We start from the raw sequence: 40,890 nt of genomic DNA on the forward strand, positions 1-40,890 counted from the left end.
TTTTTAAATGAAAAATCTTGTATATTTAAAGCGTTTTTAAACATGGTTTTTGGGTGTATGCTGATGTTAGAAATCATAAAATCCCCTTATTAGAAATGATTTAAAATCCTATTTAGAGTTATTATATTCAAATGATGGTTTTATTGAGTGCAGTATTACTAAAAAATTAACTAATATTTGTTAAAACGAGCCAAAAGCGTTACTGACAGACACGCTCTAAGCGAGTGAGATTTTAAAAAGCATTCCAAACTCTCAAAAATAGACAAAGCCAAGGCTTTGAATAAAAAGATCAATAACCTTAAAAAACCAAAGCAACGGAGCTTTTGATTTTCCATTCTCAAAACCCTAAATACCCTTTCGTTTTTTGTCCGTTATTGGTTTTATGGGTGCTTTAACATATAAAATTCCAACGCTTTTTCAAAGAGGAGCGAGCGGTTAGAAAAACCTTTCTCTTTCATGTATTCATCCACTTTAGCCATAAAACTAGGCGAGAGTAAAACGCTATAATTGATTCTTCGCTCTTTACTTGTTTTTTCTTCGTATTCTATCTCTTCTATTTCAGCTAACAAACTGGGCGAGAGTGAAATGTTAAAACTGCTTTTTCGTTCGTTGCTCACTTTGATTTCTGCTTCTAACTCGGCTAATTCGGTTAGCAACCTTTTGCGTTTGGCTTGTAAAGCCTGAATGGTTGTGTGCACTTTATGGTGTTCCATTATTGCTCCTTAAAGTATCTTTATTTTTCGCATTCTACTATAAAATAGGATCTTGTGAGTAAATTCATTAAGAATGAAAATTGGAATTTTTCTTTAGAATTCAATCAAATTCTTTAAGGCGCTTTAACAATTCTTCTTCATTCAAAACGCTCACGCCATGTTTTTTTGCCAGAGCGAGTTTTGAGCCGGCGTTTTCTCCAACGATTAAAAAATCGGTTTTAGCGCTCACGCTTGAAGAAATTTTTGCCCCTAAATTTTCCAACATTTGAGCGTATTCTTGCCGTGGTTTAGAAAGCGTGCCGGTTAAAACAATCGTTTTATGATTGAAAACAGAAGAGCTTTCTTGCTTTTCTTCAGCCATATCGCTGTTTTTAGGGTTTAACAAATCAAATAACGATCGGATAAATTCCTGATTGCTCGCATAAAAATTGACTAAAGAGCGCGCCATTTCCACCCCAAAGCCTTCCATTTCTAAAAATTCGGCTTCGCTTTTTTCTAACGCATTTAAGCCGTATTTGGCCAGCGTTTTACTCGCTCCCTTGCCGATATGCTCAATCCCTAAAGCGTTAATCAAACGCCATAAGGGAGGGTTTTTGCTTTTTTGAATAGCGTCTAATAGATTTTGAGCTTTTTTAATTTTGAATTTGTCTAGCCGCATTAAATCTTCTAATTTTAAAGCATACAAATCCAGGGCGTTAACAATGAGTTTTTCTTCAAAAAGTTGCTCTATGACTTTATCGCCCAAGCCTTGAATGTTTAAAGCATCCTTAGAAGCGAAATGAATCAAGCTTTCTTTCAACCTTGCTGGGCAATTAAGGTTTTGACAATAAGTAAAAACCTCTTCGCATAAAAGCTCATGCGAACATATAGGGCAAACTTTGGGGCGTTCAATTTTATGTTGCGAGCCGTCTCTATAAGATTCTAAAGGTTTGATGATTTTAGGGATCACATCGCCGCTTCTAATGACAACGACCCTATCATTGAGCATGATATTCTTTTTTTCAATTTCAGAATAATTGTGCAAGGTCGCTCTATTAATCATAGCCCCAGCGATTTCCACAGGCTCTAAAAGAGCGACCGGGGTTATCGCTCCGCTGCGCCCCACTTGGTTAATGACTCCTACAATTTTGGTGTGTTTTTCTAGAGCCGGGAATTTATAAGCGCAGGCGAATTTAGGGGATTTTTGCGTGTAACCTAGCTCCTTTTGAATATCCAATTCATCCACAACGATCACCATGCCGTCTAAAAGGGCAAAAAAGCCCTCCCTTTCTCTAATTAGGGTGTGGTAATTTTCTTCTATTTCTTGGTGGTTTTTGTTTAGGCTTAAGTATTGAATGGTGCTAAAACCTAACGAGACGATAAAATCCAAACACTCCTTAAAGCTTAAAAAATTTAAAGAATGCTTGCCCACGCCCCAAGGAATGAATTGCAATTTACGCTTTTTAGTGATTTCACTATCAAGCTGCCTCAAACTCCCTGATGCGGCATTTCTAGGGTTAGCGAATAGGGGTTCATTAGCGTCTAGGCGTTCTTTATTTAAAGCGTCAAAATCCTTTTTAGAAATGATCACTTCACCCCTGATTTCTATTTCTCCATCATAAGCGATAAAATGGGGGATATTAGCGGTGTGTTTAGCGTTGTTAGTAACAAGCTCTCCTTCTAAGCCATTACCCCTAGTGGTTGCACTCACTAGCTTGCCATGTTGATACAAAAGATTGAGCGAAACCCCATCAAGTTTGGGCGAGCACACGAACGAAGCGCTAGGATAAACTTTTAAAATGCGTTGCAACCACGCTTGCAATTCACTTTGATTGAACACATCATCTAAGCTCCACATCCGCATCAAATGGGGGTTTTTACTGAACTCATTGGTGGCAGTAGCCCCCACTTTTTGGGTAGGGGAGTTAGCTTGAATGCTATTAGGGTTTTTTTCTTCATAAGCTTTTAATTCTTGATAAAGTTCGTCATAGACGGCGTCGCTCACGATAGGATCATCAAGGTTGTAATAATGGTGCGATAGGGTGTTTAAATATTCAATTCTTTCTAAATATTCTTTTTGGCTTTTTATCATTAAAAACCTTTTAAACTAAATTAGGGTAGTATTATAACATTTAATCTTTGATAGGGCTTTAGGGGAAATTAGGTGGTAAGAGACATTGACAAAATGACTTCGTTGCACTTGAACAACGAAGCGCAATTTCTGTGCTTTAGATTAGATGCAGAAAAAGACGCCCAACTTTATGGCATGAATATTTTTAAGATCCGAGAAATTATCCATTATGACGGGGAGATTACAGAGATTCTTGGAGGGAGCGATGGCGTGATGCTTGGGTTTCTTAGCGTTAGGGGCGAATCCATTCCTTTAGTGGATGTGAAAAGGTGGTTGCATTATAACGCTAATGATCCGAGCCGTGATCTAAAAGAATGCAGCGTTAAAGATGACCATAATTTAGTGATCGTGTGCCATTTTTCTAACCATTCCATCGCTCTAAAGGTTTTAAAAATTGAAAGGATCATTCATAAAAATTGGACTGAGATTAGCGCCGGGGACAAACAAGGCATTAATGAAGAGGGTAAGCTTAGTGCTATCACTCGTTTTGATGAAGAACGAGTGGTGCAAATCTTAGATGTGGAAAAGATGATTAGCGATGTTTTCCCTAGCTTGAAAGATTTAGACGATTTGACTTTGCGTTGCATAGAAGCCATTCAAAGCCAAAAACTCATTTTAATCGCTGAAGACTCTCTAAGCGCTCTTAAAACCCTAGAAAAAATCGTTCAAACCTTAGAATTGCGTTATTTAGCCTTTCCAAACGGGAGAGAATTGTTGGATTATTTGTATGAAAAAGAACATTACCAACAAGTCGGCGTGGTCATTACGGATTTAGAAATGCCTGTTATTTCAGGGTTTGAAGTGCTAAAAACCATTAAAGCTGATAGCAGGACTGAGCATCTTCCTGTGATTATCAATTCGTCCATGAGCAGCGATTCTAACCGCCAATTAGCCCAATCTTTAGAAGCGGATGGTTTTGTGGTAAAATCTAACATTCTTGAAATCCATGAAATGCTTAAAAAAACGCTTTCATAAATTTAATTTTTGTTTTAATTTAAAGGGATAAAACATGCGAAGTCATTTCTGTGCAGAAATTAGTGAAAAAGATGTGGGTAAAACCATCAAAGTGGCCGGGTGGTGTAACACTTATAGAGACCATGGAGGCGTGGTTTTTATTGATTTAAGGGATAAAAGCGGTTTAGTGCAACTAGTTTGTGATCCTAGCTCTAAGGCTTATGAAAAGGCTTTAGAAGTTAGGAGTGAATTTGTGCTAGTGGCTAAAGGAAAAGTGCGTTTAAGAGGGCCCGGTTTAGAAAACCCTAAACTAAAGACCGGTAAAATTGAAATTGTTTTAGAAGAGTTAGTCATTGAAAATAAAAGCGCTACCCCACCGATTGAAATTGGCAACAAACATGTGAATGAAGATTTGCGCTTGAAATACCGCTATTTGGATTTACGCTCTTTGAATGCTTATGAAATCTTTAAATTGCGCAGCGAAGTGGCTCTAATCGCTCGTAACGCTTTAGCCCAAAAGGGCTTTTTAGAGATTGAAACCCCCATTTTGTCTAAAACCACGCCTGAGGGGGCTAGGGATTATTTAGTGCCAAGCAGGGTGCATGAGGGCGAGTTTTTCGCGCTCCCTCAAAGCCCGCAATTGTTCAAACAGCTTTTAATGGTGGGGGGAATGGATAGGTATTTTCAAATCGCTCGTTGCTTTAGAGATGAAGATTTGAGGGCGGACAGGCAGCCAGAATTCACGCAGATTGATGCGGAAATGAGTTTTTGTAGTGAAAATGATGTGATGGGCGTGGTGGAAGATTTGTTGCAAGAGATTTTTAAAGCGATTGGGCATACTATTTCTACACCTTTTAAACGCATGCCTTATAAGGAAGCGATGGAAAATTACGGGAGCGATAAGCCGGATTTACGCTTTGAATTGCCATTAATAGAAGTGGGGGATTGTTTTAGGGACAGCTCAAACGCTATTTTTTCTAATATCGCGCAAGATCCTAAAAACAAACGCATTAAAGCTTTGAACGTTAAGGGGGCTGATGTCATTTTTAGCCGTAGCGTTTTAAAAGAATTAGAAGAATTTGTGCGCCAATTTGGGGCTCAAGGCTTGGCGTATTTGCAAATTAAAGAAGATGGGATTAAAGGGCCTTTAGTTAAATTTTTAAGCGAAAAGGGGCTTAAGAATATTTTAGAAAAAACTGGTGCAAAAACTGGGGATATTGTCTTTTTTGGAGCTGGGGATAAAAAAATCGTGCTAGATTACATGGGGCGCTTGCGCTTGAAGGTGGCTGAAACGCTTGATTTGATTGATAAAGACGCTTTGAATTTCTTATGGGTGGTCAATTTCCCCATGTTTGAAAAAACCGAAAACGGCTATCATGCTGCACACCACCCCTTTACGATGCCTAAAAATATAGAATGCGAAGATATAGAAGAGATTGAAGCGCATGCGTATGATGTGGTGCTTAATGGCGTGGAGCTTGGTGGGGGGAGCATTAGGATTCATAAAGAAGAAATGCAAAAAAAAGTCTTTGAAAAAATCAATATCCACGAAGAGGAAGTGCAAAAGAAATTTGGCTTTTTACTAGAGGCGCTAAAGTTTGGCGCTCCTCCTCATGGGGGCTTTGCGATAGGCTTTGATCGCTTGATCATGCTAATGACAAAATCTCATAGCATTAGAGATGTGATCGCTTTCCCTAAAACGCAAAAAGCTTCATGCTTATTGACTGACGCTCCTAGCCCCATTAATGAAGAGCAACTAAGAGAATTACACATTCGCTTGAGAAAATAATTTAAAAGGATATGACATGAAACAACTATTTTTGATTATTGGAGCCCCAGGGAGTGGTAAAACCACTGATGCAGAGCTTATCGCTAAGAATAACAGCGAAACAATCGCTCATTTTTCTACCGGGGATTTACTCAGGGCTGAGAGCGCTAAAAAGACCGAGCGAGGCTTATTGATTGAGAAATTCACTTCTCAAGGCGAATTAGTGCCTTTAGAGATTGTGGTAGAAACGATCCTTGCAGCGATTAAAAGTTCTAGTAAAAGGATCATTTTGATTGATGGCTATCCTAGGAGCGTGGAACAAATGCAGGCTTTGGATAAGGAATTGAACGCTCAAAACGAAGTGGTTTTAAAAAGCGTGATTGAAGTAGAAGTGAGTGAAAACACCGCTAAAGAAAGGGTTTTAGGGCGCTCCAGGGGGGCTGATGATAATGAGGTGGTGTTTCATAACCGCATGCGGGTGTTTTTGGATCCGTTGGGTGAGATCCAAAATTTTTACAAGAATAAGAAGGTGTATAAAGCGATCAATGGTGAAAGAAGCATTGAAGAAATCGTGCATGAAATGCAAGAGTATATTTTATCTTTTGGGAATTAAAATGCACCCTAAAGAGAACGAGCTGTGATTTCTGTCTATATCATTTCTTTAAAAGAAAGTCAAAGGCGTTTGGATACTGAAAAACTCGTTTTAGAATCCAATGAAAAATTTAAAGGCCGTTGCGTTTTCCAGATCTTTGACGCTATTAGCCCTAAACACGAAGATTTTGAAAAACTACTTCAAGAGCTTTATAATGCTCAAAGTTTATTGCAATCTGATTGGTATCATTCTTATGTTGGCGCTGGTTTGACTTTACCTGAATTAGGGTGCTATTTGAGCCATTATCTTTTGTGGAAAGAATGCGTCAAATTAAACCAACCGGTCGTTATTTTAGAAGATGATGCAATGCTAGAGTCTCATTTCATGCAAGCTTTAGAAGATTGCTTGAAAAGCCCTTTTGATTTTGTGAGACTCTATGGGTGCTATTGGTATTACCACGATACCAAATTCCATGTTTTGCCCAAAGAATTTGTATTTCCTCCCTTTGATTATCCTTTTAAAAATAACCCTATTTTAGAAAAATTTAAAAAATTTTTTGATGTTTCTAGATTTTTAAATCTTTCTACCCATAAAGTCATTCATTACATTCTCAAAAAAATACAAAAAAGCTATTACGCAACGCATGAAAAAGAAACCTTTTTTTTAGAGCATTTTTACCTCACCAGCGTGTATGTGGCTTCTACGGCCGCCTACTACCTCACGCCTAAGGGCGCTAAAACCTTTATAGAAGCCACGGAGCGTTTTAAAATCATAGAGCCGGTGGATATGTTTATGGATAATTCTGCTTACCATGATGTGGCGAATCTGACTTATGTGCCTTGCCCTGTTTCTTTAAGTGAGCATTCTTTAGACAGCACCATTCAAAAGCCCCAAAAAAAGAGCTTGAAATCTTACCCACTCCCGCCTAAAAAATCAACTTTTAAGAATCTTTTCCATTACAGCATTAACGCTAAAAAGCGTTTAAAAGCCTTTCAACAATACAGCAAACAATACGCTCCTTTAAAAACCCCTAAAGAGATTTAAAAAGAATGAAAAAACTTTATGCTAAAATCGATGCTATATTATTTAGGAGTTCATTTGACACAAGTTTATATCATTTCTTTAAAAGAAAGTCAAAGGCGTTTGGATACTGAAAAACTCGTTTCAGAATCCAATGAAAAATTTAAAGGCCGTTGCGTTTTTCAAATCTTTGACGCTATTAGCCCTAAACACGAAGATTTTGAAAAATTCGTTCAAGAGCTTTATGATTCTTCAAGTTTGTTAAAATCCGATTGGTTCCATTCTGATTATTGTTATCAAGAATTATTGCCCCAAGAATTTGGGTGCTATTTAAGCCATTATCTTTTATGGAAAGAATGCGTCAAATTAGATCAACCAATCGTTATTTTAGAAGATGATGCAACGCTAGAGTCTCATTTCATACAAGCCTTAGAAGATTGCTTGAAAAGCCCTTTTGATTTTGTGAGGCTCTATGGGCATTATTGGGGAGGCCATAAAACCAATTTGTGCTCTCTCCCTATCTATACAGAGGCTGAAAATGAAGAGGTTGAAGTGCCTATGGAAAATCATGCAGAGGCTGAAGCGTCTATTGAAGAAACGCCTATTGAAAATCATGAAGTTACCCCCCCCCCCCCAATCCCACACAAGATGCGCAACAAGATTGTATTATTGAAACGCAACAAGAAGAATTATCTGATTCTTGCAAAATAGCGCCCCAAAAAATCTCTTTTAATCCAGTGGTTTTTAGAAAAATTAAAAGAAAACTCAACCGCTTTATTGGAAATATTTTAGCTCGGACAGAAGTGTATAAAAATCTCGTATCAAAATACGATGAACTCACAGGAAAATACGATGAACTCACAGGAAAATACGATGAACTCACAGGAAAATACGATGAACTCACAGGAAAATACGATGAACTCACAGGAAAATACGAATCCTTATTGGCAAAAGAGGTAAACATCAAAGAGACTTTTTGGGAATCTCGTGCTGATAGCGAAGAAGAAGCCTTTTTTTTAGAACATTTTTACCTCACTAGCGTGTATGTGGCCACTACGGCAGGCTACTACCTCACGCCTAAGGGCGCTAAAACCTTTATAGAAGCCACGGAGCGTTTTAAAATCATAGAGCCGGTGGATATGTTTATGAACAACCCCACTTACCATGATGTGGCTAATTTTACCTATTTGCCTTGCCCTGTTTCTTTAAACAAACATGCTTTCAATAGCACCATTCAAAATGCAAAAAAGCCTGACATTTCATTAAAGCCTCCTAAAAAATCTTATTTTGATAATCTTTTTTATCATAAATTTAACGCCAGAAAGTGCTTAAAAGCCTTTCACAAATACAGCAAGCAATACGCTCCTTTAAAAACCCCTAAAGAGGTTTAAAAAGAGCGGGCTTTATGTTAGAATAATTCTTTTTATTCAAAGGAGATTGCAATGAATTTAGACCAATTAGAAGTGAGCCATGACGCTAACGCTTTGTGCGTGGTGATTGAAATATCCAAGCATTCTAATATCAAGTATGAATTGGATAAAGAAAGCGGGGCTTTAATGGTGGATAGGGTGCTTTATGGGGCGCAAAATTACCCCGCAAATTATGGCTTTGTGCCTAACACTTTAGGATCTGATGGCGACCCTGTAGATGTGCTGGTTTTAAGCGATGTGGCTTTTCAAGCCGGAAGCGTAGTGAAAGCGCGCTTAGTTGGGGTTTTGAACATGGAAGATGAAAGCGGAGTGGATGAAAAATTACTCGCTCTACCCATAGATAAGATCGATCCCACGCATTCCTATGTCAAAGATATTAATGATTTATCCAAACACACTTTAGATAAAATCAAGCATTTTTTTGAAACTTACAAGGATTTAGAGCCTAATAAATGGGTGAAAGTCAAGGGGTTTGAAAACAGAGAGAGCGCGATTAAAGTTTTAGAAAAAGCCATAAAAGCCTATCAAGGCTAAAGATTTAAGGGTTTTGGCTCAATTAAGCGATAAAAGCCCTTTTTCAACGCTCTTTTAAAAGGCTTTGTCCTCATTGGGCGTTGGTGTAAAATAGGGTAGTTTAAAGCGGATTTTTGTATTCCCCATAAAAAAGTGCCAAAAACTACAATTTAACGATTTTAACCCCACTGCCGCCTAAATTAATGGGAGCGTCGCTAAAACTCACCACTTTGGGGTGGTTTTTTAAAAATTCTTTCACGAACTTTTCTAAAATCCCGCTCCCCTTGCCATGGCAAATCAGTACTTCTTCAAAGCCCCCTAAAAGCGCGTCGTTTAAAAAAGCGTCTAGTAAATCCAGGGCCTCTTCGCTGCGTTGCCCCCTTAAATCAAGGTGCAAGCTCGCTTCTTTAGGTTTAGGAATGATGGTTTTAGGGGGTTTGAATTTGTTTTTAGGGGGTTTTTGGATTTGTTTCAACCAACTCCCATGCGCTTTCAAACGCATGCCAAGCTCGGTTTCTACCAAATAATAGCCCTTGTCTAAAATTTGTATAACCAGCACGCTTTCATTTTTATAGCGCGCTTTTTCGTTAATTTGAAAGCTTGTTATTGTTTGTGGGATCTCTTGGTCTGTTTTATGTTTGTTTAAAATCTCGCTCGCTTTATGGATTTCTTTATGCATGGAGCTGGTATCTTTTGAAGCGACTTCGCTTTTTAAGATATTTAGGGCTTGTTGGTAGGATTTTTCCAATTCCAATTTTTTATGGTGAAAGATTTCTTTTTGTTTTTCCATTTCTAAAAGCCATGCGTTTTTTAAATATTCTTGCTCTTTTAAAGCGTTCTCTAAGCTTTCATTTTTTTGCTTTAATTCCCTTTCTAGCGCGCTGGAATTTTCAATCAAAACGTTCAATTTTTCCTTATCTTCGCCATAGAAGGCTTTCGCTTTTTCAATCAAAAAATGCGGCACGCCATAGCGCAAAGCGGTTTCAAACGCATAGCTTTTGCCAATAACCCCTTTTAAAAAAGTGTAAGTGGGCCGTTCTTTTTCCTCGTCATAAAGAGCGGCTAGTAATTCCACTTCCTTGTTTTCTGCCATTAACACGCTCAAGCGTTTGTGGTGCGTGGTGATAACGATTTGGTTGTTTTGCTTGAGCAATTTTTCTAACAGGGTTTTATACAAGCTACTCGCTTCATCAGCGTCAGTCCCTAGCTCAATTTCATCAACGCCTAAAAGCATGTTTTCTTTGGATAAAAGAGCGCTAAATTGCTTCATTCTGCCTGCAAAAGTAGAGATATTGTTCGCGCTGTTTTGGGGGTCGTTGATAATGGCGTGGATTTCTTTAAAATAGGGAATAATGGAATGATGGGCGTTGATTTTCATAGGAATGAGATGCTTACTCAAAAAAGCTGCACTTAAAAGCGATTTTAAGAGCATGGTTTTCCCGCCCGCATTCACGCCGGTAACAGCGAGCATGGATTTTTCAAACTTCAAATTTAAGGGCTTTGGCTCTTTTAGAATGGGGTGTGAAAAGTTTTCTAAAATCATTTTTTTTTGAGAAAAGCTTGGCATGACAAATTCTAAATTATAAGCTTTAGCGAAATTAAGTCTGGCTTGCAAGCTGTCTAAGAAATCAAATTCTTTAAAAAGGAATTTTAAAAATAAAAGGTGTTTTTGCAAGCTACGGCTTAGAGTTTGACACATTTCAACAATACAGCAATCTATTTCATTACCAATTTGCGCGATTTTTTGGGCGATTTTTTGCGCGCTTTCAGGCAAAAGATAGAAATAGCCATTAGCGCTCCTTTCTAGCACAACGCCTTTAATCGCGCCAGAAAACCCGCTTTTCAATAAAAGGCATTCATAACCATGCTTAAGGTGGCTTTGCGTATCCACTAAATAAGGGGCAAGCTCTTTAGAGTGGGCGTAATGGTGAATGATTTTAGCACTCTCTTTTTTAAGGCGGTTTAAACTTTCATTCAAAGCGTCTAGGGTAGCGTTCGCCCCTTGTTTGATTTGCCCTTCATCATCCAATAAAAGGATCAAATCATTAAAAAAGGGGGGTAAAATAATGGCGTTAAGGCGTTCATGAAATTTTAAATGCGTGAAAGTTTTAAAAGCGTTTTGTAAAACGACAATGTAGCGCAATCGTTTGACAATCTCATAGATTTCATCTAAATGGAGCGTCCCTAATTTGGTGAGTTTGATAAGAATAAGATCGCTTTCTTTCACGCTTTTGGGGGCGATCAAACCGATCGAATCCACTTCAGTTAAATAAGTGAAAACCTGTTTGAGATCGTTTTCTAAAGCGATAGTGTCTCTTTCTTTTGCGAAAAAGGTTTTAAAAAGAGCGATAAACTCTTTTAAATCCAGGCTTTCTTCTAGGGGTTTGGGTGGGGTATTATTATTATTCATCATTAGGGTTGGATTAAGGGATCTTTTTGAAGCGTCTGACAAGAATCCAAATCCACAAGAACGTCTTTCATAGGGGTTTGTTTTTTGCCTAAAAAGCTCAAAGTCCCGCTCACTAAATTAAAGGTTTGGTTATTCACTTTAATGCCTTTACACAACAAGGTTTCCCCCCTTAAAAACGCTCTTTGCAAAGCGATTTCTTGTTGGTTTTGTTGGTTTTGCTTGTAAGTATAAACGCTGATGCTCGCTCCTATAACCCCTACGATTAAAAAAGCTACAAGTTTTTGTTTAGGGCTTGCTAAACCAAAATCCCTTAAAACTAAAAACAATAAAACCAGCGTTAAAAATAAAACAACCGCTGCGCCCATTACATTTCGCCTCTCAATTGATAGGTAATATCCCCCGCTCCAAAGCCTATCACAAAGCCTTTTTCAATCGTTTCTACCACATTATCATTGACTAACAGCTCTAAAAAATCCCCTTTTTTACGCACTCTGTCTATAAAGGTGGGGTTATAATGCTTAAAATGGGCTTTCAAATCAATGTCTCTTTTGACTTCACTCGCGCTATAAACGGGTAAGATGATCAATCTGTCGCAATGCTCTAAAAAACATTTTTTAAACTCTTCTAAATTATCCATTAAGCGAGAGTATTTGTGTGCTTGCCAGATCACAATAATTTTTTCTTGCGTGTTCAATAAGTTAGCATAAATCCTAGCGCTTTTTAAAGTGGCATTGATTTCAGTGGGGTGGTGGGCGTAATCATCAATGAGAATGAGATCGTTTTTTTGCAAAATATCAAAGCGTTTTTTAATGCCTTTGAAATTCAATAAATTATTTCTAATTTCTTCTAAATCCAATTCATCTAAAGCGCTTAAAATCGCTAAACTCGCATTCGTGGCGTTATGTTCGCCTAACCCCCACACCAAAAAAGCCCCCAAATTTTTCAATTCAAACGAAGTGTAAGGCTCGCCGTCTTTTAAAATGTATTGGATATTATAAATGTCTTTTTTTTCTAAAACAATGGCGTCTTTAGAATAGTTTTTTAAAAAAGGATCTTCTTTATAGATCACTCTTTTTTGAGCATGGTCTAAAAAATATTTATAAGCGAAGAAAAAGCGTTCTAAATCGTGATCATAATGCTCCAAATGTTCTGGCTCGGTGTTAGGCACAACCGCAGCATAAGGGTTAGAAAATAAAAAACTTGAATCGCTCTCATCGGCTTCAAAAACCAAGCTATCATTCGCGCTCTCTCGCACATTGGAATCAAACTCTTTAGAATGCGCCCCAATAATCGCTCCAAACGATGGGCAAATCGCGCTCAACATGGCCGTGATACTGCTTTTTCCATGAGCCCCGCACACGCTAAAAACGCGCTTGTCTTTAAGGATAGAATACAAAGCGTCTTTACGAGACAAAATAGGGATTTCTAATTCCTTAGCCCTTTGTATTTCGGTATTGTCTTCTTTGATAATGGCTGAATGAATAATGACATCTTGATTATTGATCGCTTTTGGATCATGCGGGATATTAATTTCTACGCCTAAAGCTTTCAAATACTTAACGCTAGGGCTTATGGCAATATCAGAGCCGCTGATCTTAGCCCCTTGCGCTTTAAGGTATTTGGCTAGGCCTGAAATGCCAATCCCCCCTATACCGATAAAATGGATCTTGCAATCTTGCAGGTTTTTGAGTAAAACTTTTGGGGTTTCAAGCATGATTTTCTCGATAAGTCTCTATGATTTCTAAAGGCTTTTCTAAAAGGGGGGTGTCATAGACAAGGGCTAAACGCACATAGTCAACACCGATATGATTACGCCCTAAATACAAGGCCGGTAAGGTAGTAATGCCTTCGTTTTGATAAAGCATTTTGGCAAAATTTTCGCCATTTTTAACGGGCAGATACACATAAAAACTAAAAGGATAAATGAGCGTGTTTTTAAAGATTTTTCGCGCCAGTTTCAAATTATTCGCATAAATATTGCGGAAAAATTCTGCATGTTCATCATCTAGCCAAGCCGTTTCACTAGCCTTTTGGATCGCATTAGCGCTCGTATAGCCTAAATAGGTGCGAAACGCTTTGTATTTTTCTAAAATGCTGCTATCCCCAGCGATAAAACCACTCCTTAGCCCTGGAGCGCTAGATCGTTTGGAGAGCGAATGGATAACCAAAACATTTTTAAAATCTTTATTATTAGCGAGCATGCAAGCTTCTAAAAGCGAAGGAGGAGGCGTGTTTTCATAAATTTCACTATAACATTCATCATTAATTAAAATAAAATCATGTTTTAAAGCGAGTTTAATCCAAGCGATCAGTTCTTCTAAAGAAAGGGTTCTTCCGGTGGGGTTGTTAGGGGAATTTAAAATCACTAAATCCACTTCTTGCAACTCTTTTTCATTCAAGCTTGGAGTGAAATCGTTTTCTTTAACTAAAGGCATTAAAAGGCTTTTGGCTTTGATAAATTTGGCCGCCCCTTCATAGATTTGATAAAAAGGGTTAGGGTAGGCGATAGTGGGGTTTTGGTAATCAAATAAAACAAAACTAGGGAAATTGAATAACACTTCCCTAGATCCTAGCGTGGAGACTAATTCGTTTTCTTTCAATTCTATCTTAAAACGGCGTTTAAAAAAACCCTTTTGAGCCGCTCTCAAACTCTCTTCAAACGCGCTTTTAGGGTAGAGATTGAGCGAATGGGTGTGGCTTTTAAGAGCGTCTTGAATGAATTTAGGCGTTTCAAATCGCGGCTCGCCGATACCTAAATCTAGCCCCTTTTTTTTAGGGGTGATCTCTTTAAACAAGGCTCTTAATCGTTCAAAAGGATAAGGCTCAAAAGTCATAGGGCTACTTTAATCTTAAAATGGAATGGTTAATCTTATCTAAAATTTAAGCGTTTATCATTGAAAGCGCTAAAAAAGAGCGAAAGAGAACATAAAAGAGAGAGCATAAAAGAGTATAATAGTGCATAAGAATTTAACTGATGAAGAGGTTTGATGCTGGAAAATAGAGTTAAGACCAAGCAAATTTTTATCGGTGGCGTGGCCATAGGGGGTGATGCTCCCATAAGCACGCAAAGCATGACCTTTAGTAAAACCGCTGATATTGAAAGCACTAAAAATCAAATTGACAGACTCAAACTCGCCGGGGCTGATTTAGTGAGGGTGGCGGTGAGTAATGAAAAGGATGCCCTAGCCTTAAAAGAATTGAAAAAAGTGTCCCCTTTGCCTTTAATCGCTGATATTCATTTCCATTATAAATTCGCTCTCATTGCCGCTCAAAGCGTGGATGCGATAAGGATCAATCCCGGAAACATCGGCTCTAAAGACAAAATCAAAGCGGTGGTTGATGCTTGTAAAGAAAAAAACATTCCTATAAGAATTGGCGTGAATGCCGGGAGTTTAGAAAAGCAGTTTGATCAAAAATACGGGCCGACCCCAAAAGGCATGGTAGAAAGCGCTTTGTATAACGCCAAACTTTTAGAAGATTTGGATTTTACTGATTTTAAGATTTCTTTAAAAGCGAGCGATGTGATGCGCACCATAGAAGCTTACAGGACGCTACGGCCTCTTGTGATCTACCCTTTCCATTTGGGGGTTACTGAAGCGGGGAATCTTTTTAGCTCCAGTATCAAATCCGCCATGGCTTTAGGGGGGCTTTTAATGGAAGGCATTGGGGATACGATGCGCGTATCCATTACAGGGGAGTTAGAAAATGAAATCAAAGTGGCTCGAGCGATTTTACGCCATAGCGGGCGGTTGAAAGAGGGGATCAATTGGATTTCTTGCCCCACTTGCGGGCGCATTGAAGCCAATTTAGTGGATATGGCGAGCAAGGTGGAAAAACGCTTAAGCCACATCAAAACCCCTTTAGACATTAGCGTGATGGGTTGCGTGGTGAACGCTTTAGGTGAAGCCAAGCATGCAGACATGGCGATCGCTTTTGGGAATCGCAGCGGTTTGATCATTAAAGAGGGTAAGGTCATTCACAAATTGGCTGAAAAGGATTTGTTTGAAACTTTTGTGATAGAAGTGGAAAATTTAGCTAAAGAAAGAGAAAAAAGTTTAAAGGATTAGGCATGATCAATAAGTTTAAAAATTTTGTGAGCAACTACCAGCAATCTGATCATTATAGAGAGCCTTTAGGCTTTGGCATTGCCAGAGTGGATATTGCCCCCATTTCCAAAAAGATTTTATGCGCCACTTACCCTGTTTTGAATTGGAAAGAGGAAAATCTAGGCTCTTATGCGGTGTTTTGCAACTCGCTTTCTAAAGAAAAAATCCTAAAAGAGAGTGCGAGCGAGCGCGTCGTTGAGATTGATGAAAGTTTTGTGTTAAAAGCACTAGAGTTTTATACGCCCTTTTTGAATGAAGCCTATTCCAATAAAATGGCTCATAAAAACATCCAAGTGGTTTTAGAGCTTTTAAGAGCTTTGGAAGAAAATCGTTTGAAAAATAGCGATGGGGAGTCTCTTTATCGCTTGGTGATCTTGTATGAAGACAAACCTTGCGAGAGCGTGGAGAGCGCGTATATGAAACTTTTAGCGCTTTCTTTAGGGAAAGCCCCTTTGAGGAGTTTGAATTTAGAGGGTATTTTTAACCAGCTTTCTAATGCGGCTTGGAGCGGCAACAAGCCCTATGAATTAGAATGGCTTAGAACGAACGAAGTGGCTTTAAAAATGCGAGGCCATTTTCCTAACATTGATTTTATAGATAAATTCCCGCGCTATTTGATGCAATTAATCCCTGAGTTTGATAATATCCGCTTATTGGATAGCTCAAAAACGCGCTTTGGGGCGTATTTAGGGACCGGAGGTTATACTCAAATGCCCGGGGCTAGTTACGTGAATTTTAACGCAGGGGCTATGGGAGTGTGCATGAATGAGGGGCGTATTTCTTCATCGGTGGTGGTTGGAGCAGGCACTGATATTGGTGGGGGAGCGAGCGTTTTAGGCGTTTTAAGCGGAGGGAATAACAACCCCATTAGCATCGGGAAAAATTGTTTGCTAGGGGCTAATAGCGTTACCGGCATTAGTTTAGGCGATGGCTGTATTGTGGATGCAGGCGTTGCCATACTAGCCGGGAGCGTGATAGAAATTGAAGAAAATGAGTTTAAAAAGCTTTTAGAAGTGAATAATAATTTAGAAAAACATGCCAACAATCTTTACAAAGGCAAGGAGCTTTCCGGAAAAAATGGCGTGCATTTTCGTTCCAATAGCCAAAATGGTAAGCTGATCGCTTTTAGGAGCGTGAAAAAAATTGAGTTGAATCAAAACCTGCATTAAGGATTAAAAGAATGCTCAAAAAAAGTTTGTTATTGCTTGTTTTTTTAGTCTTACAGCTTAGTGGCGCTGAAGAAAACAATCAAGCCCCAAAAAACACGCCCCCTGAATTAAACCCCGCTAACGCTAAGGGCGCGCCAAACCCTAACACCCAAATCACCCCTAAAAACGATAATTCTAATCTGTTAGACAAATTAGGATCGCCTGAAAACGCTCAAACCGAGCTTTCTGCCGGTATTGAATTGGCTAAAAAGGGCGATTATCAAGGGGCTTTTAAGCTTTTTTCCCAATCGTGCGATAATGGCAATGCGGCCGGGTGTTTTGCAGTGGGGGCGATGTATGCTAATGGGGTAGGGATCCAAACAAACAGACTAAAAGCCGCTCGCTATTATGAAATGGGTTGCAGTGGGGGCGATGCGACCGCTTGCGCGAACTTGGCTCAAATGTATGAAAACAAGAAAAATGCGGATACGAACGATAAAGAAAACGCTTTGCAATTGTATGCGGTGGCTTGTCAAGGGGGGGATATGATCGCATGCAATAATTTGGGCTGGATGTTTGCTAACGGGAGTGGGGTCCCAAAAGATTATTACAAAGCGATGGGTTATTATAAATTTTCATGCGAAAACGGGAATGATATGGGGTGCTACAATTTGGGTTTGATGTCTAACGTGAATAATATTTATGGCATTGATAAAGCCAAGCTCAGTCAAGTGGATTTGAATTATTTGGCGTGTAACGCTGGGGATATGATGGGGTGCGCGAATTTAGGCTGGATTTATGCGAATGGGGATTTAGGGGCTCCTTTGAATAACCACTACGCGGCGAAGTATTTTCAAATGGCATGCGATGGGGGGATTTTGGGGAGCTGTAACAATTTAGGCGTGCTGTATCAAAAGGGCTTAGGCGTGCCTCAAGATGACCAAAGGGCTTTGGATTTATTCTCGTATGCGTGCGATAATGGTTTTGAGTCAAGCTGTCGTAATTACGGGAATTTCAAAGAGCATTTATTGCGCGTGAATCCTAATTACGGGCGCTTGTTCATGCCGTATCATTCTTATGAGATACCCTAGTAGGGGTATTTTGAAATCATTCTCGCTCCCATTAACTTAACCCCCCTAAAGATCGCATTTTTAAGAGATTAGCGCTTGCTTTGCACAAAGCTCTTTTATCTTTTTGAATAAATTCAGCCACAAATTGCGGTTTTTTCAAAAATTTAAGCTCCTTTTTTTTTTTTTTGATTTAATACTCGGTGTGATTTTAATTTTATTTAAAAGGAAAAGCGATGAGAGTGAAAGAAAGCACCATTAACGACTTTTTTGCCTTAACAGGCACGATATTTTCTATCCCTGTATACCAGAGGAACTACACTTGGGAAGAAGAAAATTGTGAAAAATTACTGCAAGATATTATCAGTATTTCTCAAAACAAGAAAACGCATTTCATGGGTTCTATCACTTATATTTTGCATTTGATTGATGATGAAAAGAGCTTGAGACAACTCCAAGAATTTGTCATCATTGACGGGCAGCAAAGGGTTACTACCATCATGCTTTTGCTTAAAGCCATAGAGACCAAGATACCAAATGAAGGGATAAAAAAAGAGATTGATAATCTACTCAATCTTTCGGGACAAAGGCTGCGTCTCAAGCCCATTAAAAGCGACAAAGAAGCCTTTGATCTAGTCATGCAAAATCGATCGCATGAACTACAAGGCGTATCACACATTAGGAATAATTATAAATTTTTCACCAAAGAGCTTGACAATTATATCAGCAAAGGGTATCGCATAGAAGAGATTTATGGGGCGTTTTTGCGGCTTAAAATCGTAGCCATAGGCTTAGAGCTAGGCGAAGACGATCCGCAAGTGGTGTTTGAAAGCATCAACGCTACAGGCGTGCAATTAAAAGGGCTGGATCTCATCCGCAACTACCTGATGATGGGGGAAAATTCTGACAACCAGAATCGTCTTTATAATACTTATTGGGTTCCTTTAGAAGATTGGCTTGGTGAAAGGGATTTGAATGATTTCATCAAAACCTATTTAAGAATCTATTTTGAGGATAGACTTAAAGAGGGAGAGCGCGAAGTGTATTACGCGCTAAAAGACCACCACAGAGAAAATTTCCCTAATAATATACAAGGTCTTATGAGCGATATGCGTGAATATGGCAGAATCTATCAAATCTTTTTAGACAGAGATCATTATTTTTTACATCGTGGAGACCCGTAACAGTTAGCGAATTTACGCTTGCATATTAAGGATCTTGTGAAAATCAAATTTGGCGTGGCAAAGCCTTTTATTTTGCGTTGCGCCAGAGACTTTGAAGAAGGCAAATTGGATTATGAAAACTTCTACGAAATTTTGCAAATCCTTATCAGCTACTTCGTGCGCAGGAGCGTGTGCGGAGATTCTACCCCTACGCTTACCAGAGTTCTTTATTCTTTATACAGACAGCTAGGGGAAAATGTTTCAGCCGATGCATTCAAGCGGTATCTGGGTAAGAGCGTTGGTCAAATGGTATTCCCTAATGATGATAGAATTAAAGCGGCGTTTGCTGTTCGTAACGCTTATTCAGCAAATCAAGCGTGCAAATTCATCCTGCTTGAGATAGAAAAATTAAGTAACGCCGAACCGCCCAAAGAAGAGAATTTAGAAGTGGAGCATTTCTACCCCAAAACCCCCACACAAGAATGGCGCGACATGGTAGGGGACTATTTCACTTTTGAGCAAGACTACCTCAATAATTTTGGGAATCTGACCCTATCAGGGCAAAATCAAAAGCTTGGCAACAAACCCTACGAGGCAAAAATTGCACTTATGGAAGAATACAGCTCCTTGCATTTAAACGACTATTTCATCAATAACACCGATTCTTGGGGGATAGAGGAAGTGAGGGCTAGGAGCGAATATTTAGCGGATCAATTCTGTCAAGTGGGATTGTTTAAAGATTTGCCTAAAGAATACCGCACAAGAGAGATTAATAAAACCCTTGATGATAACTTAACTAACCATAATCTTCAAAGCGTCAGACTCCCCAATCAGCGAAGGCAAATAGTAAGAAACGCTAAGGAATTGGCTAACGCTGTCATAGACTACTTGTTAGAAAACGCCAGAGAGGCCTTTGAAAGCTACACGGATGAAGCTCAAAGATACATTTGTTGGGATAAAGCAAAAGCGCAATTAAGGGATAGAGATGGCACTCTTGTTGTGCCTTTTGAAAAATACGGATTCTACTTTGTCAGCAATGCGAGTTATCAAACGGTGGGCAATAACCTTAGGGATCTTATCTTAGGCTGTGATCTCAATCCTAGAGATTTTATTGTGTAATAAACAAGCCCCCCCAAAGAAATGAAAGAAATGGGGGGTTAAAAAACCCTTATTATCACTTGCCAAAAGCCTGGTGCAAATGCGTGGTGAGAGAATTAAGATACTGCTCTACTTGGGGGTTTTTATGTACATCGTAGCACATAAAAGTGGGCAACGCTGAAAGCCCTAAAAATTGGAACGCTTTATGCAAATGCAAATACACACCATCCACGCCCACCCCTTCAAAAAATTCATTAGGATCACTAAAGGCTTCAATGGGAGCGTTCCAAGTCAAGCTCAACATGTATTTTTTGCCTTGCATCAAGCCCCCTTTCCCGTAGTTTTTAGTGGGGTTTTTCGAGCTTCTGCCATCGTTAACCCAAAACTTCCCATACCCTGCACTAAAGACTTCATCAATGTATTTTTTCACAATCCAAGGCTCTCCCATCCACCAGCCAGGCATTTGCCAAATCGTCGCATCAGCGCTAAAGATTTTCTCCACTTCTTGACTATGATTATAGCCCTTATCCACGATTGTAGTATCCACTTCTAGCCCCAAAGATTCTAGAGTCTTTTTTGCATGATCGCTCAAGGTTTCATTGAGTTTCCCCCCAGAGTGCAAAAACGCTTTAGCCCCATTAATGATGAGTACTTTTTTCATTTTGTTCCTTTTTTTGATAATTATGAATGCGGTTGCGATTATATCTCAAAATTTTTAAAAAGCGATCAAATTGCGATTGTATTATTTTTATTATGTTAAGATAATGAAAATTTCTATTTAAGGAATGGCGATGTTCTACGATGAAAAAAAGACTTATCAAAAGATTGAAGAACGCCTTGATACAATTCGTTCGTTTAACGCTCATAACGAGCATAAAAACTTGCAAGACGAGTTTAAGGGGGCGGGCATTTCTAGGCGTGATTTATTGAAGTGGGCGGGCATGATGAGCACAGCGTTAGCCTTGCCGGCTAGTTTTACTCCCTTGACTTTGAAAGCGGTAGAAGTGGCTAACAGATTGCCCGTGATTTGGTTGCACATGGCAGAATGCACCGGTTGTAGCGAAAGTTTGTTAAGGAGTGCAGACCCCACCATTGATAGCATTATCTTTGATTACATCAACCTAGAATACCATGAAACCATCATGGTAGCGAGCGGTTTTCAAGCTGAAAAAAGCTTGCATGACGCCATAGAAAAGCATAAAAACAATTACATTTTAATGGTAGAAGGCGGTATCCCCCAAGGCACAGAATACTTTCTCACTCAAGGCCCAAACGCTGAAACGGGGGCCAAAGAGTGCAAGAAAGCCGCTCAATACGCAGCGGCTATTTTTGCCATAGGCACATGCTCAAGTTTTGGGGGCGTGCAAGCGGCTTACCCTAACCCCTCTAACGCACAACCCTTGCATAAAATCATTGATAAACCTGTGATCAATGTTCCCGGTTGCCCGCCTAGTGAAAAAAATATCGTGGGCAATGTGCTTTATTACTTGATGTTTGGGGCTCTCCCTAAATTGGATGCGTATAACCGCCCCTCTTGGGCTTATGGGAACAGGATTCATGATTTGTGCGAAAGGAGAGGGCATTTTGATGCGGGCGAATTTGTGGAGCATTTTGGCGATGAAAACGCTAAAAGGGGTTTTTGTTTGTATAAAATGGGCTGTAAAGGGCCTTACACTTTTAACAATTGCTCCAAACTCCGCTTCAATTCACACACTTCTTGGCCCATAGGTGCAGGGCATGGGTGCATAGGGTGTTCTGAACCTAATTTTTGGGATACGATGAGTCCTTTTGAAGAGCCTTTGGCGAATCGCTCCATTAAAACCGCCTTTGACGGCTTAGGGGCTGATAAAGTAGCCGATAAAGTCGGCACGACTTTACTCAGCGCAACCGCTATTGGCATTGCCGCGCATGTGCTCCTTTCTAAAGCGATCAAAAACAAAGAGTAAGGGATTAACATGTCAAAAAAAATCGTAGTCGATCCTATCACGAGGATTGAGGGGCATTTAAGGATTGAGGTGATCGTAGATGATGATAATGTGATCACCGATGCGTTTTCTTCTTCTACGCTTTTTAGGGGGCTAGAAACGATCATTAAGGGCAGAGACCCACGAGATGCAGGCTTTATCGCTCAAAGGATTTGTGGGGTATGCACTTATTCGCATTATAAAGCCGGTGTTACTGCGGTAGAAAACGCTCTAGGCATCACTCCCCCATTAAACGCGCAATTGGTGCGATCTTTGATGAACATGGCACTGCTTTTTCATGACCATGTGGTGCATTTTTATACTTTGCATGGGCTTGATTGGTGCGATATTATGAGCGCTTTAAAAGCCGATCCCATTCAAGCTTCAAAACTTTCTTTCAAATACAGCCCTTATCCCATTAATACCGGTGCCGGCGAATTAAAAGCGGTTCAAAAACGCTTGAATGATTTCGCTAAAAGCGGATCTTTGGGGCCTTTTAGTAATGGCTACTATGGGCATAAAACCTATCGTTTAAGCCCAGAGCAAAATTTAATCGTCTTAAGCCACTATCTCAAGCTTTTAGAAATCCAAAGGGAAGCGGCGAAAATGACCGCTATTTTTGGGGCCAAACAGCCTCACCCACAAAGCCTAACGGTGGGGGGTGTTACGAGCGTTATGGATATATTGGATCCGACGAGATTGGCTGAATGGAAGAGCAAATTTGAAGTGGTGGCTCATTTCATCAACCATGCCTACTACCCTGATTTGGTGATGGCGGGCGAAATGTTCGCTAACGAGCAATCCGTTATTAAAGGTTGCGGCTTAAGGAATTTTATCGCTTATGAAGAAGTGTTGCTCGGGAAGGATAAATACCTTTTGAGTAGCGGAGTGGTGCTTGATGGGGATATTTCTAAATTACACCCCATTGATGAGAGTTTGATTAAAGAAGAAGTTACGCATTCTTGGTATCAATACGAAGACACTAAAGAAGTGCAACTCCACCCTTATGACGGGCAAACGAATCCGCATTATACCGGTTTAAAAGACGGCGAGAGCGTGGGGATTGAAAATAAAATAATCCCTGCTAAAGTGCTTGACACTAAAAATAAATATTCTTGGATAAAATCGCCCAGATACGATAGTAAGCCCATGGAAGTAGGGCCTTTAAGTTCCGTAGTGGTAGGTTTAGCGGCGAAAAACCCTTATGTTACTGAAGTGGCTACGAAGTTTTTAAAAGACACGAAACTGCCTTTAGAGGCGTTGTTTTCAACGCTTGGGCGCACAGCTGCAAGGTGTATTGAAGCTAAAACGATCGCTGATAATGGTCTTTTGGCGTTTGATGCGTTAGTGGAAAATCTAAAAAGCGATCAAAGCACTTGCGCTCCTTATCACATTGATAAAAATCAAGAATATAAAGGGCGCTACATTGGTCAAGTGCCAAGGGGCATGCTAAGCCATTGGGTGCGTATTAAAAACGGCGTGGTGGAAAATTATCAAGCGGTGGTGCCATCTACTTGGAATGCAGGGCCTAGAGATTCTAAAAATCAAAGGGGGGCTTATGAAATGAGCTTGATTGGCACTAAAATCGCTGATTTAACCCAGCCTTTAGAAATCATTAGGACTATCCATTCTTTTGACCCATGCATCGCATGCTCAGTGCATGTGATGGATTTTAAAGGGCAGTCTTTGAACGAGTTTAAAGTAGAGCCTAATTTCGCTAAATTCTAAAAAGGGTTACGCATGGATAAAATGAATAAGGTCGTTTTACACAAAGAATATTCCGGTTTTGTACGCTTTTTCCATTGGGTTAGGGCTTTGAGTATTTTCGCTTTAATCGCTACAGGGTTTTACATCGCTTACCCTTTTTTGCAGCCTAATTCCAGCTTTTATAAAGGGGTGTATCTTTTACAAGCTTATGTGCGCTCTTTTCATGTCATGTTTGGGTTTTTGCTCATTAGCGCATTAATCTTTAGAACCTATCTTTTTTTCACTAAAGAAAGCTTAATGGAACGCAGGAGTTTTGGCCAACTTTTAAGCCCAAAAGCCTGGATCGATCAGATGAAAGCGTATTTTCTTATCAGCGGCAAACCCCATACTAAAGGATTGTATAACCCTATCCAACTCGTGGCTTATTTCACTTTGGTTGCTTTAATTGTATTGATGAGTTTGAGCGGGATAGTGCTGTATTATAATGTCTATCATGCGGGGCTTGGGGCGTTTTTAGCAAGCGCTTTTAAGTGGTTTGAAGCGCTTTGTGGGGGGTTAGCGAACGTGCGTTTTATCCACCACTTAGCGACTTGGGGGTTTATTTTGTTTGTCCCTGTGCATGTTTATATGGTGTTTTTCCATTCTATTAGGTATGATAGTTCGGGGGCGGATTCTATGATTAATGGCTATGGTTACACCAAAGAATGAGTCAAAAAATCCTAATTTTAGGCATTGGCAATATCCTTTTTGGCGATGAAGGGATTGGGGTGCATCTAGCCCACTACCTCAAAAGGAATTTTTCTTTTTTCCCTAGCGTGGATATTGTGGATGGGGGGACTATGGCTCAGCAACTCATTCCTTTGATCACTTCGTATGAAAAGGTTTTGATTTTGGATTGCGTGAGCGCTAAAGGCGTTGAAATTGGCTCAGTTTATGCCTTTGATTTTAAGGACGCCCCTAAAGAAATCACATGGGCTGGGAGCGCGCATGAAGTGGAAATGCTGCACACTTTAAGGCTCACGGAGTTTTTAGGGGATTTGCCTAAAACTTTTATCGTGGGGCTTGTGCCTTTTGTGATAGGGAGCGAGACCACTTTCAAGCTTTCAAGCGAAATGTTAAACGCTTTAGAAACAGCCTTAAAAGCCATAGAAACCCAACTCAACGCATGGGGGGTTAAAATGCAACGCACCGATCATATCGCCCTAGATTGTATCGCTGAACTCTCTTATAAGGGTTTTTGAATTGGTTTTTGTCTTTCTTTTTAAATGCGTTAATGAAAAAACAAGCCTGATTTTTACGCCCCTTTTAGAGCAAATGGCGTTCCATTTGCAAGTGCGTTTTTATAGCGTTTATAAGGATAGTACGACTTCTTTCTACCTCCAAGCGAGCACTGAAACCACCTTAGAATTCGCGCAAAAACTCAGCGAAATTCTACCCTTTTCTTTAGATTTTAGCTTTTTGTCTTTAAAGGAAATCACAGAGCCTTTAGATGAAAATCTTTTCCAAACAGCAAGCCCTTCAAAGCCCCTTTTTATGAACGCTAAAGAGCATCAAGATTTTTTAGACAAAAATTCATCTTTGTATGCCGATACTCTGGGCTTGATTAAAAACACCGCTTTTAAAGGAGATATAATCTATAGCCCTAAAGAGCTTATAGATTGCTTAACCCAATTAAAAGGCATGCTCAAAACGCAGGATTTTATCCCTATTTTCACTTCTAGGGGAGCGTTATCTTTTTCTTTAAAAAATCCCTCTCCAAGCGTTATTTTTAGCGATCTTTCTAGCGTTTTGAGTTGCACTAAATTGCCTTTAGAAGACGCTAAATATTTGGCTAGTTTGGAAAAACCCTCCATCAAAGCCCCATTAAAAAGCGTGTTTAAAGACACTTTTAAAAACGATGAAATCATAGCCCAACTACCCTATGACCCCATATTGAATTTATTGTGCCATATTTTACAAGATGAGGGGATAGAATTTGTTTTTATGCATGAAAGCCGTTCTTGTGAAGCGCTTTTGCATTATGAAGCGCTTTTTAAAACCCCTAAGCGCTTGATCACACCCGCTAAAAATTTCGTGTTAGAAAACCATCTTTCTACCCTTCCTTTTAAAGATGAATTAGAGTTTTTAAGTGCAACCCCCAATTCTATCGTTTTGTATTTTAGTTTCAAGCGCCCTACAAGGTTGTTATTGCATGCTAATGGTTCTTTAAAAACGCTTTTAAGCGTTAAATTTGATTTCAATCAAATATTTAACCTCCTCAAACAAGATGAAAAAGCCTCCAGAATGCTACAAAACTACGCGGCTAAATTCCCTGATTTTTACGCGCGCATTGTAGGGCTTTCTCAATACAATCTAGGGGGCGCGAATTTATTGGATTTTTTTCAAATTTTAGGGTTTGTTTTGGGTTATAGCGAGGATTTTCATTCGCATAGCGTTATTTCTTTGGCTAAAGAATGCTTACGCCCTAAAGGCCCTAGGATTGATTATAAAATCCTTAAAGACGATTCTTTTAAAATGGCTTTAAACTTTTCAAAAGTCATGCACAGTGCGATGAGTTTCAGGCTCGCAGGCGTGGAAAATGAAATTTTGAGTTTGGGGATTTTGGATTCTTTAGCGGAGTTTTTAGGGAATTTCATTTGGGATAACGCACAGAATTTTAGCGTCCAAGAAGTAACGATCGTTGGGGATTTTTTTGGCGAAAAAGTGTTTTTGGATTTGTTTGTGCAATACTTCCCTAAAACCTTAACCCTTAAAACGCATGCGTTTTTGGATTATGAATAAGGGCTTAAAAGCGGATGTGCATCATCAACCCACCATCCATGTATTGGGTTTTTTTGCTTTTAGTCCTTTCAAAATAAGGCCCAAAAGACAGAGCTTTATTGAAATTAACAACCGGCATGCTCACGCCTTCTGAAATGCTATTTTTGGGGAGTTGTTTGTAAAATTTTTTGTCGCTTTTTTTATGGCTTTTAAGGGTAGGGCTTTTTTCTAAATTTATGCCTTCTAAAGCGCTACTTTTAGTGAAATCATAAAGCTTTTTGTCGTTTTTGGCCTCGGTTTCTAACCCATGGTTTTTATGGAGTTTGTAAAACTTTTTATCGCTTTTTTTATGGCTTTTAGTTTCGGTTTCTAAACCCATTGCGAACGCGCTACTATAAGCCACAAACGATACAAGAAATAAATTTTTAACTATACGCACAAGATCTCCTATAGTCTTTTTCTATCACACCATCCTAGCATGTTAGAAATAACCATTAGAAAATATAAGGGCGTTAATGTGAAAACGCCAACACCACCACGCTCGCTAAAGCCACTCAATCAATAAAAAACGTAAGGGAAGTATCCAGGCGCTCCATACCCATAAGGCCCATAAGGCATAAGACCTGACCCATAAGGCATGAAACCATAGGGCATGTAATAATAAGGCATGTAATAGCCTCCATACATCCCGTTTTGCATGGGCGAATTGAGATTATCCACTGAATTGTAAAAGCCGTTTAGAGAACCATAAGCGTTATAATTAGTGAAACGATTGATTAAAGGCGTGGTGCGCGCATCAATAGTGGCGTTTTCTTGCTGGATGGCACTTTCTTCTCTGGCGACTTCTTGGGCTTTAGTTTCTTTAGGATCTTTAACCAACACTTCTTCTATAGGCACATTCGCCCCACAAGCACTTAACAGATAGGCTAAAAAGCCAGTGTTTAAAAAAAGAATGATTTTAGAGAGGTGAGCGGAATTGTTTTGATGCATGGGGTTTCCTAAATTTTAAAATAACTAAAGATTAACATGTTTTTAATTTAATATTCATTAAGCGGTGGTTTTGTGGCTATTTCGTTTTAATTTTGTTTTTCATTAAAACCCAATCACTAAAATCTTATTTTTATGATAAAATACCTAATCATAATATCAAATCTTAAACCAAAGAAAAACCATGAAAAAAGCTCTCTTACTAACTCTCTCTCTCTCGTTCTGGCTCCACGCTGAAAGGAACGGGTTTTATTTAGGTTTGAATTTTGCAGAAGGAAGCTATATTAAAGGACAAGGCAGCATCGGCGAAAAAGCTTCAGCAGAAAACGCCTTAAATCAAGCGATCAATAACGCAAAAAATTCATTATTCCCCGAACAAAACACAAAAGCCATAAGAGATGCACAAAACGCCTTAAATGCAGTGAAAGATTCAAACAAAATCGCTAGCCGATTCGCAGGAAATGGCGGGTCGGGCGGTATTTTCAATGAACTCAGCTTGGGGTATAAATATTTTTTGGGTAAAAAAAGGATTATAGGGTTTAGGCACTCTCTTTTTTTCGGTTACCAACTTGGTGGTGTTGGTTCTGTTCCTGGCAGCGGTTTAATAGCTTTCTTACCCTATGGTTTCAATACGGATTTACTTATTAATTGGACTAACGATAAGCGAGCGTCCCAAGAATACGTTGAACGAAGGGTAAAAGGGCTCTCTATATTTTACAAAGATATGACCGGCAGAACGCTAGACGCTAACACATTAAAAAGAGCATCAAGGCACATAATCAGAAAATCTTCAGGACTTGTGATTGGCATGGAACTAGGGGCTAGCACTTGGTTTGCAAGTAACAATCTCACCCCTTTCAATCAAGTCAAAAGTCGCACGATTTTTCAGTTGCAAGGAAAATTTGGCGTTCGTTTTAGTAGTGATGAATACGATATTGATCGCTATGGCGATGAAAACTATCTTGGGGGTTCTAGCGTGGAATTAGGGGTTAAAGTGCCAGCTTTTAAAGTCAATTACTATAGCGATAATTATGGGGATAAATTGGATTATAAAAGAGTGGTGAGCGTTTATCTTAACTATACATATAATTTTAAAAATTAAAACATGCTTTTTATCGCTCTTTGATTGCTTGTCTTAAACATGCTTTTGAGTATTTTTACCAACGCTTTATTGAAACAAAGCCTTAGCTTGAAACTCTTCATAGCCTTTTCTTCTCAATTGGCATGCCGGGCATTCATCGCAGCCATAGCCATAAGCATGCAAAATTTTTCGCTCTCCTTGATAGCAGGTGTGCGTTTCTTTGATGACTAAATCCAAGACGCCCAAATCTTTAGCCATTTGAAATTCTTGGGCTTTATTCAAAAACATTAAAGGCGTTACGATTTTAATCGCTGTGTTTGAGCCTAAATTTAGGGCATGCTCGATGCTTTTAATAAAATCTTCTTTACAATCCGGATAGCCGCTAAAATCCGCTTGCGAAACCCCTAAAGCGATGTTACTAGCCCCTATTTTTTGCGCGTAAGAATGCAAAAGGGTGATAAAAATAGCGTTACGATTAGGCACAAAAGAGTTGGGTAAATCTTTATTTTGCGCATGCGAATGCCCCATTAAATCGTTAGAGTTTTTAAAAAGCGCAGAGCGGGTGATATTTTCTAAAAAACCTAATGGGATGATTTCATAAGGGAGTTGCAAAAGAGAAGCGATTTTTTGAGCGCATTCTAATTCCACAGAGTGTTTTTGCGCATAATCAAACCCCACTAAACAGACTTTTTTAAAACGCTTTTTCGCCCATACGGCTAAAGTGGTGCTGTCTTGCCCGCCGCTAAAACTGATCACGCAAATTTCTTGTCCCATCAAAATTCCTTAAAAATTCTAAAAAGATATAATAACACAAAGAAATTTTAAGAGTAAAAAGCGTGTTTGAGTTAAATACAGAATTAAAAGAATTGTTTGATATTTATGAAAAATCCCCTTATGAGCTTTACTTGGTAGGGGGGTGCGTGCGCGATTGTTTGATGGGCATTACCCCCAAAGATTACGATTTAACCTCAAACGCTTTAGTCAATGAAAGCAAAGAGCTTCTTTTAAAGCACGATTTTAGGGTTCTAGAAACCGGTATCAAACATGGCACGATCACGGCTCTTAAAAACGATCAAAGCTATGAAATCACAACTTTTAGAATTGAAAAAGGGCATATCAAACACCGAAAGCCTAAAGAATTGGTTTTTAGCGCTCATTTAACAGACGATTTAAAGCGGCGCGATTTTAGCATGAATGCGATCGCTTATAGCCCTACAAAAGGGTTGATTGATCTTTTTAAAGGGCGAAGCGCGATTGAAAATCAGATGATTGAATGCGTGGGGGAAGCGCGATTGAGATTTTTTGAAGACGCTTTAAGGATTTTAAGAGCGCTGCGATTTAGCGCAACTTTAGGCTTTAAGATAGCGCCAAGCACCAAAAGAGCGGTTTTTATGTGTAAGGATTTGTTAAAACACCTCTCCAAAGAGCGCTTACAAAGCGAATTGAATAAGCTTCTTATGGGGAAAAACGCCTATGAAGTGGCTAAAGAATATCAAGAAATTTTGGAGTTGGTTATTCAAGAAAAAATAGAAAATTTAGGGTTTTTAAAAAACGCACCCTTGAATTTGGAATTAAGATTATTGGGGTTTTTTAAGCATCAAAAAAGTTTAGAAAATTTACGCTACCCTAAAAAAACTTGTATTTTATTTTCAAAAGCTAAAGAATGCCATAAAGCTTTTTTAAATATTCATAACAAAACAGAATTAAAATTTTTATTAAAAAACTACGATTTAGAGCCTTTTAATTTGGCTTTAGATTTTTATGCACTCAAAAACCCCAAACACGCTTTAAAAATCAAAGGCTTATTAAAAGAAATATTTGATTCTAACGAGCCTTTTAAAAAAGAACACCTAGCCCTTAAGGGCGGTGCGCTTCAAAGCTTGGGCTACCAGCACCAAAAAATCAGCGAAATTTTAAACGCATGCTTAAATTTGGTTATTGAAAATCCTAAAAATAATGCTTTAGAGTGGCTGATAAAATGGGTTAAAGATCATTATTTACCTAATGATGCTATAAATCTTTCGCCAGTAAGGCAAAAAAATTAAAAACAGAGAAAACATGATAACGATGAATGCGATTCAATGGCCTGAAAAATGGATACCAGGAGAGACTGATAATTTTGTGTCCAATGAAGTCATTGTCAAAGGTTTGGATTTTAATAAAGTGGTGCAGCATTTAAGAGACGCGTCTTGTTGGGAAAAGTATTACAAAAATTCAGGGAATGTCCACATGCATAATCAAGACAATACCATTCTTAAAGACAAGACTCGTTTCCGCTTTGAAACTTTTGGCTTTTTAGTGGAGGCACAGGTGGAAGAGTTTGAATTGAAAGACACCATACTGCGTTTGGCTTGGAGAGGTTGGAATGAAGCTAAAGGCGATGAGTATCTTGAAGTCTATCACGCATGGAATGCGATGCTAAATGGCCATCAAGCTTGGTTAGATGGTTTAGTGGCGTATTCACGCTAATAAGTGAGGATTGAATGAAAATCGGATGGATTGGATTAGGGGCTATGGGGACTCCTATGGCGACTCGTTTGCGCAATGCGGGGTTAGAAGTGTCGGTTTATAACCGAACAGAGAGCAAAGCAACCCCTTTAAAGGAAAAAGGCGTAGCGGTTTATACTAGCCCCATAGATTTGGCCGCTAAAGTTGATCTGGTTTTTACCATGCTTTCGGATAAAGCGGCGATTGATGCTGTTTTAGTGCCAGAATTTTGGGAACAGATGTCTGAAAAAATCGTGGTGAATATGAGCACTATCGCCCCTTTGGAAAGCTTGGCTTTAGAAAAAATCGCTCAAAAGCATCAAGTAACTTACCTTGAAGTGCCCGTTTCAGGATCGGTTGGCGCGGCCAAAACCGGGGCGTTATTGATTTTGGCAGCCGGTGAAGAAGAGGTGGTTACTCAACTCAAACCTGTTTTGGTGCATTTGGGGAGTCAAACCTTTTATTTGGGTAAGATTGGTCAAGGGACAGGGGCTAAATTATCCATTAATAGCCTTTTGGCTCAAATGGGGGTTGCTTATTCAGAAGCTTTGCTGTTAGCCAAACATTTAGGGGTTGATGCAGAGTTATTTTTACAAATTATTGGCCAATCTGGCATGAATTCGCCTCTCTTTCAAGCTAAAAAAGGCATGTGGCTACAAGATAGCTATCCGGCCGCTTTCAGTTTGAAGCTCATGCTCAAAGACATTCGTTTAGCTAACAATGAAGCAGGAGAGGCGATTGAATTGCCATTCTTATCTAAAGCAGAAGAGCTTTATTCTCAAGCAGAAAAATCCGGTTTAGGCGCATTGGATATGGCAGCCGTTTATCATTATTTAGAAAAAGGAGATCATTAAAATGGACAGAGAACAAGTGGTTGCTTTACAGCACCAACGATTTGCTGCAAAAAATACGATCCTAATCGTCGTATTTCTCAAAAGGATTGGGAAGCTTTGGTTGAAGTGGGGAGATTAGCCCCTTCTTCAATCGGGCTTGAACCATGGAAAATGCTTTTATTGAAAAATGAACGCATGAAAGAAGATTTAAAACCGATGGCCTGGGGGGCGCTTTTTGGTTTAGAGGGAGCGAGCCATTTTGTCATTTATCTTGCGCGAAAAGGCGTTACTTATGACAGCGATTACGTTAAGAAAGTGATGCATGAGGTTAAAAAAAGGGATTATGACACCAATTCCAGGTTCGCTCAAATCATCAAAAATTTCCAAGAGAACGATATGAAACTCAATAGCGAACGATCTTTGTTTGATTGGGCTAGCAAGCAGACTTATATCCAAATGGCGAACATGATGATGGCAGCGGCCATGTTAGGGATTGATTCTTGCCCGATTGAAGGGTATGATCAAGAAAAAGTGGAGGCTTATTTAGAGGAAAAGGGCTATCTGAATACGGCGGAATTTGGCGTGTCGGTAATGGCTTGTTTTGGTTATCGCAACCAAGAAATCACCCCTAAAACCCGTTGGAAAACAGAAGTTATTTATGAAGTGATTGAATAAAAACGCTTTTAGCTTTTTGATAACCAACCATAAAAAGCTTGGCGTTAGCCAAGCGCTAATCTCTTGAATAATGCCTATTCATGTTTGATAAAACAGAACTACCACAACACAATTAAGTATTCTTTGGGTATAATCAAAAACTATTTTTAAATAAAGGGTTTTTATGCTTCGTTTTGCGCCTTCGCCTACAGGGGATATGCACATAGGGAATTTAAGGGCAGCCATTTTTAACTACATTGTGGCCAAACAGCAACACAAACCCTTTCTCATTCGCATTGAAGACACGGACAAAGAGCGCAACATTGAAGGCAAAGACCAAGAGATTTTAGAGATTTTAAAGCTTATGGGGATAAGTTGGGACAAGCTCGTGTATCAAAGCCATAATATAGAGTATCACAGAGAAATGGCAGAAAAATTACTGAAAGAAAATAAAGCGTTTTATTGTTATGCGAACACAGAGTTTTTAGAAAGAGAAAAAGAAAAAGCCAAAAACGAGAAACGCCCTTTCAGGTATTTAGACGAGTGGGCCACTTTAGAAAAAGACAAGCACCATGCCCCTGTGGTGCGTTTGAAAGCCCCAAATCATGCGGTGTCTTTCAACGATGCGATTAAAAAAGAAGTGAAATTTGAACCTGATGAATTGGATTCTTTTGTGCTTTTAAGGAAAGATAAAAGCCCGACTTATAATTTCGCTTGCGCATGCGATGATTTGCTCTATGAAATCAGTTTGATTATTAGAGGCGAAGATCATGTGAGTAACACCCCTAAACAAATCTTAATCCAGCAGGCTTTAGGCTCAAACGATCCGATTGTTTATGCGCATTTGCCCATTATTTTAGATGAAGTAAGCGGTAAAAAGATGAGTAAAAGAGACGAAGCGTCCAGCGTGAAATGGCTTTTGAATCAAGGGTTTTTACCGGTTGCGATTGCGAATTACCTCATCACTATCGGCAATAAAGTGCCTAAGGAAGTTTTTAGCCTTGATGAAGCGATAGAATGGTTTAGTTTAGAAAATCTTTCTAATTCCCCGGCTCATTTTAATTTAAAATATTTAAAACACTTAAACCACGAGCATTTAAAGCTTTTAGACGATGAAAAATTATTAGAACTCACTTCAATAAAAGATAAAAACCTCTTAGGGCTTTTAAGATTGTTTATAGAAGAATGCGGCACGCTTTTAGAATTGAAAGAAAAAATTTCGTTGTTTTTAGAGCCAAAGGATATTGTTAAAACTTATGAAAATGAAGATTTTAAAGAGCGTTGTTTAGCGCTTTTTAACGCTCTAAAAAGCATGGATTTTCAAGCGTATAAGGATTTTGAAAGTTTTAAAAAAGAAGCCATGCGATTGAGCCAGCTTAAGGGTAAGGATTTTTTCAAACCTTTGCGCATTCTTTTGACCGGGAACTCGCATGGCGTTGAATTGCCGTTGATTTTCCCCTATATCCAAAGCCATCATCAAGAAGTTTTAAGGCTCAAAGCATGATTTTTTCCACTCTTATTAATGCGGTAGCGGTGATTTTAAGTGCGCTCATTACGATTTATATGTGGGTGGTGATCATTTATTCGCTTATCAGCTTCGTGCAGCCTAACCCCAATAACCCCATCATGCAAATCCTCGCTCGCTTGTGTGAGCCGGTGTTTTATTTTTTACGCTCTAGATTCAAGCTGGTGTTTAACGGGTTGGATTTCACTCCTTTAGTGGTGGTTATTGTTTTGAAATTCTTGGATCTCACGCTCATTCAGTGGCTTTTCATGCTCGCTAAAAGTCTCTAAAGAAAATCATGCGTTTTTTGATTTTATTTTTTATCGGTATGCTTGGCGTTGGTTTTTCTCAAACCGAGTTGGATTTAAAGGATTTAGAAAAAAAGCCCGCCGGGATCGTTAGGGATTATTATTTATGGCGTTATATTAGCGATAAAAAAACCACTTTAGAAAACGCTAAAAAAGCCTATGAATTGACCCAAAATAAAAACAACGCCCTACAAAAAGCCATGCAAGAAAAAGGCTCAGACAATGCAGAAAAAAGCCCTGATGTTAAATTGCCTGAAGATATTTATTGCAAGCAAATTACCCTAGAAAGCATGCTAGAAGAAACAGACACTTTCCAAGCAAGCTGTATCGCTATCGCTTTAAAATCAAAAATCAAAGATTTTGATAAAATCCCCATCCAAACCATCAAGCCCTTACAAGAAAAAATCAAAGAGACTTACCCCGTTCTTTATGAAGAATTAGAAATCTTGCAAAGTAAGCATGTGAGCGCTTCTTTATTTAAGGCTAACGCGCAAGTGTTTAGCGCGCTTTTCAACCATTTGAGTTATGAAAAAAAGCTCCAAATTTTTGAAAAACATATCCCTATTAAAGAGTTAAACCGCCTTTTGGATGAAGATTACCCGGCGTTTAACCGCTTGATCTATCAGGTTATTTTAGATCCTAAATTGGATCATTTTAAAGACGCTCTCACTAAAACTAACGCTACCCACAGCAACGCGCAAACCTTTTTTATCCTAGGGATTAATGAAATCTTGCGTAAAAAACCTTCTAAAGCGCTCAAGTATTTTGAACGATCAGAAGCGGTGGTTAAAGACGATGATTTTTCAAAAGACAGAGCGGTTTTTTGGCAGTATTTAGTCTCTAAAAAGAAAAAAACTTTGGAACGCCTTTCACAAAGCCCTGCCTTAAACCTCTATAGTCTTTATGCGAGCCGCAAGCTCCAAACCACGCCCAGTTATCGCATCATTTCTCACATTCAAAATTTAAGCCAAGAAGACCCTCCTTTTAACACTTATGACCCTTTTTCGTGGCAAATTTTTAAGGAAAAAACCTTGAGTTTGAAAGATGAGAGCGCGTTTAATGCGATGCTAAAAAGCTTGTATTATGAAAAAAGCGCTCCTGAATTGACCTATCTTTTAAGCCAACGCAATAAAGACAAGATTTATTATTATCTATCCCCTTATGAAGGCATTATTGAATGGCAAAATGCTGATGAAAAGGCTATGACATATGCGATCGCTAGGCAAGAAAGCTTTTTGCTCCCGGCAGTCATTTCGCGCTCGTTCGCTCTGGGGCTTATGCAAATCATGCCCTTTAATGTGGGGCCTTTCGCTAAACGCCTTGGCATGGATAATGTCGATCTAAACGACATGTTTAACCCCAATATCGCCCTCAAACTTGGCAATTATTACTTGAACCATTTGAAAAAAGAATTCAACCACCCCCTTTTTGTCGCCTACGCTTATAATGCTGGACCTGGGTTTTTAAGGAGGTGGTTAGAAAGCTCCAAACGATTTAAAGAAAAAAATCATTTTGAGCCATGGCTTAGCATGGAGCTTATGCCTTATAGCGAAACCCGTTTGTATGGCTTTAGAGTCATGCTCAATTACTTGGTTTATCAAGAAATTTTTGGGAATTTCATCCCTGTTGATGCATTTTTAGAACAAACTCTTAACTCAAAGGACAAACCATGATTAAAAAATGCCTTTTTCCTGCCGCTGGCTACGGCACGCGCTTTTTGCCGATCACTAAAACCATTCCTAAAGAAATGTTGCCCATTGTGGATAAGCCTTTAATCCAATACGCTGTAGAAGAAGCGATGGAAGCAGGCTGTGAAGTGATGGCGATTGTTACAGGCAGAAACAAGCGCAGTTTAGAAGATTATTTTGACACGAGCTATGAAATAGAGCATCAAATCCAAGGCACCAACAAAGAAAACGCTTTAAAAAGCATTCGTAACATTATAGAAAAATGCTGTTTTTCCTATGTGCGCCAAAAGCAAATGAAAGGCTTAGGGCATGCGATTTTAACCGGGGAAGCCCTCATAGGCAATGAGTCTTTTGCGGTGATTTTAGCCGATGACTTGTGCATAAGCCATGATCACCCAAGCGTGTTAAAGCAAATGACTTCATTGTATCAAAAATACCAATGCTCCATTGTAGCCATTGAGGAAGTGGCGCTAGAAGAAGTTTCAAAATACGGCGTGATCAGGGGCGAATGGTTAGAAGAGGGGGTGTATGAAATCAAAGACATGGTGGAAAAACCAAATCAAGAAGACGCCCCAAGCAACCTAGCCGTGATAGGGCGCTACATTTTGACTCCGGATATTTTTGATATTTTAAGCGAGACCAAACCGGGTAAAAACAATGAAATCCAAATCACAGACGCCTTACGCACTCAAGCCAAAAGAAAACGCATCATCGCTTACCAATTCAAAGGCAAGCGATACGATTGCGGGAGCGTGGAAGGCTATATTGAAGCGAGTAACGCCTATTATAAAAAACGCTTATAAATCTTATCAACATGGGCAATTTGACTTATTACGCTTACATGTATTTGATCCTCTTTGTATGCTTGCTGCCTGTGTTATTAATGGGGCTTGTTTGGAGGCTTACTCGCCCCCCCTTAAAGCAAAATATTCCTAATAAAGGCCTTTCTTTAGAATATTTGAGCGAACAAATCAAAAACCTTCAAAGCGTGCCAGCTTTAGAAAAACTGAAAAACAACTTCAATGAGCGTTTTAAAATTTGCCCTAAAGATAAAGAAACTCTGTGGCTAGAAACGATCCAAAATTTAGTCGCTTCAGAATTTTTTGAATTAGAAGACGCTATTAATTTTGGGCAAGAATTAGAAAACGCTAACCCTAGTCATGCACAAAAAATCGCTAACGCTACCGGCTTAGCCCTTAAGAATAAAAAAGAAAAAGGATAGAATTGGATTTTTTAGAGATTGTAGGACAAGTCCCTTTAAAAGGGGGGGTAGAAATTTCAGGGGCGAAAAACTCCGCGCTCCCCATTTTAGCCGCCACGCTTTTAAGCCGCCAAGAAGTCAAAATCAAATCCTTGCCCCAAGTGGTGGATATAAAGGCGATGGCGTTATTGTTGCAAAATTTAGGCGCAAGCTTAGAATGGCTTAATCCACACACGCTCCAAATTGACGCTAAATCCCTGAGCCACACCGAAGCCACTTACGATTTGGTGCGTAAAATGCGCGCTTCTATTTTGGTTTTAGGCCCACTATTAGCGCGCTTTAAAGAATGCTTAGTGAGTTTGCCCGGTGGGTGCGCTATAGGAGCTAGGCCTGTGGATTTGCACTTAAAAGCGATGCAACAATTAGGGGCTGAAATCAAAATTGAGCAAGGCTATATCCATGCAAAAGCCCCTAAAGGCTTGAAAGGGAATGATATTTTATTTGATAAAATCAGTGTTACAGGCACAGAAAATGCCCTCATGGCAGCAAGTTTAGCTAAAGGGATCACGCGCATCATTAACGCTGCTAAAGAGCCAGAAATCACTCAATTGTGCGCGTTTTTGCAGAGTGGGGGGGTAGAAATTGAGGGCGTTGGTAGCAGTGAGCTAAAGATTAGGGGGGTAGAAAGCGACGCTTTAAATTTAAAAGACATTCAAATCATACCCGATAGGATTGAAGCAGGCACTTATTTGTGCGTGGGGGCTATCACTAACAGCCAGCTTAAAATCAATCATATCATCCCTAACCACCTTCAAGCGATCACGGACAAGCTCATAGAAATTGGTTTTTCGCTAGACATTCAAGAAAATTCTATAGAAATTTACCCGGCCAAACAACGACAAGCCTTTGAAATCACCACGAAAGAATACCCGGGCTTTCCCACAGACATGCAAGCGCAATTCATGGCGTTAGCCACGCAGTGTTTGGGGACTAGTATCATTGAAGAAACGCTTTTTGAAAACCGCTTCATGCATGCAAGCGAATTGCAACGATTGGGGGCTAATATCAGCCTAAAAACAAATGTGGCTACCATTAACGGATCCACAGAGCTTACCGGAAGTGATGTGATGGCGACCGATTTAAGGGCTTCTTCGGCTCTCATTTTAGCCGCCTTAGTGGCTAAGGGCGTGAGTAGGGTGCATAGGATTTACCACTTGGATAGGGGTTATGAGAGATTAGAGGATAAAATCAACGCCTTAGGGGCAAAAGTTGCGCGTTTAAAAGAAAAATAATCCAAGATTTGGTTACAATAGCTAGAATATTTTTCAATTATTACATAAGGAGCTTTTATGCGTATTGAGCATGATTTCATTGGGCAAATGGAAATTAGCGACGAGGTTTATTATGGGATCCAAACTTTAAGGGCGAGTGAAAATTTTTTCATCACCAACGACAAGCTTTGCAGTTATCCTGTTTTTATTAAATCTTTTGCTCAAGTCAAAAAAGCGGCCGCTTTAGCTAACGCGCAATTAGGCTTGATTGATGAAAAGCTTAAGATTGCGATTTGCCATGCGTGCGATTTGTTGGTTGATGGCAAATACCATGATCAATTCATTGTGGATATGGTTCAAGGGGGGGCTGGCACAAGCACGAACATGAACATGAATGAGGTGATTGCTAATTTGGCTTTAGAATACATGGGGCATCAAAAGGGCGAGTATCAATTTTGCCACCCAAACGACCATGTCAACCGCTCTCAATCCACTAATGACGCCTATCCTAGTGCGTTAAAAATCGCGATTTATGAACGCTTGAGTAATTTAGTCGCTCCCATGAAGGCTTTAAGGGACGCTTTCGCTCAAAAGGCTAAGGAATTCGCTCATGTGATTAAAATGGGGCGCACCCAACTTCAAGACGCTGTACCTATGACTTTGGGGCAAGAGTTTGAAACTTATGCGTTGATGGTTGATAGGGATATTGAGCAGGTTTTAGACGCTAGGAATTGGGTAAGAGAGCTTAATTTAGGCGGCACGGCCATTGGCACAGGGATCAATTCGCACCCGGATTATCGCAGTTTGATTGAAAAGAAAATCCAAGAAGTAACGGGCCGCCCCTTTGTCATGGCTAATAACTTGATAGAAGCCACTCAAAGCACGGGGGCGTATGTGCAAGTGAGTGGGGTGTTAAAGCGTATTGCGGTCAAACTCTCTAAAGTCTGTAACGATCTCAGGTTACTTAGCTCAGGCCCTAGGGCCGGGCTGAATGAAATCAATTTGCCTAAAATGCAGCCGGGCAGTTCTATTATGCCCGGTAAAGTCAATCCGGTGATCCCTGAAGTGGTCAATCAAGTGTGCTTTGCGGTGATTGGGAATGATTTGAGCGTGGCGTTAGCCGCAGAAGGGGGGCAATTGCAACTCAATGTGTTTGAGCCGGTTATCGCTTATAAGCTTTTCCATTCCTTTGTGATTTTAGGGCGCGCGATTGAAACTTTGACGACTAAATGCGTGGAAGGCATCACGGCTAATGAAAAGATTTGCCATGATTATGTCTTTAACAGCATTGGCATTGTTACCGCGCTCAACCCTCATATCGGCTATGAAAAATCCGCTATGATCGCTAAAGAAGCCTTAAAAAGCGATCGCTCTATCTATGACATCGCTTTAGAAAAGAAAATCTTAACCAAAGAGCAACTGGACGATATTTTCAAGCCAGAAAACATGCTAAGCCCTCACGCTTTCAAAAAGCATAAAGATTAAACGCTTTGCAACACTCACGCCTTCAAACTTTACGCTCCCTTTATATGGAGCGTCTTTTGGGCGAAACTTACACCAATACCAGCCTTACCAAGCCCCAAAATAAGCCCCTTAACAAACAAGTTCATGAGGGTATAGAAAATTGTAATTTATGCAAACGCCACCAACATTCAAAACCGGTGATAGGGCTTTTTAACCCCACTTCCAAGCTCGCTTTCATCACGCTAACCCCCATGCTGGATAGCCAATTACATTTCTTAAACAATTTAAAAGCGCTCATGTTAGAGAGCATTATCCAAAAGGTTTTTAACTATCCCTTAAAAGATTGCAGTATTTTATCGCTCCTTAAATGCGACTCTAACAGCCTCAATTTAGAAGAAGAAATCAACGCATGCTTGCCCCATTTAATCTGGCAATTAGACAACAGCGCTTCAAAAGTCATTGTGGTATTTGGCGAGGTTTTGCCCAAACGCCTTTTAAACCTTTCTAAAGAAGAATCCTTTGGGCGCATCGTGTCTTTAAAAACCAAACATTTTTTAAGCACCCATGCTTTAGAAGACATGCTCAAAAACCCCACGCTCAAAAAAGAAGCGTTAGCGCATTTTAAAATAGCGCTCCAATTCCTCAATCAGTCTTAAAATGCGCCTTATTTTTTAACCCATCTCCTTACAGCGTGCAACAAAGGTAAGGATTTTTGATAAGCTTTGCGATAGATTTTAAAAGTGGTGTTTTGAGAGAGTTCCAATAAAGGCGAAGCGTTTTGTAAAAGGCGCTCATAATTAACCCTCAAATCATCATAATTAACCCTCAAATCATCATAATTAACCCTCAAATCATCATAATTAACCCTCAAATCATCATAATTAACCCT

Annotated in this window: 37 protein-coding genes and 4 pseudogenes; 29 read left to right on the top strand and 12 right to left on the bottom strand. The window is 39.5% G+C overall.

The window, feature by feature from the left end:
- The 3 genes and pseudogenes from I6852_RS08310 to ligA all read right to left on the bottom strand — a co-directional run.
- Positions 1-77, bottom strand: a pseudogene (locus tag I6852_RS08310) (ATP-binding cassette domain-containing protein); the annotation flags it as partial.
- A 303-nt stretch (positions 78-380) separates the two neighbouring features.
- Positions 381-713, bottom strand: coding sequence for a ribbon-helix-helix domain-containing protein (locus I6852_RS06590; protein WP_197292064.1), 333 nt, complete (start codon positions 711-713; stop codon positions 381-383).
- Between the two features lie 100 nt (positions 714-813).
- Positions 814-2,784, bottom strand: coding sequence for an NAD-dependent DNA ligase LigA (ligA, locus tag I6852_RS06595; RefSeq protein WP_197292065.1), 1,971 nt, complete (start codon positions 2,782-2,784; stop codon positions 814-816).
- A 72-nt stretch (positions 2,785-2,856) separates the two neighbouring features.
- Here ligA and I6852_RS06600 point away from each other — a divergent pair, with 72 nt between their 5' ends.
- From I6852_RS06600 to ppa, 7 genes are read left to right on the top strand one after another with little or no spacing between them, the layout of a single operon-like run.
- A complete protein-coding gene (locus tag I6852_RS06600) occupies positions 2,857-3,798 on the top strand; it encodes a chemotaxis protein CheW (RefSeq protein ID WP_197292066.1) in 942 nt (313 codons plus the stop codon).
- A 34-nt stretch (positions 3,799-3,832) separates the two neighbouring features.
- On the top strand, positions 3,833-5,566 hold the full coding sequence (gene aspS / locus I6852_RS06605; RefSeq protein ID WP_197292067.1) for an aspartate--tRNA ligase: 1,734 nt from the start codon (positions 3,833-3,835) through the stop codon (positions 5,564-5,566).
- A 16-nt stretch (positions 5,567-5,582) separates the two neighbouring features.
- Positions 5,583-6,158, top strand: a complete 576-nt coding sequence (locus tag I6852_RS06610) for an adenylate kinase (RefSeq protein WP_079354935.1) — start codon at positions 5,583-5,585, stop codon at positions 6,156-6,158.
- 24 nt (positions 6,159-6,182) lie between these two features.
- Positions 6,183-7,181 (top strand): glycosyltransferase family 25 protein, encoded by a 999-nt coding sequence (locus tag I6852_RS06615; RefSeq protein WP_197292068.1) that lies wholly within the window; start codon positions 6,183-6,185, stop codon positions 7,179-7,181.
- A 54-nt stretch (positions 7,182-7,235) separates the two neighbouring features.
- The gene (locus tag I6852_RS06620) at positions 7,236-7,868 is read left to right on the top strand and encodes a glycosyltransferase family 25 protein (protein ID WP_197292069.1); all 633 of its coding nucleotides are present in this window, start codon (positions 7,236-7,238) and stop codon (positions 7,866-7,868) included.
- 26 nt (positions 7,869-7,894) lie between these two features.
- Entirely contained in the window at positions 7,895-8,548 is a 654-nt protein-coding gene (locus tag I6852_RS08045) for a glycosyltransferase family 25 protein (RefSeq protein WP_331459004.1), read from the top strand.
- Between the two features lie 51 nt (positions 8,549-8,599).
- The gene (gene ppa, locus I6852_RS06630; protein WP_165508193.1) at positions 8,600-9,121 is read left to right on the top strand and encodes an inorganic diphosphatase; all 522 of its coding nucleotides are present in this window, start codon (positions 8,600-8,602) and stop codon (positions 9,119-9,121) included.
- Positions 9,122-9,263: 142 nt separating this feature from the next.
- On the opposite strand, the gene I6852_RS06635 is transcribed toward ppa, so the two are convergent.
- The 4 genes from I6852_RS06635 to I6852_RS06650 are packed head-to-tail and all read right to left on the bottom strand — an operon-like array spanning position 9,264 to position 14,344.
- Positions 9,264-11,513, bottom strand: a complete 2,250-nt coding sequence (locus I6852_RS06635; RefSeq protein WP_414735721.1) for an endonuclease MutS2 — start codon at positions 11,511-11,513, stop codon at positions 9,264-9,266.
- Positions 11,513-11,875: a hypothetical protein gene (locus I6852_RS06640; RefSeq protein ID WP_108507078.1), complete on the bottom strand. Its 363-nt coding sequence runs from the start codon at positions 11,873-11,875 to the stop codon at positions 11,513-11,515. The genes I6852_RS06635 and I6852_RS06640 overlap by 1 nt, the downstream gene beginning before the upstream one ends.
- Positions 11,875-13,224, bottom strand: coding sequence for a UDP-N-acetylmuramate--L-alanine ligase (murC, locus tag I6852_RS06645; protein ID WP_197291934.1), 1,350 nt, complete (start codon positions 13,222-13,224; stop codon positions 11,875-11,877). Before murC ends, I6852_RS06640 begins: the two co-directional genes overlap by 1 nt.
- On the bottom strand, positions 13,217-14,344 hold the full coding sequence (locus I6852_RS06650) for a succinyldiaminopimelate transaminase (RefSeq protein WP_197291935.1): 1,128 nt from the start codon (positions 14,342-14,344) through the stop codon (positions 13,217-13,219). Before I6852_RS06650 ends, murC begins: the two co-directional genes overlap by 8 nt.
- A gap of 153 nt (positions 14,345-14,497) precedes the next feature.
- Here I6852_RS06650 and ispG point away from each other — a divergent pair, with 153 nt between their 5' ends.
- The 4 genes and pseudogenes from ispG (at position 14,498) to I6852_RS06670 (ending at position 20,113) form a co-directional block, all read left to right on the top strand.
- On the top strand, positions 14,498-15,577 hold the full coding sequence (ispG, locus tag I6852_RS06655) for a flavodoxin-dependent (E)-4-hydroxy-3-methylbut-2-enyl-diphosphate synthase (protein WP_197291936.1): 1,080 nt from the start codon (positions 14,498-14,500) through the stop codon (positions 15,575-15,577).
- A gap of 2 nt (positions 15,578-15,579) precedes the next feature.
- Positions 15,580-16,785, top strand: a complete 1,206-nt coding sequence (locus I6852_RS06660) for a 2,3,4,5-tetrahydropyridine-2,6-carboxylate N-succinyltransferase (RefSeq protein WP_197291937.1) — start codon at positions 15,580-15,582, stop codon at positions 16,783-16,785.
- Positions 16,786-16,796: 11 nt separating this feature from the next.
- A complete protein-coding gene (locus tag I6852_RS06665; RefSeq protein ID WP_197291938.1) occupies positions 16,797-17,855 on the top strand; it encodes a tetratricopeptide repeat protein in 1,059 nt (352 codons plus the stop codon).
- A 212-nt stretch (positions 17,856-18,067) separates the two neighbouring features.
- Positions 18,068-20,113: pseudogene (locus tag I6852_RS06670) on the top strand (DUF262 domain-containing protein).
- 55 nt (positions 20,114-20,168) lie between these two features.
- On the opposite strand, the gene mdaB reads toward I6852_RS06670, so the two are convergent.
- Positions 20,169-20,753, bottom strand: a complete 585-nt coding sequence (gene mdaB / locus I6852_RS06675; protein ID WP_079336094.1) for an NADPH:quinone oxidoreductase MdaB — start codon at positions 20,751-20,753, stop codon at positions 20,169-20,171.
- Positions 20,754-20,883: 130 nt separating this feature from the next.
- Here mdaB and I6852_RS06680 point away from each other — a divergent pair, with 130 nt between their 5' ends.
- From I6852_RS06680 to hydE, 5 genes are read left to right on the top strand one after another with little or no spacing between them, the layout of a single operon-like run.
- Complete coding sequence (locus tag I6852_RS06680; RefSeq protein WP_197291939.1) at positions 20,884-22,038, top strand: hydrogenase 1 small subunit; 1,155 nt, start codon at positions 20,884-20,886, stop codon at positions 22,036-22,038.
- 9 nt (positions 22,039-22,047) lie between these two features.
- Positions 22,048-23,784 (top strand): nickel-dependent hydrogenase large subunit, encoded by a 1,737-nt coding sequence (locus tag I6852_RS06685; protein ID WP_197291940.1) that lies wholly within the window; start codon positions 22,048-22,050, stop codon positions 23,782-23,784.
- A gap of 12 nt (positions 23,785-23,796) precedes the next feature.
- Complete coding sequence (cybH, locus tag I6852_RS06690) at positions 23,797-24,471, top strand: Ni/Fe-hydrogenase, b-type cytochrome subunit (protein ID WP_127923192.1); 675 nt, start codon at positions 23,797-23,799, stop codon at positions 24,469-24,471.
- Entirely contained in the window at positions 24,468-25,004 is a 537-nt protein-coding gene (gene hydD / locus I6852_RS06695; protein WP_000078656.1) for a hydrogenase biosynthesis protein HydD, read from the top strand. The genes cybH and hydD overlap by 4 nt, the downstream gene beginning before the upstream one ends.
- A 1-nt stretch (position 25,005) precedes the next feature.
- On the top strand, positions 25,006-26,544 hold the full coding sequence (gene hydE, locus I6852_RS06700; protein WP_197291941.1) for a hydrogenase biosynthesis protein HydE: 1,539 nt from the start codon (positions 25,006-25,008) through the stop codon (positions 26,542-26,544).
- A gap of 4 nt (positions 26,545-26,548) precedes the next feature.
- Here hydE and I6852_RS06705 read toward each other — a convergent pair whose 3' ends face one another.
- Entirely contained in the window at positions 26,549-26,962 is a 414-nt protein-coding gene (locus tag I6852_RS06705) for a hypothetical protein (RefSeq protein ID WP_079354701.1), read from the bottom strand.
- 119 nt (positions 26,963-27,081) lie between these two features.
- Complete coding sequence (locus tag I6852_RS06710) at positions 27,082-27,513, bottom strand: hypothetical protein (RefSeq protein ID WP_121286732.1); 432 nt, start codon at positions 27,511-27,513, stop codon at positions 27,082-27,084.
- A gap of 181 nt (positions 27,514-27,694) precedes the next feature.
- On the opposite strand from I6852_RS06710, the gene oipA reads away from it, so the two are divergent.
- Complete coding sequence (gene oipA / locus I6852_RS06715) at positions 27,695-28,612, top strand: outer inflammatory protein OipA (RefSeq protein WP_127994219.1); 918 nt, start codon at positions 27,695-27,697, stop codon at positions 28,610-28,612.
- A gap of 66 nt (positions 28,613-28,678) precedes the next feature.
- On the opposite strand, the gene queC is transcribed toward oipA, so the two are convergent.
- On the bottom strand, positions 28,679-29,365 hold the full coding sequence (queC, locus tag I6852_RS06720) for a 7-cyano-7-deazaguanine synthase QueC (protein ID WP_197291942.1): 687 nt from the start codon (positions 29,363-29,365) through the stop codon (positions 28,679-28,681).
- A gap of 62 nt (positions 29,366-29,427) precedes the next feature.
- On the opposite strand from queC, the gene I6852_RS06725 reads away from it, so the two are divergent.
- From I6852_RS06725 to I6852_RS06780, 12 genes and pseudogenes are all read left to right on the top strand, one after another.
- On the top strand, positions 29,428-30,636 hold the full coding sequence (locus tag I6852_RS06725; RefSeq protein WP_197291943.1) for a CCA tRNA nucleotidyltransferase: 1,209 nt from the start codon (positions 29,428-29,430) through the stop codon (positions 30,634-30,636).
- Between the two features lie 13 nt (positions 30,637-30,649).
- Positions 30,650-31,060: an SRPBCC family protein gene (locus tag I6852_RS06730; protein WP_187855120.1), complete on the top strand. Its 411-nt coding sequence runs from the start codon at positions 30,650-30,652 to the stop codon at positions 31,058-31,060.
- Positions 31,061-31,074: 14 nt separating this feature from the next.
- Entirely contained in the window at positions 31,075-31,932 is an 858-nt protein-coding gene (locus I6852_RS06735; protein ID WP_197291944.1) for an NAD(P)-dependent oxidoreductase, read from the top strand.
- Between the two features lies 1 nt (position 31,933).
- A pseudogene (gene frxA, locus I6852_RS06740) lies at positions 31,934-32,586 on the top strand (NAD(P)H-dependent flavin oxidoreductase FrxA).
- 163 nt (positions 32,587-32,749) lie between these two features.
- Entirely contained in the window at positions 32,750-34,069 is a 1,320-nt protein-coding gene (gene gltX, locus I6852_RS06745; RefSeq protein WP_197291945.1) for a glutamate--tRNA ligase, read from the top strand.
- Positions 34,066-34,359 (top strand): YggT family protein, encoded by a 294-nt coding sequence (locus I6852_RS06750; RefSeq protein WP_197291946.1) that lies wholly within the window; start codon positions 34,066-34,068, stop codon positions 34,357-34,359. The genes gltX and I6852_RS06750 overlap by 4 nt, the downstream gene beginning before the upstream one ends.
- An 8-nt stretch (positions 34,360-34,367) precedes the next feature.
- Positions 34,368-36,050 carry a lytic transglycosylase domain-containing protein gene (locus tag I6852_RS06755; RefSeq protein WP_197291947.1) on the top strand — a complete coding sequence of 561 codons (1,683 nt, stop codon included), beginning with the start codon at positions 34,368-34,370 and terminating at the stop codon, positions 36,048-36,050.
- Positions 36,047-36,868, top strand: coding sequence for a UTP--glucose-1-phosphate uridylyltransferase GalU (gene galU, locus I6852_RS06760; protein ID WP_197291948.1), 822 nt, complete (start codon positions 36,047-36,049; stop codon positions 36,866-36,868). The genes I6852_RS06755 and galU overlap by 4 nt, the downstream gene beginning before the upstream one ends.
- A gap of 11 nt (positions 36,869-36,879) precedes the next feature.
- Entirely contained in the window at positions 36,880-37,287 is a 408-nt protein-coding gene (locus tag I6852_RS06765) for a hypothetical protein (protein ID WP_197291949.1), read from the top strand.
- 2 nt (positions 37,288-37,289) lie between these two features.
- Positions 37,290-38,558 carry a UDP-N-acetylglucosamine 1-carboxyvinyltransferase gene (gene murA, locus I6852_RS06770; RefSeq protein WP_197291950.1) on the top strand — a complete coding sequence of 423 codons (1,269 nt, stop codon included), beginning with the start codon at positions 37,290-37,292 and terminating at the stop codon, positions 38,556-38,558.
- Positions 38,559-38,615: 57 nt separating this feature from the next.
- The gene (aspA, locus tag I6852_RS06775) at positions 38,616-40,022 is read left to right on the top strand and encodes an aspartate ammonia-lyase (protein WP_042637067.1); all 1,407 of its coding nucleotides are present in this window, start codon (positions 38,616-38,618) and stop codon (positions 40,020-40,022) included.
- A gap of 44 nt (positions 40,023-40,066) precedes the next feature.
- Entirely contained in the window at positions 40,067-40,657 is a 591-nt protein-coding gene (locus I6852_RS06780; RefSeq protein ID WP_197291951.1) for a uracil-DNA glycosylase family protein, read from the top strand.
- Between the two features lie 8 nt (positions 40,658-40,665).
- On the opposite strand, the pseudogene I6852_RS06785 reads toward I6852_RS06780, so the two are convergent.
- A pseudogene (locus tag I6852_RS06785) lies at positions 40,666-40,890 on the bottom strand (glycosyltransferase family 10 domain-containing protein); the annotation flags it as partial.

Origin of the sequence: Helicobacter pylori, assembly GCF_015904775.1 — a bacterium.
Lineage (GTDB): Bacteria > Campylobacterota > Campylobacteria > Campylobacterales > Helicobacteraceae > Helicobacter > Helicobacter pylori_DM.

Coding starts and splice junctions, on each gene's coding strand:
- murC (WP_197291934.1), bottom strand. CDS start 13,224: ATGCTTGAAACCCCAAAAGTTTTACTCAAAAACCTGCAAGATTGCAAG.
- I6852_RS06765 (WP_197291949.1), top strand. CDS start 36,880: ATGGGCAATTTGACTTATTACGCTTACATGTATTTGATCCTCTTTGTA.
- I6852_RS06710 (WP_121286732.1), bottom strand. CDS start 27,513: ATGCATCAAAACAATTCCGCTCACCTCTCTAAAATCATTCTTTTTTTA.
- I6852_RS06750 (WP_197291946.1), top strand. CDS start 34,066: ATGATTTTTTCCACTCTTATTAATGCGGTAGCGGTGATTTTAAGTGCG.
- ispG (WP_197291936.1), top strand. CDS start 14,498: ATGCTGGAAAATAGAGTTAAGACCAAGCAAATTTTTATCGGTGGCGTG.
- I6852_RS06640 (WP_108507078.1), bottom strand. CDS start 11,875: ATGGGCGCAGCGGTTGTTTTATTTTTAACGCTGGTTTTATTGTTTTTA.
- I6852_RS06735 (WP_197291944.1), top strand. CDS start 31,075: ATGAAAATCGGATGGATTGGATTAGGGGCTATGGGGACTCCTATGGCG.
- gltX (WP_197291945.1), top strand. CDS start 32,750: ATGCTTCGTTTTGCGCCTTCGCCTACAGGGGATATGCACATAGGGAAT.
- I6852_RS06730 (WP_187855120.1), top strand. CDS start 30,650: ATGATAACGATGAATGCGATTCAATGGCCTGAAAAATGGATACCAGGA.
- I6852_RS06635 (WP_414735721.1), bottom strand. CDS start 11,513: ATGATGAATAATAATAATACCCCACCCAAACCCCTAGAAGAAAGCCTG.
- mdaB (WP_079336094.1), bottom strand. CDS start 20,753: ATGAAAAAAGTACTCATCATTAATGGGGCTAAAGCGTTTTTGCACTCT.
- aspA (WP_042637067.1), top strand. CDS start 38,616: ATGCGTATTGAGCATGATTTCATTGGGCAAATGGAAATTAGCGACGAG.
- queC (WP_197291942.1), bottom strand. CDS start 29,365: ATGGGACAAGAAATTTGCGTGATCAGTTTTAGCGGCGGGCAAGACAGC.
- aspS (WP_197292067.1), top strand. CDS start 3,833: ATGCGAAGTCATTTCTGTGCAGAAATTAGTGAAAAAGATGTGGGTAAA.
- I6852_RS06610 (WP_079354935.1), top strand. CDS start 5,583: ATGAAACAACTATTTTTGATTATTGGAGCCCCAGGGAGTGGTAAAACC.
- I6852_RS06665 (WP_197291938.1), top strand. CDS start 16,797: ATGCTCAAAAAAAGTTTGTTATTGCTTGTTTTTTTAGTCTTACAGCTT.
- I6852_RS06660 (WP_197291937.1), top strand. CDS start 15,580: ATGATCAATAAGTTTAAAAATTTTGTGAGCAACTACCAGCAATCTGAT.
- I6852_RS06685 (WP_197291940.1), top strand. CDS start 22,048: ATGTCAAAAAAAATCGTAGTCGATCCTATCACGAGGATTGAGGGGCAT.
- ppa (WP_165508193.1), top strand. CDS start 8,600: ATGAATTTAGACCAATTAGAAGTGAGCCATGACGCTAACGCTTTGTGC.
- I6852_RS06680 (WP_197291939.1), top strand. CDS start 20,884: ATGTTCTACGATGAAAAAAAGACTTATCAAAAGATTGAAGAACGCCTT.
- hydD (WP_000078656.1), top strand. CDS start 24,468: ATGAGTCAAAAAATCCTAATTTTAGGCATTGGCAATATCCTTTTTGGC.
- I6852_RS06650 (WP_197291935.1), bottom strand. CDS start 14,344: ATGACTTTTGAGCCTTATCCTTTTGAACGATTAAGAGCCTTGTTTAAA.
- ligA (WP_197292065.1), bottom strand. CDS start 2,784: ATGATAAAAAGCCAAAAAGAATATTTAGAAAGAATTGAATATTTAAAC.
- oipA (WP_127994219.1), top strand. CDS start 27,695: ATGAAAAAAGCTCTCTTACTAACTCTCTCTCTCTCGTTCTGGCTCCAC.
- I6852_RS06780 (WP_197291951.1), top strand. CDS start 40,067: ATGGAGCGTCTTTTGGGCGAAACTTACACCAATACCAGCCTTACCAAG.
- I6852_RS06755 (WP_197291947.1), top strand. CDS start 34,368: ATGCGTTTTTTGATTTTATTTTTTATCGGTATGCTTGGCGTTGGTTTT.
- galU (WP_197291948.1), top strand. CDS start 36,047: ATGATTAAAAAATGCCTTTTTCCTGCCGCTGGCTACGGCACGCGCTTT.
- I6852_RS06590 (WP_197292064.1), bottom strand. CDS start 713: ATGGAACACCATAAAGTGCACACAACCATTCAGGCTTTACAAGCCAAA.
- cybH (WP_127923192.1), top strand. CDS start 23,797: ATGGATAAAATGAATAAGGTCGTTTTACACAAAGAATATTCCGGTTTT.